58 protein-coding genes and 2 riboswitches (1 of these 60 only partly in view) are annotated in these 54,708 nt (G+C 68.3%); of the genes, 19 read left to right on the top strand and 39 right to left on the bottom strand.

Going from position 1 to position 54,708, the window contains the following annotated elements; genetic code table 11:
* Positions 1–225 precede the first annotated feature (225 nt).
* Positions 226–1,527 (top strand): Y-family DNA polymerase, encoded by a 1,302-nt coding sequence (locus FM111_RS10180; RefSeq protein WP_087140831.1) that lies wholly within the window; start codon positions 226–228, stop codon positions 1,525–1,527.
* On the opposite strand, the gene pncA is transcribed toward FM111_RS10180, so the two are convergent.
* Together pncA and FM111_RS10190 are read right to left on the bottom strand one after the other, a co-directional pair.
* On the bottom strand, positions 1,518–2,156 hold the full coding sequence (pncA, locus tag FM111_RS10185; protein WP_087140832.1) for a bifunctional nicotinamidase/pyrazinamidase: 639 nt from the start codon (positions 2,154–2,156) through the stop codon (positions 1,518–1,520). The two genes, FM111_RS10180 and pncA, sit on opposite strands and share 10 nt — an antisense overlap.
* A gap of 4 nt (positions 2,157–2,160) precedes the next feature.
* On the bottom strand, positions 2,161–3,129 hold the full coding sequence (locus FM111_RS10190; RefSeq protein WP_087140882.1) for a class 1 fructose-bisphosphatase: 969 nt from the start codon (positions 3,127–3,129) through the stop codon (positions 2,161–2,163).
* Positions 3,130–3,243: 114 nt separating this feature from the next.
* Positions 3,244–3,340: riboswitch (glycine riboswitch) on the top strand.
* Between the two features lie 164 nt (positions 3,341–3,504).
* Between FM111_RS10190 and gcvT the strand changes: the two genes are divergently transcribed.
* The 6 genes from gcvT (at position 3,505) to FM111_RS10220 (ending at position 9,300) form a co-directional block, all read left to right on the top strand.
* Positions 3,505–4,617 carry a glycine cleavage system aminomethyltransferase GcvT gene (gene gcvT, locus FM111_RS10195; RefSeq protein WP_087140833.1) on the top strand — a complete coding sequence of 371 codons (1,113 nt, stop codon included), beginning with the start codon at positions 3,505–3,507 and terminating at the stop codon, positions 4,615–4,617.
* An 88-nt stretch (positions 4,618–4,705) separates the two neighbouring features.
* The gene (gene gcvH, locus FM111_RS10200) at positions 4,706–5,071 is read left to right on the top strand and encodes a glycine cleavage system protein GcvH (RefSeq protein ID WP_087140883.1); all 366 of its coding nucleotides are present in this window, start codon (positions 4,706–4,708) and stop codon (positions 5,069–5,071) included.
* A gap of 121 nt (positions 5,072–5,192) precedes the next feature.
* Complete coding sequence (gene gcvPA, locus FM111_RS10205; RefSeq protein ID WP_087140834.1) at positions 5,193–6,539, top strand: aminomethyl-transferring glycine dehydrogenase subunit GcvPA; 1,347 nt, start codon at positions 5,193–5,195, stop codon at positions 6,537–6,539.
* Positions 6,540–6,554: 15 nt separating this feature from the next.
* Positions 6,555–8,132, top strand: a complete 1,578-nt coding sequence (gene gcvPB, locus FM111_RS10210; protein WP_179205077.1) for an aminomethyl-transferring glycine dehydrogenase subunit GcvPB — start codon at positions 6,555–6,557, stop codon at positions 8,130–8,132.
* Between the two features lie 174 nt (positions 8,133–8,306).
* Positions 8,307–8,711, top strand: coding sequence for a PGPGW domain-containing protein (locus FM111_RS10215; RefSeq protein WP_256968193.1), 405 nt, complete (start codon positions 8,307–8,309; stop codon positions 8,709–8,711).
* Between the two features lie 118 nt (positions 8,712–8,829).
* Positions 8,830–9,300 (top strand): DUF6789 family protein, encoded by a 471-nt coding sequence (locus FM111_RS10220; protein WP_087140836.1) that lies wholly within the window; start codon positions 8,830–8,832, stop codon positions 9,298–9,300.
* A 102-nt stretch (positions 9,301–9,402) separates the two neighbouring features.
* On the opposite strand, the gene FM111_RS10225 is transcribed toward FM111_RS10220, so the two are convergent.
* The 10 genes from FM111_RS10225 to FM111_RS10270 form a co-directional block, all read right to left on the bottom strand.
* Positions 9,403–9,918, bottom strand: coding sequence for a F0F1 ATP synthase subunit B (locus FM111_RS10225; protein ID WP_087140837.1), 516 nt, complete (start codon positions 9,916–9,918; stop codon positions 9,403–9,405).
* A 2-nt stretch (positions 9,919–9,920) separates the two neighbouring features.
* Positions 9,921–10,526, bottom strand: coding sequence for a F0F1 ATP synthase subunit B family protein (locus FM111_RS10230; protein ID WP_087140838.1), 606 nt, complete (start codon positions 10,524–10,526; stop codon positions 9,921–9,923).
* Between the two features lie 74 nt (positions 10,527–10,600).
* The gene (locus FM111_RS10235; RefSeq protein ID WP_087140839.1) at positions 10,601–10,825 is read right to left on the bottom strand and encodes a F0F1 ATP synthase subunit C; all 225 of its coding nucleotides are present in this window, start codon (positions 10,823–10,825) and stop codon (positions 10,601–10,603) included.
* A 58-nt stretch (positions 10,826–10,883) separates the two neighbouring features.
* Positions 10,884–11,669, bottom strand: a complete 786-nt coding sequence (locus tag FM111_RS10240; protein ID WP_087140840.1) for a F0F1 ATP synthase subunit A — start codon at positions 11,667–11,669, stop codon at positions 10,884–10,886.
* 14 nt (positions 11,670–11,683) lie between these two features.
* Complete coding sequence (locus tag FM111_RS10245) at positions 11,684–12,049, bottom strand: AtpZ/AtpI family protein (protein ID WP_087140841.1); 366 nt, start codon at positions 12,047–12,049, stop codon at positions 11,684–11,686.
* A gap of 154 nt (positions 12,050–12,203) precedes the next feature.
* On the bottom strand, positions 12,204–12,884 hold the full coding sequence (gene scpB, locus FM111_RS10250; RefSeq protein ID WP_087140842.1) for an SMC-Scp complex subunit ScpB: 681 nt from the start codon (positions 12,882–12,884) through the stop codon (positions 12,204–12,206).
* On the bottom strand, positions 12,881–13,705 hold the full coding sequence (locus tag FM111_RS10255) for a segregation and condensation protein A (protein WP_087140843.1): 825 nt from the start codon (positions 13,703–13,705) through the stop codon (positions 12,881–12,883). The genes scpB and FM111_RS10255 overlap by 4 nt, the downstream gene beginning before the upstream one ends.
* Before the next feature lie 17 nt (positions 13,706–13,722).
* Positions 13,723–14,787 carry a beta-N-acetylhexosaminidase gene (gene nagZ, locus FM111_RS10260; RefSeq protein WP_087140844.1) on the bottom strand — a complete coding sequence of 355 codons (1,065 nt, stop codon included), beginning with the start codon at positions 14,785–14,787 and terminating at the stop codon, positions 13,723–13,725.
* A 13-nt stretch (positions 14,788–14,800) separates the two neighbouring features.
* Positions 14,801–15,592, bottom strand: coding sequence for an SPOR domain-containing protein (locus tag FM111_RS10265; protein WP_087140845.1), 792 nt, complete (start codon positions 15,590–15,592; stop codon positions 14,801–14,803).
* Positions 15,593–15,678: 86 nt separating this feature from the next.
* Positions 15,679–16,893 (bottom strand): deoxyguanosinetriphosphate triphosphohydrolase, encoded by a 1,215-nt coding sequence (locus tag FM111_RS10270; protein WP_373407973.1) that lies wholly within the window; start codon positions 16,891–16,893, stop codon positions 15,679–15,681.
* An 81-nt stretch (positions 16,894–16,974) separates the two neighbouring features.
* Here FM111_RS10270 and FM111_RS10275 point away from each other — a divergent pair, with 81 nt between their 5' ends.
* From FM111_RS10275 to ypfJ, 3 genes are all read left to right on the top strand, one after another.
* Positions 16,975–17,322, top strand: a complete 348-nt coding sequence (locus FM111_RS10275; protein WP_179205078.1) for a HesB/IscA family protein — start codon at positions 16,975–16,977, stop codon at positions 17,320–17,322.
* A 52-nt stretch (positions 17,323–17,374) separates the two neighbouring features.
* On the top strand, positions 17,375–17,761 hold the full coding sequence (locus tag FM111_RS10280; RefSeq protein ID WP_256968196.1) for a hypothetical protein: 387 nt from the start codon (positions 17,375–17,377) through the stop codon (positions 17,759–17,761).
* A gap of 85 nt (positions 17,762–17,846) precedes the next feature.
* Complete coding sequence (gene ypfJ / locus FM111_RS10285; protein WP_087140849.1) at positions 17,847–18,698, top strand: KPN_02809 family neutral zinc metallopeptidase; 852 nt, start codon at positions 17,847–17,849, stop codon at positions 18,696–18,698.
* Positions 18,699–18,708: 10 nt separating this feature from the next.
* Here the strand turns inward: ypfJ and FM111_RS10290 are convergent, their stop codons facing one another.
* A complete protein-coding gene (locus FM111_RS10290; RefSeq protein WP_087140850.1) occupies positions 18,709–20,013 on the bottom strand; it encodes a DUF418 domain-containing protein in 1,305 nt (434 codons plus the stop codon).
* 65 nt (positions 20,014–20,078) lie between these two features.
* On the bottom strand, positions 20,079–21,023 hold the full coding sequence (locus FM111_RS10295; RefSeq protein WP_087140851.1) for an aspartyl protease family protein: 945 nt from the start codon (positions 21,021–21,023) through the stop codon (positions 20,079–20,081).
* A 178-nt stretch (positions 21,024–21,201) separates the two neighbouring features.
* Here FM111_RS10295 and thrC point away from each other — a divergent pair, with 178 nt between their 5' ends.
* The gene (gene thrC / locus FM111_RS10300; protein ID WP_087140852.1) at positions 21,202–22,590 is read left to right on the top strand and encodes a threonine synthase; all 1,389 of its coding nucleotides are present in this window, start codon (positions 21,202–21,204) and stop codon (positions 22,588–22,590) included.
* A 137-nt stretch (positions 22,591–22,727) separates the two neighbouring features.
* On the opposite strand, the gene FM111_RS10305 is transcribed toward thrC, so the two are convergent.
* The 3 genes from FM111_RS10305 to FM111_RS10315 all read right to left on the bottom strand — a co-directional run bounded on the left by FM111_RS10305 (position 22,728) and on the right by FM111_RS10315 (position 26,070).
* Positions 22,728–23,297, bottom strand: a complete 570-nt coding sequence (locus tag FM111_RS10305) for a hypothetical protein (RefSeq protein ID WP_143276092.1) — start codon at positions 23,295–23,297, stop codon at positions 22,728–22,730.
* A gap of 71 nt (positions 23,298–23,368) precedes the next feature.
* A complete protein-coding gene (locus FM111_RS10310) occupies positions 23,369–24,331 on the bottom strand; it encodes a homoserine kinase (protein WP_087140854.1) in 963 nt (320 codons plus the stop codon).
* A gap of 2 nt (positions 24,332–24,333) precedes the next feature.
* The gene (locus FM111_RS10315; protein WP_087140855.1) at positions 24,334–26,070 is read right to left on the bottom strand and encodes an amino acid kinase family protein; all 1,737 of its coding nucleotides are present in this window, start codon (positions 26,068–26,070) and stop codon (positions 24,334–24,336) included.
* Between the two features lie 452 nt (positions 26,071–26,522).
* Positions 26,523–26,646, top strand: a riboswitch (SAM riboswitch).
* 80 nt (positions 26,647–26,726) lie between these two features.
* On the opposite strand from FM111_RS10315, the gene metX reads away from it, so the two are divergent.
* Positions 26,727–27,794: a homoserine O-succinyltransferase MetX gene (gene metX / locus FM111_RS10320; protein WP_087140856.1), complete on the top strand. Its 1,068-nt coding sequence runs from the start codon at positions 26,727–26,729 to the stop codon at positions 27,792–27,794.
* Positions 27,791–28,969: a cystathionine gamma-synthase gene (metB, locus tag FM111_RS10325; protein WP_087140857.1), complete on the top strand. Its 1,179-nt coding sequence runs from the start codon at positions 27,791–27,793 to the stop codon at positions 28,967–28,969. The genes metX and metB overlap by 4 nt, the downstream gene beginning before the upstream one ends.
* 54 nt (positions 28,970–29,023) lie before the next feature.
* Here metB and FM111_RS10330 read toward each other — a convergent pair whose 3' ends face one another.
* The 5 genes from FM111_RS10330 to FM111_RS10350 form a co-directional block, all read right to left on the bottom strand.
* Positions 29,024–30,847 (bottom strand): methyl-accepting chemotaxis protein, encoded by a 1,824-nt coding sequence (locus tag FM111_RS10330; protein ID WP_087140858.1) that lies wholly within the window; start codon positions 30,845–30,847, stop codon positions 29,024–29,026.
* Between the two features lie 98 nt (positions 30,848–30,945).
* A complete protein-coding gene (locus FM111_RS10335) occupies positions 30,946–31,767 on the bottom strand; it encodes a sulfite exporter TauE/SafE family protein (protein WP_087140885.1) in 822 nt (273 codons plus the stop codon).
* A 66-nt stretch (positions 31,768–31,833) separates the two neighbouring features.
* Positions 31,834–32,844: a tRNA dihydrouridine(20/20a) synthase DusA gene (gene dusA / locus FM111_RS10340; RefSeq protein ID WP_087140859.1), complete on the bottom strand. Its 1,011-nt coding sequence runs from the start codon at positions 32,842–32,844 to the stop codon at positions 31,834–31,836.
* Between the two features lie 52 nt (positions 32,845–32,896).
* Positions 32,897–33,646: an SDR family NAD(P)-dependent oxidoreductase gene (locus FM111_RS10345; protein WP_087140860.1), complete on the bottom strand. Its 750-nt coding sequence runs from the start codon at positions 33,644–33,646 to the stop codon at positions 32,897–32,899.
* A gap of 39 nt (positions 33,647–33,685) precedes the next feature.
* Positions 33,686–34,444, bottom strand: a complete 759-nt coding sequence (locus tag FM111_RS10350) for a 3-oxoacyl-ACP reductase (protein WP_087140861.1) — start codon at positions 34,442–34,444, stop codon at positions 33,686–33,688.
* A gap of 119 nt (positions 34,445–34,563) precedes the next feature.
* Between FM111_RS10350 and FM111_RS10355 the strand changes: the two genes are divergently transcribed.
* The 3 genes from FM111_RS10355 to FM111_RS10365 are packed head-to-tail and all read left to right on the top strand — an operon-like array spanning position 34,564 to position 36,476.
* Entirely contained in the window at positions 34,564–34,851 is a 288-nt protein-coding gene (locus tag FM111_RS10355; protein ID WP_087140862.1) for a metalloregulator ArsR/SmtB family transcription factor, read from the top strand.
* A complete protein-coding gene (locus tag FM111_RS10360) occupies positions 34,848–35,525 on the top strand; it encodes an SdpI family protein (RefSeq protein ID WP_256968198.1) in 678 nt (225 codons plus the stop codon). The genes FM111_RS10355 and FM111_RS10360 overlap by 4 nt, the downstream gene beginning before the upstream one ends.
* A gap of 30 nt (positions 35,526–35,555) precedes the next feature.
* A complete protein-coding gene (locus tag FM111_RS10365) occupies positions 35,556–36,476 on the top strand; it encodes an alpha/beta hydrolase (RefSeq protein ID WP_087140863.1) in 921 nt (306 codons plus the stop codon).
* A 5-nt stretch (positions 36,477–36,481) separates the two neighbouring features.
* On the opposite strand, the gene FM111_RS10370 is transcribed toward FM111_RS10365, so the two are convergent.
* The 3 genes from FM111_RS10370 to FM111_RS10380 all read right to left on the bottom strand — a co-directional run bounded on the left by FM111_RS10370 (position 36,482) and on the right by FM111_RS10380 (position 39,575).
* On the bottom strand, positions 36,482–37,216 hold the full coding sequence (locus FM111_RS10370; RefSeq protein ID WP_087140864.1) for a prephenate dehydrogenase/arogenate dehydrogenase family protein: 735 nt from the start codon (positions 37,214–37,216) through the stop codon (positions 36,482–36,484).
* Entirely contained in the window at positions 37,213–38,550 is a 1,338-nt protein-coding gene (locus FM111_RS10375; RefSeq protein ID WP_087140887.1) for a dihydroorotase, read from the bottom strand. The genes FM111_RS10370 and FM111_RS10375 overlap by 4 nt, the downstream gene beginning before the upstream one ends.
* Positions 38,551–38,618: 68 nt before the next feature.
* Positions 38,619–39,575, bottom strand: coding sequence for a glycosyltransferase family 9 protein (locus tag FM111_RS10380; RefSeq protein ID WP_087140865.1), 957 nt, complete (start codon positions 39,573–39,575; stop codon positions 38,619–38,621).
* 250 nt (positions 39,576–39,825) lie between these two features.
* Between FM111_RS10380 and FM111_RS10385 the strand changes: the two genes are divergently transcribed.
* Positions 39,826–40,371, top strand: a complete 546-nt coding sequence (locus FM111_RS10385) for a hypothetical protein (RefSeq protein ID WP_087140866.1) — start codon at positions 39,826–39,828, stop codon at positions 40,369–40,371.
* On the opposite strand, the gene FM111_RS10390 is transcribed toward FM111_RS10385, so the two are convergent.
* From FM111_RS10390 to FM111_RS10400, 3 genes are read right to left on the bottom strand one after another with little or no spacing between them, the layout of a single operon-like run.
* On the bottom strand, positions 40,356–40,940 hold the full coding sequence (locus FM111_RS10390; protein WP_087140867.1) for a nucleotidyltransferase family protein: 585 nt from the start codon (positions 40,938–40,940) through the stop codon (positions 40,356–40,358). The genes FM111_RS10385 and FM111_RS10390 overlap by 16 nt on opposite strands.
* Positions 40,941–40,981: 41 nt before the next feature.
* Complete coding sequence (gene thiD, locus FM111_RS10395) at positions 40,982–41,827, bottom strand: bifunctional hydroxymethylpyrimidine kinase/phosphomethylpyrimidine kinase (RefSeq protein WP_087140868.1); 846 nt, start codon at positions 41,825–41,827, stop codon at positions 40,982–40,984.
* Positions 41,824–42,168: a DMT family transporter gene (locus FM111_RS10400; RefSeq protein WP_087140888.1), complete on the bottom strand. Its 345-nt coding sequence runs from the start codon at positions 42,166–42,168 to the stop codon at positions 41,824–41,826. Before FM111_RS10400 ends, thiD begins: the two co-directional genes overlap by 4 nt.
* A 269-nt stretch (positions 42,169–42,437) precedes the next feature.
* Here FM111_RS10400 and FM111_RS10405 point away from each other — a divergent pair, with 269 nt between their 5' ends.
* On the top strand, positions 42,438–42,905 hold the full coding sequence (locus tag FM111_RS10405) for an SRPBCC domain-containing protein (protein WP_087140869.1): 468 nt from the start codon (positions 42,438–42,440) through the stop codon (positions 42,903–42,905).
* A gap of 3 nt (positions 42,906–42,908) precedes the next feature.
* Here FM111_RS10405 and folP read toward each other — a convergent pair whose 3' ends face one another.
* On the bottom strand, positions 42,909–43,733 hold the full coding sequence (gene folP, locus FM111_RS10410) for a dihydropteroate synthase (protein WP_087140870.1): 825 nt from the start codon (positions 43,731–43,733) through the stop codon (positions 42,909–42,911).
* Between the two features lie 449 nt (positions 43,734–44,182).
* On the opposite strand from folP, the gene rnk reads away from it, so the two are divergent.
* On the top strand, positions 44,183–44,593 hold the full coding sequence (rnk, locus tag FM111_RS10415) for a nucleoside diphosphate kinase regulator (RefSeq protein WP_087140871.1): 411 nt from the start codon (positions 44,183–44,185) through the stop codon (positions 44,591–44,593).
* 76 nt (positions 44,594–44,669) lie between these two features.
* Here rnk and ftsH read toward each other — a convergent pair whose 3' ends face one another.
* From ftsH to ybgC, 10 genes are all read right to left on the bottom strand, one after another.
* Positions 44,670–46,622 (bottom strand): ATP-dependent zinc metalloprotease FtsH, encoded by a 1,953-nt coding sequence (gene ftsH, locus FM111_RS10420; protein WP_087140872.1) that lies wholly within the window; start codon positions 46,620–46,622, stop codon positions 44,670–44,672.
* Between the two features lie 42 nt (positions 46,623–46,664).
* Positions 46,665–47,957 carry a tRNA lysidine(34) synthetase TilS gene (tilS, locus tag FM111_RS10425; protein WP_087140873.1) on the bottom strand — a complete coding sequence of 431 codons (1,293 nt, stop codon included), beginning with the start codon at positions 47,955–47,957 and terminating at the stop codon, positions 46,665–46,667.
* Entirely contained in the window at positions 47,957–48,805 is an 849-nt protein-coding gene (locus FM111_RS10430; RefSeq protein WP_087140874.1) for a tol-pal system protein, read from the bottom strand. The genes tilS and FM111_RS10430 overlap by 1 nt, the downstream gene beginning before the upstream one ends.
* A gap of 43 nt (positions 48,806–48,848) precedes the next feature.
* On the bottom strand, positions 48,849–50,000 hold the full coding sequence (locus FM111_RS10435; protein WP_256968200.1) for a DUF3667 domain-containing protein: 1,152 nt from the start codon (positions 49,998–50,000) through the stop codon (positions 48,849–48,851).
* Between the two features lie 109 nt (positions 50,001–50,109).
* Positions 50,110–50,664, bottom strand: coding sequence for a peptidoglycan-associated lipoprotein Pal (gene pal / locus FM111_RS10440; RefSeq protein WP_087140875.1), 555 nt, complete (start codon positions 50,662–50,664; stop codon positions 50,110–50,112).
* 152 nt (positions 50,665–50,816) lie between these two features.
* Positions 50,817–52,199 carry a Tol-Pal system beta propeller repeat protein TolB gene (gene tolB, locus FM111_RS10445; protein WP_087140876.1) on the bottom strand — a complete coding sequence of 461 codons (1,383 nt, stop codon included), beginning with the start codon at positions 52,197–52,199 and terminating at the stop codon, positions 50,817–50,819.
* A gap of 118 nt (positions 52,200–52,317) precedes the next feature.
* Positions 52,318–53,181 carry a TonB C-terminal domain-containing protein gene (locus tag FM111_RS10450; RefSeq protein ID WP_087140877.1) on the bottom strand — a complete coding sequence of 288 codons (864 nt, stop codon included), beginning with the start codon at positions 53,179–53,181 and terminating at the stop codon, positions 52,318–52,320.
* A gap of 6 nt (positions 53,182–53,187) precedes the next feature.
* Positions 53,188–53,649, bottom strand: a complete 462-nt coding sequence (locus FM111_RS10455; RefSeq protein ID WP_087140878.1) for an ExbD/TolR family protein — start codon at positions 53,647–53,649, stop codon at positions 53,188–53,190.
* 3 nt (positions 53,650–53,652) lie between these two features.
* Complete coding sequence (tolQ, locus tag FM111_RS10460) at positions 53,653–54,411, bottom strand: protein TolQ (RefSeq protein ID WP_087140879.1); 759 nt, start codon at positions 54,409–54,411, stop codon at positions 53,653–53,655.
* A gap of 123 nt (positions 54,412–54,534) precedes the next feature.
* On the bottom strand, positions 54,535–54,708 hold the 3' end of the coding sequence (ybgC, locus tag FM111_RS10465) for a tol-pal system-associated acyl-CoA thioesterase (RefSeq protein ID WP_087140880.1). The gene runs 282 nt beyond the window's last position; only the last 174 of its 456 coding nucleotides appear in the window; the start codon falls outside the window, past its right edge; it ends in the stop codon at positions 54,535–54,537.

Consider the following 54,708-nt stretch of genomic DNA (forward strand, 5'->3'; position numbering starts at 1 on the left):
CTGAGGCGTCCCACTCCCCCGCGCCGTCATCCTCGGGCTTGACCCGAGGATCCAGCGTTCCGCCAGCACGCCCTGTCCATCAGGCCGCGGCCCTATAAGCATCCTACGTCCCCCAAAGGCCGCCCTGGATCCTCGGGTCAAGCCCGAGGATGACGGCATAGGGGAGAAGACCGATCACCCCACATCCGACTCCCCCGCCCTCAATGTTCCTGATATGTTCTATTCATGGAACACCCCGGCCGACAGCCCGATGAAGACCCCGCCGGCCTGCGCTGGCTGTTCGTCGACCTGAACGCCTTCTTCGCCAGCGTCGAGCAGCAGCGGAACCCCGACTGGCGCGGCAGGCCCGTCATCGTCCGCCCCGTCGAGAGCGAATACTCCGGCGCCATCGCCGCCAGCTATGAGAGCAAGGCCTTCGGCGTTCGCACCGGGATGCAGGTGGCCGAGGCGCGCCGCCTTTGCCCCGGCCTGATCGTCGCCGAGGCGCGGCCCGATCTCTATGTCCAGGTCCACAAGCAGATCATGGCCGAGATCGACCGACACGTGCCGGTGTGGAAGGTCGGCTCCATCGACGAATGCTCGTGCGAACTGATCGGGCCGGAGCGGCACGAGGCGAACGCCGTCGCCCTGGCCCGGCGCATTCAGGCGGGCATCCTGAAGAACGTCGGAGACTGCCTGCGGTCCTCGATCGGCCTGGCGCCCTCGCGGTTTCTGGCCAAGACTGCCTGCGGCATGAAGAAGCCCGCCGGGCTGACCATATTGCGCGCCCATGAGCTGCCCGGCGCCATCCTGCACCTGCCGCTGTCGCAGTATCCGGGCGTCGGCTCGCGGATGCGCGAGCGGCTGGCGGCGGCAGGCGTCACGGACACGGCGGGTCTGTGGAACATGACCGCCAAGGAGGCGCGCGCGGTCTGGAACAGCATCGAGGGCGAGCGCATCTGGCGCGGCCTGCACGGTCTCGACAGCGAGCCGACGCCGGAAAAGCCGCCCGCCTCCATCAGCCACAGCCATGTGCTGGCCCAGGCCATGCGCAACCCGGACAAGGCGCGTGCGGTGGCGCGACGGTTGATGGTCAAGTGCGGAGCGCGGCTGCGGCGGATGGGGCTGACGGGCGCAGGCATCAGCCTGCATCTCGACATGGGGCCAAAAGGGACCAAGCGCGGCTGGGACACGACGGGCCTGAACCGCGCCGTCGCCCCGACGCAGGACACCTTCGCCCTGCTGGCCGCATTGGACGACCTGTGGCGCCGGGTCGAGCCGGAACTGGAGGCCGGGCGGTTGAGCTATGTCGGCGTCGGCGTCCACGGCCTGAAGGCGCGCGACGCCTTTGAGGCCGACCTGTTCGACATCGGCCCGGATCAGGGCGGCGACGCGCCGTCCTTGCGCCTGTCGCAGGCGCTGGATGCGCTGAACAAACGCTATGGCAAGGACACGGTCAGCATCGGCCCCAAGGCGGGTCTGCCCGACTACATCGGCGCCAAGATCGCCTTCACCCGCATCCCCGACGAGGCGGACTTCTATGAGTGAGAGGTCAGGTCTTCAGCCGCGATCTCGGCGATCTTCAGCGCGCTGAAGCTGGCCTTGGCGGCGGCCGCCGTGTCCGGGGCGATGGCGCGGCAGGCGTCTTCGATGACCACGGCCTCAAAGCCCTCGCACACCGCGTCTTCGGCGGTGAAACGGACGCAGTAGTCATAGGCCAGACCGCACAGGAAGACGCGCTTCACGCCCAGATCGCGCAGCAGGCCCGCCAGCCCCGTCGCCGTCCTGTGGTCGTTCTCATAAAAGCCGGAGTAGCTATCGACCGCCGGATTATAGCCCTTGCGGACCACGGCCAGCGCCTTGGCTGCCGCAGGTGCCGCGTCGGGGTGGAAATCCGCCCCTGACGTCCCCTGCACGCAATGAACCGGCCACAGCATCTGGGGGCCGTAGGCGACCTCGATCTGCGTGAAGGGCGCCTTGCCCGCGTGGTTGGACGCGAAGCTGATCTGGTCCGGCGTGTGCCAGTCCTGGGTCGCGATGACGGTCGCGAACCGCTCGGCCAATCGGTTGATCAGGGGCATGATCGCCGCCCCGCCCTGAACCGCCAGGGCACCGCCCTCGCAGAAGTCGTTCTGGGCGTCGATGACTAAGAGCGCATCGGTGGCGGCGATCTGCATGGCGTCAGGCCGCCGCGATCTGATCGACTTCGTTGGCCGAACCGAGGACGACCGGCACCCGCTGGTGCAGTTCGGTCGGGGTCACGTCCATGATGGCCTGTTTGCCGTCGGTGGTGGACTTGCCGCCCGCCTGCTCGACCAGGAAGGACATGGGGTTGCCCTCATACATCAGGCGCAGCTTGCCCGGCTTGTTCGGCTCGCGCTTGTCCCACGGGTAGAGGAAGACGCCGCCGCGCATCAGGATGCGGTGCACGTCAGCCACCATGGCGGCGACCCAGCGCATGTTGAAATTCTTGCCACGTGGGCCGTCAACGCCCTTCAGGCAGCCGTCGACATAGCGCTGGACGCTCTCGGCCCAGTGGCGCTGGTTCGACATGTTGATGGCGAACTCTTTCGTATCGGCCGGGATGCGCACGTCCTCATGCGTCATCAGCCAGCGGCCGTCCGGCGCCAGGGTGAAGCCCGCCACGCCCTTGCCCGTCGTCAGCACCAGCATGGCCTGACCGGCATAGACGGCGTACAGCGCCGCGACCTGCTGACGGCCCGGTTGCAGGAAATCGGCCTCGGTCGGCTCGGCCGACGGCGCCTTCAGCACCGAGACGATGGTGCCGACCGGGGCGTTGATGTCGATGTTGGACGAGCCGTCCAGCGGGTCGAACAGCACCAGATATTCGCCCGCCGGGTTGGTCGCCGGCTGCACCGTGTCCATCTCTTCCGACGCCACGCCCGCCACGGCCGGATTGGCCAGCAACGCCTCGGTCAGGATGTCGTTGGCGATGACGTCGAGCTTCTTCTGCTCCTCGTCCTGCACATTGACGGCGCCCGATGCGCCCAGGGCGCCGACCAGGGCGCCGCCCGCCACCACCTGACGGATCTCGACGCAGGCGGCGGCCGCCGTCGTCAGCGTCTCGGTCAGCCCCTGCGGCAGATCGAGAGAGGCGAGGTGGGCGGCGAGATCGGTGCGGGCGGTCATGGCGTCCTTCAAATCCTGTGGGCGAAGCGCGGTTCCACCTCTCATGGCCGTTCAGATCGTCGGCGGCAAGTGCGGCGCCGCTTGACTTCGCGCCGGAGTCGGGGCCTTAGGTCGAACGCTCTCGCGGGAGAGATCGGGACCGTTCGCGGCGCCCGGAGCCGAAGGCGCAACCGCCCCGGAAACGCTCAGGCAAAAGGACCGCGAAAGCGCACGGACGCTGGAAAGTCGCCGAAGGATCGTCAAGAATCCGAGGGCGCGCCGACGGAGCAAGGCCGCCCCTTGGGAGGGAACGGTCGGAATCTCTCAGGCTTCAGGACAGCGGGGGCGCGACGACGGCGGAGCTATCGCCGCAACCCGCGACCCGGAGGCGACGCCATGAGCGATCAGGCCCTTAAGACTACCCCCCTCAACGCCGCGCACCGCGCGCTGGGCGCCCGCATGGTCGGCTTCGGCGGCTATGACATGCCGGTTCAATATGAAGGCGTGCTGGCCGAGCATCGCTGGACCCGCGAGCACGCCGGTCTGTTCGACGTCTCCCACATGGGTCAGGCGCGCATCACCGGCGCCGACGCCATCGCCCAGTTCGAGCGCTTCGTGCCCGGCGACTACGCCATCGTGAAGCCCGGCAAGCAGAAATACTCCCTGCTGCTGAACGGCCAGGGCGGGATCATGGACGACCTGATGGCGGGCAAGCCGTTCGAGGACGGCCTCTACGTCGTCGTCAACGCGGGCAACAAGGACGCCGACTTCGCCTTCCTGAACGCCAATCTGTCGGGCGACGCCAAGCTGGAGGTGCTGGACCGCGCCCTGCTGGCCATTCAGGGGCCGGAAGCCGCCGAAGTCATGGCCAAGCATGAACCGGCGCTGGGCGACCTGGGCTTCATGGACTGCCGCACCATCCGTCTATTCGACGAGGACTGCACCGTCTCGCGCTCGGGCTACACCGGCGAGGACGGCTATGAAATTTCGGTTCCGGCCGCCGCCGCAGAGCGCGTGTGGAACCTGCTGCTGACCGACGCCCGCGTAAAGCCGGTCGGCCTGGGCGCACGCGACTCCTTGCGCCTGGAGGCCGGCCTGCCGCTCCACGGCCACGACATTGACGCCGAGACCACTCCGGTCGAGGCCGCCCTGACGTTCGCCCTGTCCAAGTCGCGCAAGGAACGCGCCGACTTCGCCGGGGCCGACGTCATCCTGAAACAACTGGCCGAGAGCCCGGCTCGCGTCCGCGTCGGCCTGCACGTCAAGGAAGGCGCCCCGGCCCGCGAAGGCGCCGAGATCGCCGACGCCGACGGCGCCGTGATCGGCAAGATCACCTCGGGCGGCCCCTCGCCCACGCTGGGGCACAACATCGCCATGGGCTACGTCCCCCCGGCCTTCGCCGAACTGGGCACGGTCCTGAAGGTGCTGGTGCGCGGCCGTCCCGCCGCCGCCGAAGTCATCGCCACGCCTTTCGTGGCGACCCGCTACTATCGGAAGCCGAAGGCGTAACGCCTTCCCTTCGTCAGCCTCGGCCTTGCCGCCGAGGATCCAGCATTGAAACACGGCCTGGGCCACAGGCTTCATGAGGAAGACCAAGATGAAGTTCACCAAGGATCACGAGTGGGTTCGCCTGGACGGCGACGTCGCCACGGTCGGCATCTCCAAGCACGCCGCTGACGCCCTGGGCGACGTGGTGTTCGTCGAGACGCCGGAAGCCGGCAAGACCGTCTCGGTCGGCGACAGCTTCGCCGTCGTGGAATCGGTCAAGGCCGCCTCGGACGTCTACGCCCCGATCGCCGGCGAAGTGATCGAAGGCAACGAAGCCCTGGCCTCGGCGCCGGAAACCGTCAACGCCGATCCGGAAGGTGAAGGCTGGTTCGCCAAGATCAAGGTGTCCGACGCCTCGGTGCTGGACGGCCTGATGGACCAAGCCGCCTACGACGCCTACCTGACCACCCTCTAAGACCCGCCGTCGTCCCCGGACGGCGCGGCGCGCCGATCCGGGATCGCCGGATTCCCCGCCGCTTGAAGCGCTCCCGGAGCGTCGCCCCGCGCGACCTCCGGAATGCCGCCGAGGACCTGTTATGCGCTACCTCCCCCTGACGCCCGACGACCGTGAGGCCATGCTGGCCGCCATCGGCGCCAAATCCATCGACGACCTGTTCATCGACGTGCCGCAGGCCGCGCGCCGCGAAGGCTTCGTCGACCTGCCCCGCGTGGCGGGCGAACTGGAGGTCGAACGCGCCCTCTCGGCCATGGCGAGCAAGAACGCCACGGCGGGAACCGCGCCCTTCTTCTGCGGCGCCGGCGCCTATAAGCACCACATCCCGGCCACCGTGGACCATGTGATCCAACGGTCGGAGTTCCTGACCAGCTACACCCCCTATCAGCCGGAAATCGCCCAGGGCACGCTGCAGTACCTGTATGAGTTCCAGACCCAGGTCGCGAACCTGACCGGCATGGAAGTCGCCAACGCCTCGCTTTATGACGGCTCGACCGCCATGGCCGAGGGCGTGCTGATGGCCACCCGCGTGACCCGCCGCAACAAGGCCGTCATCTCGGGCGGCGTCCACCCCCACTACGTCAAGGCGACCGAGACCGTGGTCCACGCCGTCGGCGTCGAGACTGAAGCCCTGACCGCCGCCGTCGACGCTGAAGACGCCGTCATCGCCGCCATCGACAAGGACACGGCCTGCGTCGTCGTCCAGACCCCGAACGTTTTCGGCACCGCCACGGATGTCACCAAGATCGCCGAGGCCGCCCATGCTGCGGGCGCCCTGCTGATCGTCGTGGTGACGGAAGCCGTGTCGATGGGCCTGCTGAAGTCGCCCGGCGAAATGGGCGCCGACATCGTCGCGGCCGAGGGCCAGTCGATCGGCAACGCCCTGAACTTCGGCGGTCCCTACATCGGGCTGTTCGCCACCCGCGAGAAGCTGCTGCGCCAGACGCCCGGCCGCTACTGCGGTGAAACCGTCGACGCCGAGGGCAAGCGCGGCTTCGTCCTGACCCTGTCGACGCGCGAGCAGCACATCCGCCGCGACAAGGCGACCTCGAACATCTGCACCAACTCGGGCCTCTGCTGCCTGGCGTTCAGCATCCACATGAGCCTGCTGGGCGAGACGGGCCTGCGCCAGCTGGCCCTGCTGAACCACGAAAAAGCCGTCGCCACGCGCGACGCGCTCGCCGCCATTCCGGGCGTCGAAATCCTGACCCCGCGCTTCTTCAACGAGTTCGCGGTCAAGCTGCCGAAGAACGCCGCTGAAGTCGTTCAGACCATGGCCGACAACGGCATCCTGTGCGGCGTGCCCTACAGCCGCCTGGCCCCGGATGCGGCCCTCGACGACGTCCTGCTGGTCGCCGCCACCGAGACGACGCTGGACGCCGACATCAAGATCCTGGCGGGTGCGCTCGCCAAGGTTCTGGCCGCCTAAGGGGAGATTGGAACCATGAGCACGATGAACACTGTCGGCCGCCCGACCGCCCCGAACGCCGCCTCGGACGCGTCCTACAAGCCCGCGACCCTGACCGGCGGACGCGGCCTGCTGCAGGACGAGCCGCTGATCTTTGAAGGCGAAGGCTGGGGCAAGACCGGCGTCGACCTGCCGAAACCCGCCACGAACGGCTCGGATCTAGGCGATCTGGTCCGCAAGGATCCGATCGGCCTGCCCGGCCTGTCTGAGCCCGAGGCCATGCGCCACTATGTGCGCCTGAGCCAGAAGAACCACGCCATCGACCTGGCGCTCTATCCGCTGGGCTCGTGCACGATGAAGCACAACCCGCGCCTGAACGAGAAGATGGCGCGCCTGCCGGGCTTCTCCGACATTCACCCGCTGCAGCCGCAGTCGACGGTGCAGGGCGCGCTGGAGCTGATGGACCAGTTGGCCCACTGGCTGACGACGCTGACCGGGATGCCTGCGGTGGCCCTGTCGCCCAAGGCGGGCGCTCACGGCGAACTGTGCGGCCTAATGGCCATCCGCGCCGCCCACGAAGCCAAGGGCGAGCATGAACAGCGCCGCAAGGTGCTGGTCCCGACCTCGGCCCACGGCACCAACCCGGCCACCGCCGCCTTCGTCGGCTACTCCGTCGTCGAAGTCGCCCAGACCGACGACGGCCGCGTGGACGTGGCCGACCTGGCGTCGAAGCTCGGTCCCGACGTGGCGGCCATCATGGTCACCAACCCGAACACCTGCGGCCTGTTCGAGCGCGACATCCTGGAGATCAGCCGCCTGACGCACGAAGCGGGCGCCTACTTCTATTGCGACGGCGCCAACTTCAACGCCATCGTCGGCCGGGTGCGCCCGGGCGACCTGGGCGTCGACGCCATGCACATCAACCTGCACAAGACCTTCTCGACGCCGCACGGCGGCGGCGGTCCGGGCGCCGGTCCGGTCGTGCTGTCGGAGGCCCTCGCCCCGTTCGCCCCCGCTCCGTGGGTCGTGAACACTGGCGACGGCTACAAGCTGGTCGAGCGTGAGGAAGACGAGGCCGAGCAGGCCTTTGGCCGTCTGTGCGCCTTCCAGGGCCAGATGGGCATGTATGTGCGCGCCCTCAGCTACATGATGTCCCACGGCTCGGACGGCCTGCGTCAGGTGGCCGAGGACGCCGTGCTGAACGCCAACTACATCAAGGCCCGCCTGGAGGACCTGATGAGCCCGGCCTTCCCCGACGGCCCCTGCATGCACGAGGCCCTGTTCGACGACGAATGGCTGAAGGGCACGGACATCACCACGCTCGACTTCGCCAAGGCGATGATCGACGAGGGCTTCCACCCGATGACCATGTATTTCCCGCTGGTCGTCCACGGGGCCATGCTGATCGAGCCGACCGAAACGGAGTCCAAGGCCGAGCTGGATCGCTTCATCCACGCCATGCGCCTGCTGGCCGAGGCGGCGAAGGCCGGCGACGTCGACCGCTTCAAGGGCGCGCCCTTCCATGCGCCCCTTCGGCGCCTGGACGAGACCCGCGCCGCGCGCTCGCCGCGCCTGCGCTGGGCCGCGCCGGAAGGCTCCAACCGCGCCGGTTGATCCGGCTCAAACAAGCCTGAGCACAAGGAACGCCGTGTCTTTCGGGACACGGCGTTCTGCATTTCGGGGGCGACTTACGAAAGCGTCATGGCGACGCCGCCTTTCGGCCTTGTCTCGTGCGTTTACTGAATGTCGGCCCTCCCTGGCCGAACTCTTGTTCGAGACGCCGCCTTCGTGACCCTGGTCCTGCCCTCGCTGCGCCCGCCTCCGCCGCCCCGTCCGGGGCTGGCGCGGCGTCTGCGTCGCCTGGCGCTGATGGCGGTCGGTTTCCTAATCATCCTGCTGGGCGTGCTGATCGCCCCCCTGCCCGGCCCTGGCGGCGTGCCGGTCATCGCGTTGGGCCTCGTCATCGTCCTGCGCAACTCCTGGTGGGCCAAACGGCAGTTCATCCGCGCCCAGCGCGCCCGGCCGAAATGGGTCTATCCCTTCCGTCGCCTGATGCGGAAAAAGCCCGAGATCGCCCCCGTCTTCTGGCAGCAGACCCTGCGCGCAGAAAAAATGGTGCTGCGCCGTCGTCGCCGCCCCCTGGCGCGTTTCCGTCGTCGCCTGCGTCGGGCCTGGCGCGCCTTCCGGCGATAAAGGCCAAGCTAAGGCAAACACAGGAATGTGAACGACGTTCATGCCGCTTCCGTCCGGAACGGCGTATGCTCTCCCTTGCGTAGTCTCGAAGTTGATAGCGTTGGGAGGCGCTGTTCACATGATGTCACGCGTAAAAAAGGGAATCATCGCCGGCTTCGTCGCTACCGTCGCGGTTTCCGTGCTTGAGCTCGCCAATCTGTTTCTCAACCACATGTTCGATCCCTTTCCGGGGATCGTCGCCCAGATGTTCGGCATGCCGGGCAATATGGCGGCTGGATGGGCGCTTCACCTGATCATGGGCACCTTTGTCCTCGGGTCGCTCTTCGGCGTCGTCTATCCTCGACTGCCGACCGCCACGCCGATCACCAAGGGCATCGTCTTCGCCGTCGGCGCGTGGGTGGCGATGATGCTGTTCCTCACCATGGTGGGCGACTACCGGACCTTCACCGGCTCGTCGGGTTTCGGCACCATCGGCTGGCTGCTGGCCCTTCACATGGTCTTCGGCGCCGTCCTGGGCAATGTCTATTATCGCCTGGTCGAGCGTGAGAAGCGCGGCGCAGCCCCGATCGGAGCCGCCCCCGCTCACTGACCGTCCTCCATCCCGACAACTGGATCTCGGACAAGCAAAAAGGCCCCGCCGTCGCCGGCGGGGCCTGATGTTTTTCGGGGCTGGCGTCGAACGCGAAAGCGATCAGTTCAGCTTGCCGCCGATCTGGGCGATGGCCTGATCGATCAGCGCGTCCGTCTTGGCGCCGGCGATGCGGGCGGCCAGGATCTGGTGCGCGGCCTTGGCGGCCAGATCGGCGGCCGCAGCCTTGACCTCTTGCGTGGCCTCGGCCTCAGCCTGGGCGATGCGGCGCTCGGCCAGGGCCTGACGGCGGGCGGTCGATTCCTCGATGCGCGCCTTGGCGTCGGCTTCCAGACGCTTGGCGTCGGCTTCGGCCGTGGCCAGCAGGTCCGCGGCCTGAGCTTCCGCCTCGGCCTTCTCCTGACGGATCTGGGCCAGCATGGCTTCGGCTTCGGCGCGCAGGCGGGCGGCCTCGTCCAGTTCGGATTGGATTTTGGCGGCCTTGCCGTCCAGGGCGCCCGCGACCATACGCGGAACCTTGGCCAGGACCAGGATGCCGAAGAAGATCAGCAGGCCGACGCCGACCCAGAGTTCAGCGTTGGACAGGTCGTAGAAACTACCGTGCAGGAAGGCGGGCATGGTCAGGCGGCTCCCTTGACGGCGGCGGCGGCTTCATCGGCGCTGGGGGCCTGGCCCGTCAGACGCTCGACGATAGCGCGGGTGGTGTCGGCGGCGATGGCGCCGGCGTGGGCCAGCGCAGCGTCGCGGGTGGCGGCGATGCCGGCTTCGGCCGTGGCGATGCGGGCGGCGACGGCGGCTTCGTCCTCGGCCTGACGGGCCTGGATTTCAGCCGTGACGCGGGCCTTGGCGGCGATCGAAGCGGCGCGGGCGTCGGCGCGGGCCTTCTGGACCTCGGCGCGGGCGGCGTCGGCCTGGGCGGCGGCTTCGGTCTGAACCGAGCGCGCCGTGGCGACGGCCGTGGAAATGGTGTCTGCCCGCTCGTCGATCACGCGGCGCAGACGCGGCGCGAAGACCTTGGCGATGAGCAGGTACAGGATGACGAACAGGATCAGCAGGTAAACAACCTGCCCGGCCCAGTGCTGGAACTCGAACTGCGGCAGCCCGCCGGCATCATGCTCGGCGGCGGCGGCAGCCGCATTGGCGGGCACGTGCCCGGTTTCGGCCGCGTATTCAACGGCCTGTTCCACCGGCAAGACCGGCGGCGGAGCTGAGGGAGTGGCTGCCATGATGATCCGTCGTGAAAGCAAATGCGGCGGCGCAGCCGCTGATGGGCGCGCCGCCGCAGATCAGGGGTTCGGTATTAGCCGAGCCAGATCAGGATGCCGAGCACGAAGGCCAGGATGCCCAGGGCTTCGGCGAGGGCGGCGCCCACGAACAGGTTGCCGACCTGCGAGGCCGCAGCGGCCGGGTTGCGCAGGGCGCCGGCCAGGAATTGGCCGAAGATGTTGCCGACGGCCAGGGCCGAACCGACCATGCCGATGGTGGCGATACCAGCGCCGATGAACTTGGCGGCTTCAGCGTCCATGATGATTTCCTAGTTTCTTGGAGCGTTGGAGGGTGGGGTTACTTACTGGTCCGCAGCCTTAGTGGCCATGGCCCAGGTTGACCACATCATTGAGGTAGATGCAGGTCAGAACGGCGAAGACGAACGCCTGGAGGAAGGCCACCAGGAACTCGAAAGCGGTCAGGGCGATCACCATGCCCAGCGACAGGGCGGCGACCGGGAGAGCGAACAGGCCCACGCCGCCGCCGACGGCCAGGGCGCCCAGGGACACCACGAAGCCGGCGAAGATCTTCAGCGCCAGGTGGCCGCCCAGCAGGTTGCCGAACAGACGCAGGGCCAGGGTGAAGGGGCGCAGCAGGAAGGAGAAGAACTCGATCAGGCCGACGACCGGGCGCAGCACCAGCGGCGCGCTGGTCGGCCAGAACAGGCCGAAGAAGCCCAGACCGTTCTTGGCGACGCCGACGCCGACCACGACCAGGAAGGTCAGCACGCCCAGGGTGGCCGTGACGGCCAGTTGCGAGGTGGCGGTGAAGGTCAGGAACATGCCCAGCAGGTTCATCATCAGGATGAACATGAACAGGGTGAAGACGAAGGGGAAATACTTGCGCGACTCATGGCCGATCGTGGACGCGGCCAGATTATCGATCATGCCGAACAGGGTCTCGCCCGCCGCCTGCAGCCGACCCGGCACCACCTTGGCGCCCGAGGTGGCCACGGTCAGGAACAGCACGGCCATGCCGAAGGCGATGGTCATCGCCAGGTGCGAATTGGTGAAGGCCAGGCTGACCTCGCCGACCAACGGAAGCGTGACGCTGCCGAAATCCGCCAGAGGCGTAACCTGAAACTGGTGAATCGGATCGGCCACGGGCCTCTCGCTCCTTAGTCTTCTTTTTCGCCGGCCTCGACGTAGGGAACGGCTTCACCCGTAACTCCTGCCGCCTTGGCCTGCGCCATCAGCCGGTTGGCTGTGCGACGCGCCATGTAGATCGCCAGTGCGAAGCCCAGAAGGACCCCGACCAGAAGGCCCCAGGGCGAGGTTCCAAAGAACCGGTCCACCCCGAACCCGATAGCCAAACCAACGAAAACACCGCCGAGAAGCTCGGCGATGATCTTATAGGCCTGGCCCGTGACCGCGTGTGCGGCGAACTCGGCCGATTGCCCGGCCTGGGCCTTCGCCTCCAATGCGGATGCGCTTTCGTGGAGGCGTTTGATCGCCTCTTCGCGCGATTCCTTCGTCGGGGACATGGGCCTGTTCGCTCAGCGTCCGGCGCAGGGCCGAAACGGGTCTGAATTTCGGCGCGGAACCTATAGGCGAGACGGCCTCAGGTCAAGGCGGTGCGCCCTGGACTTAAGTCCATGACTTTCCGACATTTCTTGGGGGCGCGACGTTCCGTCCCCGCTAAGGTTGCGACTCTTCGTCCTCGCTGACGAAATCCTGGGCGAATTCCGGCGCGCCGTCGTCCAGCCCGGTCAGCAGATCCTCGCCCTCGTCCTCCCCCGCGCGCGAAGGGTCCGGCACCTCGAAACCGACCGGCATGGACAGGTCCAGCAGGCCCGCCGCCTTCATCTCCTGCACGCCCGGCAGATCATAGAGGCTGGCCAGGCTGAAATGCTCCAGAAAGCGGTCCGTCGTGGCGTAGGTCACGGGCCGCCCCGGCGTGCGACGCCGTCCGCGCAGGCGCACGAAGTCCATCTCCAGCAACAGGTCCAGCGTCCCCTTGGACAGGGAGACGCCGCGCACGCTCTCGACTTCGGCGCGGGTGCAGGGCTGGTGATAGGCGATGATGGCCAGGGTCTCGAGCGCGGCCTTGGACAGGCGGCGCGGCTCCTCGCGCTCTTCGGTCATCAGGAAGCCAAGGTCCGGCGCCGTGCGGAAGCGCCAGCGCTCGGCCACGCAGTCCAGCTCGACCCCGCGGCCCTGATAGCGCTCCTGAAGCGCGGTCAGCGCCCCGCCGACGTCGGCGCCCTGCGGCAGGCGGAGCGCGATCTCGGCCAGCGACAACGGCGCGGCGGCCGCGAACAGCAGAGCCTCGACCCGGCGTTCGATCTCGAGATGGTCGGGGGAGAAGTCGAGGGTCACGGCGTCAGCTCCAGCGGCTGGCCCAGCCCTCTGCGCTTCAGCCACACCGCGTCGAATGGCCGCTCCTGACGGATGTCCATACCGCCCTCCTTCACCAGTTCGAGACTGGCCGACAGGGTGGAGGCCGTATAGCTGGCCTGACTGGGGCCTTCCTGCCCGTCAGGCTTCTGGGGCGCGACGCGCTCCAGCGGCGTCCATTCGGCCAGGCGCGGCATGATCTCGCGCAGCCAGTCGCGCGCGGCTTCCAGTTGGAAGGCCTCGACCCGCTGGCCGGGCGCGTATTTACGGCGCTCCTCGCGACGACGCTGGGCGACATAGGCGCTCATCAGCTCATAGAGGCTGGCGTCCACCCGGTCCGACGGGATGATGACCGTCGCCTGCGGGTCGCCGCGCGTGAAGACGTCGCGCTTCAACTGCGGGCGGCTGGTGATGGCCTCCACCGCCGTGCGCATGGCCTCCAGCTTTTGCAGGCGGAAGGCCAGGGCGGCGGCGATCTCTTCGGCCGGAGGCTCCTCCGGCTTGTCCTTCTCGTTGCGCGGGATCAGCAGGCGCGACTTCAGATAGGCCAGCCACGACGCCATCACGAGATAGTCGGCGGCCAGGGCGAAATTCCGCCGCCGCGCCTCATGCACAAAGGCCAGATACTGTTCGGCCAGACGGGTGATGGACAGCTTCAGCAGGTCCACCTTCTGCGTCCGCGCCAGGGCCAGAAGGACATGCAGAGGCCCTTCATACCCCTCCAGATCGACGACGAAGGCCTCCTGCGCCTCGACCTGTTCGACGGCGGTGAAGTCGAGATTCGGCTGGAAGGCCTCGCTCATGCGCCCTCCCCGGCCATCTAGGCCATTACCTCTTCGGCTGGCGCCTCGCCGACGTCCGGCCCTTTGGCGGCGTCGAAGCGGCCGTTCAGCGCCGCTTCCAGCCGGGCGCGACCCTCGGCGACGTCCAGCGGCTCCGGCGTGCGGACGATGCGGTTCAGCGCAGCCTCGGCGCGGCGCTTGGCCTCGCCTTTCAGCTTCTTCGTTCCCTCGGCGACGGCCGCCATCTCCTTCAGGTCGCCGTTGCAGTGGAGCACCACGTCGCAGCCCGCCTTCAGCGACTGTTCCGCCCGCTCGGTCAGCGTCCCCGACAGGGCCTGCATCGACAGGTCGTCCGACAGGATCAGGCCGGAGAAGCCCAGCCGCTCACGCATCAGGCGGATCGCCTTCTTCGACGTGGTGGCCGGGCGTTTGGCGTCGACGGCGGTGAAGACCACGTGCGCCGTCATCGCCATCGGCATGTCCGACAGGGCCTTGAACGGAGCGAAGTCCCAGGCGTCCAGTTCCTCGATCGCCGTCTCGACCACCGGCAGATCGTGGTGGCTGTCCGAAAAAGCGCGGCCGTGGCCGGGGATGTGCTTGATGATCGGCAGGACGCCGCCCGCCAGCAAGCCCTCGGCGGCGGCCCGGCCCAGTTGGGTCACGGTCGCGGGATCCTGCGCATAGGCGCGGTCGCCGATGATGTCGTGGGCGCCCGGCACCGGCACGTCCAACACCGGGACGCAATCGACGGTGATGCCCAGTTCGCGCAGGTCATGGGCGATCAGCCGCGCGCCCAGACGCACCAGTTCGCGCGCCGTCGCCGGGTCGTTCGTCGCCTTCAGATAGGCCGCGCCGGGCGGATATTTCGGCCAGTGCGGCGGGCCGAGGCGCTGCACCCGGCCGCCTTCCTGATCGATCAGGACCGGCGCGTCGTCGCGCCCCACGCTGTCGCGCAGTTCGGACACCAGCGCCTTGACCTGCTCGGGGCTGTCCACATTGCGGCGGAACAGGATGAAGCCCCAGGGCTTGGCCTCGGCGTAGAAGGCGCGCTCCTCCGCCGTCAGCCTGTGGCCGGAACAGCCGTAGATGGCGGCGGAGGTCATGCTGGCGCGATCCTTAGCGGACGATGCAGTCGCGGCCCGCGGCCTTCAGCGCATTGCAGAAGGCGACGGCGCGATCACGGCTCATGCCGGTGAAGGTGGTGCGGTAGACGGTCGAACCGTTGGCGGCGGTGACTTCCTGCACGCGCTTCTCGGCGCCCGAAGCATACTGGCCGAAGCGGGCGGCGACGGCGGCGTATTCGCGGTCGGCGATGGCGGTCGAGGAGAAGGCGCCGATCTGCACGCCGGACGATCCGCCCGTCGCGGCCGGAGCCGGAGCAGGCGTCGGGGCCTTCGTCGCCGGAGCGGGCGCGGCGGGAGCAGGCGCGGCTGGAGCCTTGGTCGCCGGCGCTGGCGCGGCAGGCGGCAGGGTCGAGGATTCAACCGGCGCGGCCGGGGTCGTCGGCGCGGGGCGCGGCAGCACCGCTTCCGGGCCGGGGGTGAAGGTCGGCGCGGCGTCGGTCGGCGCGCCGCCATCGCGATAGACGCGGATGTCGGCTTCCGGATCGACCGGTTGGGCGTCCAGCGGGGCCTCGACCTTCATGCTCTCGACCGGCGTGCCGACGGCGGGCGGCGCATCCGTCGAGGAGCGCACGCCCGAGCGATAGAAGACCACCACCGCCACGATCAACAGCAACAGCACGATAGCGCTGATGATCAGGGTGATCGGCGGCGACTTGGCGGCCGGCGCCCGGCGCGGGTCATAGCCGCCGCGCGTGAAGGGCAGGTCGTCGTCGGTCGGCGGGGTATAGGCGCCCCGGTCGCGGCCGGCGTTGGAGTTGCCTCGGTGATCGTCGTCGTAGGACATGGGTCGCGCCTTGATGGTCGTGGGACACGCGCGCGAATCGGCGCGCGTCGGCGCTCAGTCTAACGCGCCGTGAAGCCCTTCTCGAATCACAGATCGAGGGCGAGGTCGAGGCTGAACAGCTTGCGATGCACCTCGATAGCGTAACGATCTGTCATACCGGCGATGTAGTCGCACACCGCCCGCGCCCGCGCGTCCCGGTCATCGGTCAGGGCCGAGGCCTGCCATTCGGGCGGCATCACCTCCGGCTCGGCCATGAACAGCTGGAACAACTGGGCCAACACGCGGCGCGCCTGACTGCGGGTGCGGTTGACGCGGTAATGGCGATACATCCGCTCGAACAGGAAGCGGCGCAGCACAGCCAGTTCCGCCATCATGCCGGATGAGAACTGCACCAAAGTCTCGGGCGCGTTGCGGACGTCCTCGACCGTCTCGATCCCGTGTCGGGCCAGACGTGCTTCCGTCTCGGCCAGCACGTCGTCGACCATGACGCCGATCATGCGGCGCACGGCCTCCAGTCGCAGCATCCGCTCGTCGATCTTGGGCCAGTCGGCGCGCGCGCTGGCGATGCAGCGCCCGATCAGCGGCACATCGGCCAGATCGGACAGGCTGAACAGCCCCGCCTGCACCCCGTCGTCCACGTCGTGGTTGTTATAGGCGATGTCGTCGGCGATGGCCGCGCATTGGGCCTCCAGCGAGGCGAAGGTGCCCAGACGTAAATCCCAGTCGGCCGCCCCGCCCGGCGCATAGGCGGCGACAGCCTTCCACGCCGGGTCCGCCAGCTGATGCGCCACCGGACCGTTGTGCTTGACCACGCCCTCGACCGTCTCCCAGCTCAGGTTCAGGCCAGGGAAGCCGGGATAGCGGGTCTCCAGCTCGGTGACGACGCGGAAGCTCTGGACGTTGTGGTCGAAGCCGCCGAAGGCCTTCATCTGTTCGTGCAGTTCGTCCTCGCCCGCGTGGCTGAACGGCGGGTGGCCCAGATCGTGGGCCAGGGCCACCGTCTCGGCCAGATCATCATCGAGGCGCAGGGCGTGGGCCAGCGACCGGGCGATCTGCGCCACCTCAAGGCTGTGCGTCAGCCGGGTGCGATAGTGGTCGCCCTCATGCGCCACGAAAACCTGCGTCTTCTCCTTCAGGCGGCGAAAGGCGGTGGCGTGGATGATGCGGTCGCGGTCGCGGGCGAAGGCGGTGCGGGTGCGGCTGGCGGGCTCGAAAACATGGCGGCCGCGGCTGGCGGCGGGGTTTTCGGCGTAGGGGGCGCGGGGCAAGCTCAAGACGGCAGCACTTCGTGATGGCGACAGGCCTTTGCGAACACCTGTCGGCCCCTCATATAGAGGGCTGTGAGCACCGTCCAATCCACAGAATCAGCCCGCGACCTGTCGCTGTCGGTCGCAACCCGGTCGCCCGAGGGCATCACCCTGGCCGAAAGCGGCGCGCGTCGTCTGGCCAGGCTGGGCGAGGCCGAAGGTAAGCCGGTGCTGCTGCGCGTCGCCGTCGACGGCGGCGGCTGCTCGGGCTTCCAGTATCGCTTCGAGCTGGTCGACGCCCCCGAACCCGACGATCTGGTGGTGCGCCGCGACGGTCAGGCCGTAGTGATCGACCCGGTCTCCATCCCCTTCCTGAAGGATTCCGAGATCGCCTTCGTCGACGAACTGGCGGGCGCCCAGTTCGTGATTCGCAACCCCAACGCCTCTTCCAGCTGCGGCTGCGGCGTCAGCTTCGCGATCTGAACCGCGAACGGCCTCGCTTGGCGGCGAGGCGTAACACCCCATCTGTATAGGCATGACGCGCCTGTTCGCACTGACCCTGTTGTTCTACGCCGCGCCCTTGACGGCGAACGCCCAAACTTGGCCCGGCTGGCCCGGCCCTCCCCCGGCGGGTTACGATCCCCACATCGCCCGCGCCGAGCAGCACGCCCAGGCCATGGAGCGTCTGCGCCTTCAAGCCGACCAGCGTGAAGCCGAGGCCGCCCGCATGAGGCTTCAGACCAGCCAGACATTGCAGCAGCTTGAAGCCGCGCGGTCGCCGCTCCCGGCAACGCTGCCTGCGACGGCCTATGCGCCGCGCCCGACAGCTCTGCCCACGCCAGCGCCCCTGACACCGCCGCTCGATCAGACCGCGCCCGGCGTGACGGAGATCGACGCCTGGCTGAGCCGTCCGCCGCACTGAACCACAGCGTTACATTTGCATCTCTTCACCTGCCCCTGCGTTTCAGCCTAGCTTCGGAACAGACGACGAAAGCGGAGAGCAACAGATGCGTTGGCAGGGCGGACGACGCGGCGGCGGGATTGAAGACCGACGCGGCATGGGCGGCGGCGCGGTCGCAGGCGGCGGCATCGGCGTGCTGGTGCTGGCGGCTATCGGCTATTTCGTCTTTGGCATCGACCCGAACACCACCCAGCAGTTGGCCAGCCAGTTCGGCGGCGCCGGTCAGGCCGAACAGCAGGGCCAGATGGGCTCGCCGGGCGATCAGGACGGCCAGTTCGTCGAGGTCATCGGCTCCAACATCAACGACGTGTGGAAGACCAAGCTGCGCGGCTACACGCCGCCGACCACCGTGCTTTACACGCAAGGCACCCAGACGGGCTGCGGCTATGGCCAGGCGGCGATGGGTCCCTTCTATTGCCCGGCCGATCAGAAGGTCTATCTGGACCTCAGCTTCTGGCGCGAGATGGAAAGCAAGCTGGGCGCGTCCGGCGCCGACTTCGCCAAGGCCTATGTCATCGCCCATGAGTTCGGCCACCACGTCCAGACCCTGACCGGCGCCAGCCAGCAGGTGCAGCGCGCCCAGCAATCGGCGCGGTCACAGGCCGAGGGCAACAAGTATTCGGTCGCGCTGGAGCTTCAGGCCGACTGCTACGCCGGGGTCTGGGCCAGCAACGCCGCCGCCGTGTCGAACGGCCAGGTGGCGCTGGAGCCGGGCGATCTGGAGGAAGGCATGAAGACGGCCCAGGCCATCGGCGACGACGCCCTGCAACGTCGCGGCGGCGGCCGCGTCTCGCCGGAAAGCTTCACCCACGGCTCGTCAGCCCAGCGGGTCGAGTGGCTGCAGCGCGGTTATCAGACCGGCGATCCCGCCGCCTGCGACACCTTCGCCCAGCTCTAGACCTGATGGATCAGGCGGCCTTCGTGCGCTTCAGGGGCGAAGGCCGTCCATAGGCGAACCAGCGCAACGCCCACTCCAGCGGACCCATGTTGAACCGCCCCAGCCACAGGGCGCTGAAGACCATCTGGAACACCCAGATTCCCGCCGCCACGCCCCACAGGCCCCACCAGTCCAGCTTGCCCCACAGGTTGAGACCGTAGAACAGCAAGCTCGCGATCGCCGACTGGGCCAGATAGTTGGTCAAGGCCATCCGCCCCAGATTTCTCAAGGCCCGGCCCACGAAGCCGAGCGCCTTCAGCTTCCACAGCGACAGCAACAGGCCGACATGCCCCAGGGTCATGGCGCAGCGGCCCAACTCATAACTGGTCTGCGCCGTCCAGGATTCGATCGAGAACTGGCTGGACCACAGCATCATGGCCTGGGCGCCGTTGACCGCCAGACCCAGGGCGTACCCGACCCCCGCCAGTGTCAGATAGAAGCCGAGTGATCGCGCCCCGCCCAACACGCCCAGCTTGAACAGCGCCATGCCCAGCAGCATGAAGGCGACCGATTCAATGACCAGGGTGATGGTGTAGCTGGACGCCGCATAGTCCAGCCAGGTCCGCACGCTCCATTTCAACAGGCCGACGACGCCGCCCGTGCGCGCGGCCGTTTCCTCGGCGATGGTCTCGGGCGTCAGGGTCTGCGCCTCCTGCGCGCGGACATGGACCTTCATCGCCTCGGCGTCCTCGGCCGAGAGGATGGCGCCCGCCTCGACCTGGGTCGCCAGTTCGGCGCCGCGACGCGCCTCCATGGCCTGATAGGCTCCGACCGCGGCCGACTCGACGGTCAGCAGCAGAAGCAGGGCGGCCGACAGGGCGATCAGCGTACGCGGCCGGGCCGCGCGGAAGACGAACAGCAGAAATCCCGACAGACCGTAGACATAAAGGATGTCCCCCGGAAACAGCAGGGCGGTGGCGTTGAACACCCCCAGGGCCAGCAGGGCCATGCAGCGGCGGAAGTAGACGTCGGCCGCCTGGATCGTCCCGCGGCCGTCTTCGCCACGCAGGGTGATCAGCAGCATCCCCGCCCCAAACAGCAGGGTGAACAGACCTCGCATCGACCCCTGCACGAACAGGTGCTGGATGATCCATGCGGACCAGTCGGGATTGGCCAAAGTCGGCGGCAACTCCGGATGATACTGCCCCCAGAAGCCGCCCATCATCATGATGTTCACCAGCAGGATGCCGCACAGGGCGAACCCGCGCAGAAGATCCAGGCTCTCCAGCCGCTGATGGGGCGACACCGATGTGATGCTGGACGGCAGGGCGGTCATACAGGCCGCTTATCCCCGTTCAGGCTGCGGATAAAATGGATTTTTCAGATGAAAACCTAACAAGACTAAACAATGGTCACATCCATCAACGGCGCGAGGTGCAGTCGTCCGTCGCCCAAATTCAAAATAACATCGCGCTGGGCGAAAGCCTCCATGCCCAGCAGGGCCTCGGGATAGTTCGGCAACGCCCGGCCAGCGTAGACGGCGGTCGCCACATTACGCCACGCCTCGCCGCCCAGCGCCACGCTTTGGGCCCGGATCATCCGCGTCCTGGCCACCCCGCCCAGAACGATGCTGGATCCCGCTTGCTCGGGCCGTCCGTCCAGCAGACCGGCTGTCCGCGCCGCCTCATCGCTGAGCGCCAGGAGCGAGGACGAACCGGTGTCCACCACCGCCTTGACCGGCGCGCCCTCGACCACGACCTCGGCGATCAAGGCCGTGCCCGAACGTCGAACGGGCAAAGGCCGATAGGCGGGCGTCAGCACCGCCTGGGCCTCGCCGAGCAGGCGCAACCGCCGTTGACGCAAGTCCATCTCCAGCGCCGCTTCCATCAACAGATCCTGGCCCAGGATCAGCGGCGCGCCCAGCCCCTCCTCGCCCCCCAACGGCCCCAGGTCCAGAATGCCGGCACGCAGGCGCCCCACGCGCGCCTCCCCTACGGCCAGATCCAGCGTCACGCCCCGCCCCATCTGGGCGCGACCGTCCACGCCATAGGCGATCAGCGGCATATCGAAGAGATCGTCCAGGCCCAGTTCCGCCACCAGTCGCCGATCGATCACCGAATACTGCGCCCCGCTGTCGATCAGGGCGGTCAACTCCCGCCCCGCCAGTCGCACGCGCACCGTCGGCAAAAGGGTCCGAGGCGCGACGAAACGCAGCCAGCCGCTGCTTCCATCCGCGCCGAACGTCACGCTGGGTCGCCGCCACAGCACATGATCCTTCAGCCACAAACCTCCGCCGACGGCGGCGGCGATGGCTCCGGCACGGATGAGAAGGGAACGGCGGTTCATTCGCCTGACATGAACCGGCCGGCGGCGCGGCGCCAGCCCCCTTTCCCATCCTCGCGCGCCGGCGACGCCGCCTTTGCGCCGGTTGAGCCAGGTTGTTGCGCCGCCTCGCGACAATTCCGTTCGCACGCGCAAAATATTCATGACGAAGTCGCAGATCACAGCTAGAAACGACCCCGATATGACGACCTCCCCTGATCGCTACATCTCGACGCGCGGCGACGCCGCTCCGACCCGCTTCAGCGACGCCCTGCTGCGCGGCATCGCGCCCGACGGCGGCCTCTACATGCCGCAGGCCTGGCCCGCCATGCCCGCCGATGCGACACGCCCCGGCCGCGGTTACGCCGAGATCGCCAAGACGGCGATGGCGCCCTTCATCGGCGACTCTTTGCCCCCCGGTGCGCTGGACCGCGCGCTGGACCGCCTGACCAAGGGCTTCGACCATCCGCTGGTGACGCCCCTGATCGAGCTGGAGCCAGGCCTGTTCGTGCTCGAACTGTTCCACGGTCCGACGGCGGCGTTCAAGGATCTGGCCATGCAGTTGGTGGCCGCCCTGTCGGACGAGGCCCTGGCCGCGACGGGCGAGACCCTGACCCTGCTGACCGCCACCAGCGGCGACACCGGCGCCGCCGCCGTACGCGCCTTTGCTGGGGCCAAGCGCATCAAGCTGATCGTGCTGCACCCGCTGGACCGCGTCTCGGCGGTGCAGCGCAAGCAGATGACGACGGTCCAGGCGGACAACGTCCTGAACCTGGCCGTGCGCGGCGATTTCGACGACTGCCAGCGTCTGGTGAAGGGGCTGCTGGCCGAAGAATCCCTGCGTGAACAGGGCCGCCTGTCCTCGGTCAACTCGATCAACTGGGGCCGTCTGGCGGGCCAGATTCCCTATTACGTTTCGGCCACGGCCCAGTTGGGCCAGGCGGCGACCTTCGTGGTGCCGACCGGCAATTTCGGCGACGCCTTCGCCGGCATCGCCGCCCGCAAGATGGGCCTGCCCGCCGCCGGTTTCGTCGCCGCTGTCAATCAGAACGACGCCCTGGCCCGCGCCATCAACGACGGCGTCTACGCCCGCCGCCCGGCGGTCGAGAGCGGCAGCGTCTCGATGGACGTGCAGGCTCCGTCGAACTTTGAACGTCTGGTCTATGAAGTCTCCGGCCGCGACGCCGAGGCGACCCGCGCCGTGTTCGAGACCTTCGCGCGAGAAGGGTCCGTCACCCTGCCCGCCGACCTGCTGGACGCCCTGCGCGCCGAGGTGTCCGCTGTCTCGGTCGACGAGGCGACGACCAGGGCCGAGATCGCCCACGCCCACGCCGCCTGGGGCCGCATCGTCTGCCCGCACACGGCGGTCGCCCTGGCCGCCGCGCGCCGTCTGGACCGCAACGGCGCGCCGATCGTCGCCCTGTCCACCGCCCATCCGTCCAAGTTCGGCGCCTTCGTCTCGGATGTCATTGGCGTCGAGCCGGAACCGGCCCCCGTCATCCGCGCCCTGGGCGACCGCCCCGAGCGCCTGACGGTGATCGAGAACACGCCCGAAGCGGCGCTGGCGGCGGTGAAGGGGTTTGCTGTCTAGGAAAGCCAGCCGGCGCGACCATCAACCGGCCCACCTTGACGTGCGACCGACGCCTCGAGTCCTGACGTCAGAGCCTATCGCTGAATTGTCCGACACAGCCGCCGGAAACTTTGTTGGAACAAAGGTCAGCCAAGCGCCTAATAGTAATAATCGTACGTCCACCCCGTCAGGCCAAGCAGTTTCAGCGCGTAGGCACGGACCGGCCCCTCCTCGGGGCTCCAGAGGTCAATAAAAACGTGTTTTCCCGACTCCGAGGCCTCCAGCATCCACTGCGACCCATCGAGGCCGCCCCAGCAAGTCAGGCTGAATTGTCGAAAGGGCTTCAGGGTCCGCTTCGCCCTATCCAGATCAACCCTTTCCTCGCGCGACAACAGGCGCTCAACCCTGCGGGCGACAACGCCGGGATCATAGCCGCCAGCCCCCGTCAGCTCCGTAGCCGTCATTCTCACCTGACCATCCGCAAGCCAGTCCAGGCGCACGAAGACCGGCGCATGGAAGGTCCGCAACCAGGTGAAGCGTTCGGAACGCAGCGACTTGGGGTCTTGTGACTGCAGGAGCAACGATGGCTCTTCGGCCGCTCGCCACTGACGAACGTACCATGGGTTGCTTGGGTTATGGCTACGGCAACCCCGCAACTCATCTGCGTGGATCACCGCCATATAGCCGAGCCACAGGGTCGGAACGGCTGCAAGCAGACCCAGGATCAAGCCAACCCGTCTGTTCATGACGCAGCCCTCCGCCAATGAAGCTTGGTCGTCGTGGCGTCGAAGAACAAGCCTTAAGCCGGTTCCGCCGCCTTCCAGTAGTCCAGCCGCCGGAAGAAGGGCGTCGGATCCTTGGGCGTGACCAGATTGGCCGGGTCGTGGAACAGCCGGTCATGCAGGCGCGTCAGGGTGAAGCGCACCGCCGCCGCCGCGCCCAGTTCCGGCAGGGCCTGACGCTCGGCGTCCGACAGGGGCCGCACCGACTCATAGCCCTTCTGGAAGGCGCGCAGGGCCGACGGCAGAGGCCGCCCCTCGGCGTCGAACCCCCAGGCGCTGAGCGCGATGGCCAGGTCATAGGCCAGCACATCGACGCAGGCGAAGTAGAAGTCGATCACCCCGCCCACGTCCGTCGCCCCATGCTCGTTCACGGCGAACAGGACGTTGTCGGGGAAGTAGTCGGCGTGGATCGGGCCTCGCGGCAGCGACGGATCGCTCCACGGCCGGGCCAGATCGGGCAGCAGGCGCTGCATCTGCTCCAGCATCCGGCGGTCTTCGCCCGTGGCGACCGTATCGCAACGCGCGGCCAGATCGGCCCAGGCGCGCGGCCCGACCGGGTTCTCACGCACCCCGTCATAGTCGGCCGCGTCCAGATGCAGCAGGGCCAGCACCTGACCGGCGCGATACTGGTCCTTGTCGGTCGGCTGGCGCTTCCAGGCGCCGGGCGTCCATTCGACGATGGCGGCCGCGCGGTCGTTCAGGCGGCCGATCACCTGGCCGTGCAGATCTGCGACGGGCGCGGGCGTCGGAAATCCCTGCGCCGCCAGCCGTCCCGTCAGGCCGAGACAGAACGGCAGGGCCGAGGCCTCGGTCCGCCCCTCGAACAGGGTCAGGACATAGGCGCCCTGATCCGTCACCAGGCGGTAGTTGGTGTTCTCGACCCCCTCGGCGATCGGGGTCAGTTCGACCAAGCCGCCGAGAGGGTAGCGCATGAGATAGTCGTCGGCCTGTTGCGGCGTGACGGGCGTGAAGACGGCCATGACTAGACAAGCTCCGCAGCGGCGCGCCGGGCACGCATGACGTCGGCGACATCGGCCAGCACGCTCTCGGTCGTGGCCCAGCGCCCGGCGCCGCGCCCCTTGCACGTCCACACCCGGCCGTCCTGACCATAGACCTTCAAGGCGTTGCGCTCTCCGTTCAGCGACAGGAAGAGCGCGTCTTCCAGTTCGCCGTCAAGACGGACATAGGGGTCCAGTTCGCCGTCGCGTTCGAAACAGGCGCCGATCTGGCGCACCGGCCTGTCGCCCAGCGGCGTCTCGGCCGCCAGGACGTCGCGCGGCAGGTCGTCAGGCGAGCGGCCGAAGGCCTCAAAGGACAGCAACTTGACCTTGGCGGCGGCGTCGAAGCCTTCCAGGTCGGACGAGGGATCTTCCTCGGCGAAACCGGCGGCGCGGGCGTCGGCCAGGGCGTCGGAGAAGGTCGCCCCCTCGCCCAAACGCTGCAGCATGAAGTTGACCGTGCCGTTCAGCACCGCCTCGAAACCGGCCACCGGCCCGGCGGCGCGGGCGGCGCGCAGCGTCTCGATCATCGGCGAGCCGCCGCCGACCGAGGCCGACCAGGCGACGCGACAGCCGTTGGCGTCGGCCAGGGCCTGAAGCCCCTTGGGATCACGGGCCACGGCCTGTTTGTTGGCGCTGACCACGTCACAGCCCGCCTCCAGCGCGCGGCGGATCAGGGCATGGCCCGCCTCCCCCTCGGACAGGGCCTCCAGCACCAGGTCCGGCTTCTTCGCCAGCAGGGCCTCGACGTCGTTGGTGAACAGTTCGGCGGGCGCCGATACGTCGCGCTTTTTCAAGGGGTTGCGCACCAGCACACCGACCACTTCAAAACGGTCGTCCGGCAGCAGACGGCTGAGCAGACCGCCGCCGACGACGCCGCAACCGGCCACCGCGACCTTCAGCGGCTCCGCCGCCTGCACCGGGCCGGGAGGGGCGCCGCGCTCGCCGACGATGGTGCCTTCGGCGCGGCCGAGTGCAGCGACTTCGATGTCGACGCCGCGCGCCTCAGCCAGATCGATGGCGTCGTGTTGGACCAGGGCGCCGCCGACCTGACGCGCCGTGTCCCAGCTGGCGCGGCGATAGCGCAGCGGCGTACCCGTCTCGCAGGCAGGATCGCGGTCGTAGAGGCCGTCGACGTCCTTCACCAGCCGCACCCGCTTCAGGCCCAGTTCGGCCGCCAGAACCACCGCCGTCAGGTCGGACCCGCCCCGACCCAGCAGGGCCACCCGGCCGTTCGAGCGCACCGCGCCGAAGCCTGGAACCACGACGACCTCATGCTCGGCCAGGGCCTGATGCAGACGCTCGCCCTTCAGCGATACGGGACGGGCGTGCTGGGCCGGCCCCTCCGCGACGATGCCCAGTTCGCGCACCGACAGGCCGACAGCATCCAGCCCGACCCGGTCGCAGGCGACGGCGACCAGAGCCGCGGCCTTTTCCTCACCCAGCACGACATAGGCGGGCAGCAGTTCGTTCTCGTGATCCAGACCCAGGCTGCGGGCGTCGGCCAGCAGCTGATCCGTCTGGCCGGCCAGAGCCGAAACCACCGCCACCACCTTACGGCCGGCGCGGACGTGGCCGTAGATTTCGCTGGCGACGGCAGGCGCCTGGGCGGCGTCGCGCAGGACCGAGGAGCCGAACTTCAGCACCACCACATCGGCGGCGGGAACGAAGGCTTCGACCGGTTTCGACTGATCGGCGACGAGGGCGAGAGAGGCGGACATGGCGGTTTCCTGAAGGCTGATCTGGGAGAATTTTGAGAGAAGTCGGCGGTGATCGGGGGTGGGTTCGGGCCAATAAAAAACCCGCCCGGGGGTCCGGGCGGGTGATCGGTTTTCTGCGTGTCTCGCCTAGACGGCGCGCATCATCCGGTCCCCGCCCGCGAGGGCATGGTGGTGGTACCGGTGGTGGTAATCATGGACGCGAAGAGGCCCGTCGCCGAGGCGGCGATCGCGGTCGTCTTCATGCTGGCGAGGCGGTAAGGCACAGGCGGCGTCCGGTTGAAAATCGTGCCTTAGGGTGAGCCAGGGCGCCGCGCCGCGTCAACCCCGCCTCGAAAGAATTTTTCACGACACCGCCCAGATGGGCCGTTTTCGCCACCTATATGAGCAACTGGCGACGAAATGGGGTGAAATTTTTCGCTTGACCGGCGCTCTTCGCAACCGCACCGTAAGCTCACTCATCAAGACCGGCTGAGGGATTAGGCCCTTTGACGCCGGGGCAACCATCGGGTTCCGCCCGAAACGGTGCCAACTCCTGCGGGGTTTTCAGGGCGACCTGAAAACCGCGAGAGATGGGTGGAGCATCGACGAGGCGACGCTCCACGGTCTGTCACTGCATGGGTTCCTTGGCGAGCCGTTTTGCTGAGTGACCGAGACCCATGACCCTGGCCCTGATCGACCCCATCGCCGCCGCCGAAGAGCCCGCCTGTCGGTCCGGTTCCGCACGCCGTCCGTCCAAGCTGTTGTCGCGCGACGGGGCTCATGACGTGGTCGTCTCCATCCCGGACGGCTTCGCACTCGATTTCGGCGGAACCCTGATCCAGAAGCAGATCATCGGCCGCCTGCACGGCAAGGCCAACGCCCCCCTGATCGTGGTGGCGGGCGGCATTTCCGCCGACCGCTACGTCCATCGCACCGAGACCAAGGGGCTGGGGTGGTGGTCCGGCGCCGTGGGCGTGCGCGCCCCGATCGACCTGACCCGCTTCCGCGTTCTGGCTTTTGATTTCGCGCCGGAATTCGGCGAAGGCGTCAAGGAGCCGAAGGCTCCCCTGACCATCACCACCCAGGATCAGGCCCGGCTTCTGGCCCTGCTGCTGGACCATCTGGGCGTCGAGAAGGTCGCCGCCTTCATCGGCTGTTCCTACGGCGGCATGATCGCCCTGGCCTTCGGCGAGCTGTTCCCCGACTGGGCCGAGCAGCTGGTGGTGGTGTCCGCCGCCCACCGCCCGCACCCGCTAGCCACCGCCTGGCGCGGCATCCAGCGCCGCATCCTGCAACTGGGCCTGGAGACCGGCCGTATCGATCAGGCCGTCGGCCTGGCGCGCGAGCTGGCCATGACCACCTATCGCACCCAGGAAGAGTTCGGCGACCGCTTCGATTCCGAAGCCCCCAGCCATGCGGGTCAGGCCTATCCGGTGTGCGACTACCTGACGGCGCGCGGCCGGGCCTATCGCGACCGCACCACCCCCGCGCGCTGGCTGACCCTGTCGGACTCCATCGACCGCCACCGCGTCGAGCCCGAGGCCATCAGCGCCCCCGTCACCCTGATCGGCTTCACCACCGACCGCCTGTGCCCGATCGAGGACATACAGGAGTTGGCCGACCGCCTGCCCAACCTCTGGCGCTTTGAACAGCACGCTTCCGTCTACGGCCACGACGCCTTCCTGAAGGAAGACGCCCTGGTCGGCGACATCCTGACCTCCGTACTGAAGGACATCGACCAATGAGCCGCGCCCGTCCCGCCGATCCCCGCACCATCGCCGCCCGCTCGGGCGTCGATACGGACACGGCCCACGGCGCGGTCATGCCGGCGCTGTATCTGTCGTCCAACTATTCCTTCGCCGCCTTCGGCCAGCCCCGCAAATACGACTATTCGCGCTCGGGCAATCCGACCCGCGACGTCCTGGCCGAGACCCTGGCCGAGCTGGAGGGCGGCGCCGGCGCCGTCATCACCGCCACCGGCATGGCGGCGGTCGATCTGCCGCTCAGCCTGCTGGAGCCGGGCGACCTGCTGATCGCGCCGCACGACTGCTACGGCGGCACCCACCGCCTGCTGTGCGCCCGCGCCAAGAAGGGCCACTTCCGCGTCGTCTTCGTCGATCAGAACGACGGCGCGGCGCTGGACGCCGCCCTGGCCGACGGCTGCAAGCTGGTGCTGGTCGAGACGCCGTCCAACCCCCTGTTGCGCGTCACCGACATCGCCGATGTCTGTCGCCGCGCCCACGCCGTGGGGGCCAAGGTCGTGTGCGACAACACCTTCCTGTCGCCGGCCCTGCAACGGCCGTTGGAGCTGGGCGCCGACATCGTGGTCCACTCGACCACCAAATACATCAACGGCCATTCCGACGTGGTCGGCGGCGCCGTGGTCGCGGCCGATCCGGCCGATCATGAACAGCTGGCCTGGTGGGCCAACTGCCTGGGCGTCACCGGCTCGCCGTTCGACGCCTATCAGACGCTGCGCGGACTGCGCACCCTGTTCACCCGCATCGAGCGTCAGCAGACCACGGCCAGCCTAGTCGCGGCTGTTCTGGAGCTGCACCCGGCGGTCAAGGCCGTCCATTATCCGGGACTGACCAGCCACCCCGGCCACGATCTGGCGGCGCGCCAACAGTCTGGTCCGGGCGCCATGCTCAGCTTCGAACTGGTCGGCGGGACCGAGGCGGTGCGTCAGGTGATCGAGCGGCTGGAGGTCTTCACCCTGGCCGAATCCCTGGGCGGGGTCGAAAGCCTGGTCGCCCACCCGGCCACCATGACCCACGCCGCCATGACGCCCGAGGCGCGCGTGACGGCCGGCATCACCGACGGCCTGCTGCGCCTGTCGGTCGGGCTTGAGCATCAGGACGACATTCTGGCCGACCTGACCCAGGCGCTGAACGCAGTGGCGCTGAAAGCGGCGGCGTAAGCACGAAAGCGCGCGTCTCTCCCTCCCCATGAAGGGGAGGGAGAATTTGGCGCCTTAGGCCACGGCTCGCGCCAGGGCGTCCATCCGACCGCGCGCATCCAGGTCGCGCGCGTCGTCCAGAGCGAACTGCCCCATCATGCGATCCAGCTCGACCGCGTCGGAGGCCAGGGCGTGGCTGGCGGCGGTCGATTCCTCGACCATCGCAGCATTCTGTTGAGTGACCTGATCCATCTGGTTCACAGCGATATTGACCTGCTGCAAACCGCTGGACTGTTCGTGCGAGGAAGCCGCGATCTCTTCGGCGATGACGGTCAGGCGCTGGATCTGACCGGCGATGCGTTCCAGCGCATGGCCGGTGTCGCCGACCAGGGCCACCCCCGCGCCGACCTGACGGCCCGACTCGGTGATCAGGGTCTTGATCTCCTTGGCCGCCGAGGCCGAGCGCTGCGCCAGGGCGCGTACTTCCGAAGCCACCACGGCGAAGCCGCGTCCGGCGTCGCCCGCGCGCGCCGCCTCGACGCCCGCGTTCAGCGCCAGCAGGTTGGTCTGGAAGGCGATCTCGTCGATCACGCCGATGATGGCGCCGATCTCGGACGAGGAGCGTTCGATCTCGCCCATGGCGGCGATGGCGCGGCCGACCACGGCCTGACCGTCCACCGCCTCGGACTGGGCGCCGCGCACCACGCCGCCCGCCTCCGTCGCGCCCTCGGCCGAACGAGCCACGGTGGCGGTGATCTGCTCCAGGGCGGCGGCGGTTTCTTCCAGGCTGGCGGCCTGCTGTTCGGTGCGGCGCGACAGATCGTCGGACGCCTGTGAAATCTCGCGGGCGCTGGCGCCGATGGCGGCGGCGCGCTCGACGATGATCCGCATCACGCCCTGCAGCTTGTCCATCGCCGCGTTGAAGTCGGTGCGCAGCCCCTCATACTCAGGCGCGAACGGGTCGTTGAGGCGGAAGGCCAGTTGGCCGTGCGACAGCCGATCCAGCCCCTTGGCCACGCCCTCGACCACGCGGGCCTGCTGGCGGGCTGCCTCGGCGTCGCGCTCGGCCTGGGCCTGGCGTTCGGCTTCGGCGGCGACGCGCGCGGCCTCGGCCTCGGCTTCCAGACGCACCTTCTCCTCCGCGTTCTGCTTGAAAGTCAGGACGGCGTCGGCCATGCGGCCGATCTCGTCGCGACGACCGACCGCCGGAATGGCGACGTTCAGATCCCCGCCGGCCAGACGTCCCATCGCACGGGTCATGGCCTCGACCGGACGGCTCAGGGCGCCGATCAACCACAGGGCCGCGCCCACGGCGATGCCCAGGGCCAACAACCCGCCCACGACGAAGGCGATATAGGCTTCAGTGAAGGCGAGGGCCTTGGCCTCGGCGCGGGCCTGGGCCTGAACGGCTTCCTTCTCGCGGATAGAACCGACCGCCTGGCGAATGTCCGACAGGCGCGCAGCCGAGGCCAATTGGGTCAGGGCGGCTTCATGCGTCGCCGGGTCGCGCGCCAGGGCGATGACATCCGAGGCGCTCTTCTCAAAGGCGGCCGTGGCGGCGATCAGCGCCGTCTGCTCGGCGGCATAGGCGCCTTCGACGTCCGAGGCGGCCAGATCCGCCATCCGCGATTTCACGTCCCCGCCGCCCTGATTGAAGGCTTCGATGAAGCCGGGGTCGCGGCTGGCGACATAGCCGCGCATGGCGTTCTGCTGCTCGACGGCCGCGGCCATCAGACGATCCGACGCCTTCATCACCTCACGCGAGGCCGTGTCCGCCGCATCGGCCCTCTGCAAGGAAGCGACGCACCACAGGACGATCAGGGTCGCCGCCCCGCACGCCGCGATCACCGCCATGAAGGACAGGATCAGCTTCTTGGGGACCGACAGGTTCTGCAACATGACTTTAAGGCTCGGGGAGAGAGGTTCAGCCTCGCTCCTAGCCCGCGCTTGTTCGACAAAGTGTTAGCGGCCGCCTGCGGGCATCTACTTAATCGCGCTCACAGCGCCTTCAGCACCACCGACAGAGCCGTCAGCAGCAGATAGACCGCAAAGGCGCGGCGCAGCATCTTGCGATCCAGCCGATGCGCCAGCCGCGCGCCGTAGGGCGCCGTCAGCGCCGTCAACAGCCCCATGATCACCGCCGCCGGCACATTGACATAGCCCAGCGACAGCGGCGGCCGCCCCGGCGCGTCCCAGCCGAACACGGCGAATCCCAGCGCCGCCGCCGACCCGATGGCCAGGCCGAAGCCCGAGGCCGTCGCCACCGCCTGATGGATCGGCCGCCCGCACAGGGTCATGGTCATGCCCCCGAAGCTGCCGCCGCCGACGCCCATCATGGCCGACAACAGGCCGATGCCCGTGCCCACGCCGCGCCGCCCCCAGCCCGTCGGCAAGTCCTTTCGCAGGGTGAACCGCTCGGGCAGCAGCCCCATCTGCGCCGAGATCAGCAGCAGGCAGACGCCATAGACGATGGCCAGCCCCTCCATGGAGGTAAAGCCCGCCACCGCAGCCCCGATCAGGCCGCCGAACGCCACCCACGGCGTCCAGGTCTTCAGCACTTGTTCGTCCACCGCCCCATGCGCCCGGTGCGTCGCCAGCGATCGCAACGAAGTGGCGACGATGGTCAGCAGGGACGTGCCGATGGCGACATGCAGATTACTCTCGCCTCCCACGCCCAGCACCGAGAAGGCGTAGAACAGCGCCGGCACCAGCACCGTCCCGCCGCCGACGCCGAACAGGCCGCCGATCACGCCTGCGACCGCCCCCGCCCCGACCAGGGCGGCGAGCATAAGGGCGAGTTCGGACAGGGGGAGAGTCATGACCAATGGCTTAGCCGCCCGCCGCCGCGCCGTCAGCCCCTTCGCCGGGATGAGGAAAGTGAGCGGTCAGGCCGCCTTGCGGGCCTCGGCCTCGCGCACGGCTTCGACCGCGCGATCGACGACCTCCAGCCCCGCGCCGGGCTTCACGCCCTCGACGGTCAGGATGCGGCGGAAGGCGCGCGCGCCCGCCCGGCCGTGCATCAGGCCCAGCATGTGCCGGGTCATGCCGGCCAGGTTCGCGCCTTCGTCCAGCCGCGCGGCCATATAGGGGCGATAGCGCTGCAGCGCCTCGAACACATCGACGTCTTCGACAGCCTCGCCGAAGATGCGGCGATCCACCTGCCCCATCAGGGCCGGCTCGTGATAGGCGGCCCGGCCCAGCATCACGCCGTCCAACTGCACGCCGTCATCGGCCTTCAGATGCGCCTCGGCCTGATCCAGATCGCCGATGCCGCCGTTGATGCAGATGGTCAGATGCGGCCGCTCGCGCTTCAGACGCCGCACCAGCGCATAGTCCAGCGGCGGCACGTCCCGGTTCTCCTTGGGCGACAGGCCTTTCAGCCACGCCTTGCGCGCATGGACGACGAAGCTGGTGATCCCCACCGCCGCCGAGGCGTCGACCGTGGCGAACAGGCTGATCTCAGGGTCTTGATCGTCGACGCCGATGCGGCATTTGACGGTGGCGGGGACGCCGACCGCCTCCTTGATCGCCGCCATGCAGTCGGCCACCAGTTCCGGCTCGCGCATCAAGCAGGCGCCGAACCGGCCCGACTGCACTCGATCCGAAGGGCAGCCGACGTTCAGATTGATCTCGTCATAGCCATAGGCCTCGCCGATCTTCGCCGCCTCGGCCAGCTGCGCCGGGTCCGACCCGCCCAGTTGCAGCGCCACCGGATGCTCGACCGCATCAAAGCCCAGCAGGCGGTCGCGATCGCCGTGGATCACCGCCGGGGCCGTCACCATCTCCGTATAGAGCAGGGCGCGCGTGCTCAGCGCTCGATGAAACGCCCGACAATTGCGGTCGGTCCAGTCCATCATGGGGGCGACGGAAAACCGGTGCGGCGGATGCTGGCTCATGGCCCGCCCCTATAGAGAAAAGGGGGCGGATTGGCGACCGGCCCCGTCGGGGTCAGTCCCGCGCCACCTGAAAACCCGCGAAGGACTGGCTGACCGGCATCAGCTCCAGCGCGTTGATGTTCAGGTGCGCCGGCAAGGTCGCGACCCAGAACAGGGTCTCGGCGATGTCCTCGCCCGTCATCGGCGCCGCCCCGCCATAGAGGGCGTCAGACGCACCCTGGTCGCCGCCGGTGCGGACCAGGGTGAACTCCGTCTCCGCCATGCCCGGCTCGATAGAGGTGACACGCACCCCCGTCCCGTGCAGGTCCGAGCGCAGCCCCAGCGAGAACTGGCGCACAAAGGCCTTCGTCCCGCCATAGGCGTTGCCGCCCTTGTAGGGATAGGTCGCGGCCACCGAACTGATGTTCAGAATCACCCCCTTGCGCGCGATCAGGCGCGGCAGCAGGCGGTGCGTCAGCGTCACCAGGCCGGTGATGTTGGTGTCGATCATCTGGCGCCACTGGGCCAGATCGGCCTCCTGCGCCGTCGCCGTGCCCAGCGCCAGCCCGGCGTTGTTGATCAGCACGTCAATGTCGCGGAAACCTTCGGGCAGGGCGTCCAGCGCCGCGTCGATGGCGGCCTCGTCCCTCATGTCGAAGGGGGCGGCGTGAACCCGATCCGCGCCCAGCTCAGCGACCAGTTCATCCAGACGTTCCTGACGGCGGCCGGTGGCGATCACCTTCCAGCCCGCGCCCGCGAAACGGCGCGCCGCCGCTCGGCCGATGCCCGAGGTGGCTCCGGTGATCAGAATGACGCCGCTCATGATGTCCGTCCTGGCTGAGGCTTTGACTGTCCGGCCGACTTAATCCCGCACCAGCCCGCCGTCGACCACCAGATTCTGCCCCGTCACCGCCCGGCTCCATGGCGAGGCGAAGAACAGGGCCGCATCGGCGAACTCTTCCGGCGTGGTCACCGAGCGCAATGGCGTCATGCTCGCGATCAGGTCGAACACCGCCTCGGGCGTCGCTGCGCTGGCGTCAGTCGTGCGCAGCAGGCCGCCCGAGATCATGTTGACGGTGATCCCCGACGGTCCCAGATCGCCCGCCGCCGTCCGCGTCAGGCTGAGCAAGGCGGCCTTGGCGGCGGTGTAGTCGTGATAGGGCACGACCGGATTCTGGAACAGGTTGGTGCCGATGTTGATGACCCGGCCGAAGCCTTGCGCGCCCATGCCCGGCGCCGTGGCCTGAATGACGTTCAGGGCGCCGCGGATCACCGTCGCGAACTGACGCTCCATGTCTTCCCACGGAATGTCGGCCATCTGGGCGCGGGCGTCGCCGTTGAAGCTGTAGTCCAGCGCATTGTTGACCACAGTGCTGATCGGCCCGCCGAAATGCGCCTGAACCTTCGCCACCATGGCGTCGACGCCTGCGCGGTCGGTCACGTCCGCCTGAACGGCCAGGGCGCGCTCGCCCAGTTCCGCCGCCAGCGCCTCGGCCCGCTCGCCGCTGCTGCGCCAGTTGATCGCCACCCGCGCGCCCTGCCCCGCAAAAGCCCGCGCCGCCGCCGCACCCACGCCGCGCGCGCCGCCGGTGATGAGAACGATCTGATCGCGGATTTCCATGAGAACGACTCGCAGCAGGTAAAACAACCTCAGCCATAGGCCGGGCGACCGCCGAAGGCCAGTCGCGCCTGGGCGAACGCGGATTGAATTTAGGGAAAACCCTAATTAGGTTCTTTCCTATGAACAGCCTGTTCAAAGCCCTGTCGCATCCGGTGCGGCGACGCATCATCGCCATGCTGCGCTCCGGCCCCCTGTCCTCGGGCGAGATCGCTGCGGCCTTCGACATGAGCTGGCCGACGGTCACCGGGCATCTGAATGCGCTCAAGGAGGCCGAACTAGTCAGCACCGAACGCGACGGCCAGTCGATCCGCTACCGGCTGGAGATCTCGGCCGTCGAAGAGGCTCTGGCCTTCCTGATGGACCTGAGCGGAACAGGCAAAACCGACGAGGAGGAGAAAGAGCCATGATGAAGAACCCCACGCTGGCCGACACGGCCGCCGCCATCGTCTCGCTCCTGATCCTGACGGGGGCGGCCTGGATCGCGATCTATGGCCCCGAGACGCCGATCCCAGTGCATTTCGACGCAACCGGGCAGGCCGATCGTTACGGCAGCCGCTATGAGCTCGCGGCTGTTCTGGCAGGACTGGCGCTGCTCAATCTGCTGGTCGGCTGGATGACCGGACGTCAGGCCGATTCTGTCGCGGACCCGGTCCGCCGCAAGGGCCTGCGGGGCGGGCAATGGATGTCGAGCATCATTCTGGGCGCGGTTTGCGCCTTCATCGCCTGGGCCAGCCTCGGCCCGGCTGCCACGTCAGGCGTGAGCCCTCCGGGCATCGCCATGGCCTTCCTGGGCTTCATCTTCCTGATCGCGGGCGCGGTTCTGGGCCGCGTCAGCCCCAACCCCTTCATCGGCGTGAAGACCCCTTGGGCCTATAAGTCGCGGCTGGCCTGGGACCGCTCCAATCGGCTGGCCGGCCGGTTGGTGTTCTGGCTGGGAGCGCTCGGTCTGATCGCCAGCCCCTTCATCGCCCAGCCCGCAGGGATGATCGCCCTGATCGTCGGCGTCCTGATCGCCGCCCTCTGGTCCGGGTTCGAGAGCTGGCGCGTCTGGCGCACCGATCCCGACCGCCAGCCCTTCTGATCACTTAACAACCTCACGACGGAGACGACCATGCTGACCCTCGCCGCCGCCCTGTTGCTTTCGCCGGTTTCGACGCCCGTCGAACTGGCCTCGACGCCCGCCGCCCTTCAGGGAACCCTGCTGATGCCCGAAGGCCAGATGCGGGCCGCCGCCGTCATCATCGCCGGATCGGGCCCGACCGACCGCGACGGGAATAGCCCCGTCGGGGTAACCGGCGGCGTCTATCACCAACTGGCCGAGGGCTTGGCCGAACGCGGGATCGCCACCGTCCGCTTCGACAAGCGCGGCATCGCCGCCAGCGCCCCCGCGGCGACCGGTGAGGCAAACCTCACCTTCGACACCTTCATCGACGACGCCAAAGCCTGGGCCCGACAGACGGCCCAGAAGACCGGCGCGCCCTGCGTCTGGCTGATCGGCCATTCGGAAGGCGCCCTGATCGCCCAGGCGGCAGCGGCCGACAATCCGGGCGTCTGCGGTCTGGTCCTGCTGTCGCCGGTCGGCGTGCGCGCCAATATCGAACTCCGTCGCCAGCTCGAGCCCAAGCTGCCGCCCACCGTCAAACCCGAAGTCGATCATATCCTGAGCGAACTGGAGGCCGGACGCACCGTCATGGAGACCCCGCCCTATCTGGCCGCGCTGTTCCGTCCCTCGATCCAGCCCTATCTGATCTCCTATTTCGTCGTGGACCCCCAGGCCCTGATCGCCGCCTATGATCGTCCGGTTCTGCTGGGCCACGGCTCGACCGACATCCAGGTGGTTCCAGCAAACAGCGAGACGCTTCTGGCAGCCCAACCCAAGGCCGAACGGATTGTCTTCGAGGGCTTGAACCACATCCTACGTCAGGCTCCTGCGGACCCGGCTGGCAACGCCGCCACCTATGGCGACGCCTCGATCCCGCTGGGCGCCGAGGTCGTTCCCGCCGTGGCCGACTTCATCCTGAAGGCGCGCTGAGACGGTTACCCGTCCAGCTCCGCCCGCGCCTGTTCGGCCAAATCAAAGAAGCGGCGGCGGACCTCGGCGGCGAAGGGGTTGTCGTGTTCGATGGCGCGGAACACCGCAGCGCTGTCGTGACGGACCATGTCGACGCCCTGCATGACGCGCTCGAAGCTGGTCGTGGTCATGCGCGTCGGCAGCGGCTCCATCGCCAGCAGGACCTTGGCGATCAGATGGGTCAGCCCCTGCACCGTCGCCGCTTCGCGGTCGTGATCCTCGGGCGTGACGACGAAGACCTTGAGCCCCAACGCCTTGCGGCAGAAGGCGGCCGTACGCCACGCCGCCTTGTCGCCGCGCACCGGGCAGACGGCGATTCTCAACCCCGCAATGCCGTCCTTGCCGCTCTGGGGGCCAAACAATGGGTGAGTGCCGACGATCTGAATACCCTGCGGCAGGCCATCCAGCATGACCTTGGCCGGCTTCACCTTCACCGAACCCACGTCGAGGATCAGGGCGTCCTGCGCCACGTGTGGCGCGATCGCCGCAACCGTTTCCGCCAGCACGCCGACCGGAACGGCCAGCACCACCGCCGGACAGGTGGCCGCCTCTTCCAGCGTGGTCAGCCGCGCCAGCCCCTCGCCGTCGCTGACCGCCGGATCATGCGCGAGGATGTCGAACCACGGCGACAGATGCTTCGCCGTCAGCCGCCCGAAGGCGCCGAAACCGATCAGGCCAAGCTTTGGCTTGAGGGCGCTCACCCCGCCAGCGTCTCCTGGAAGCGCACCGGCTGACCGTGGGCCTGACCGATCAGTTCGCCGTCCTTCATCACCACGCGGCCGCGCACGATGGTGGCCACCGGCCAACCCGTCGTCTCGAAGCCATCGAAGGGGGTCCAGCCGCAGCGCGTCGCCTGCTGGTCGTGCGTGATGGTCTTCTTCGCCTTCAGATCGACGATGGTCAGGTCGGCGTCATAGCTGACGGCCATCCGCCCCTTGTTGGCCGTGCCGAACACCCGCTGCGCCCCGCCAGACGTCAGGTCGATGAAGCGTTCCAGCGACAGACGGCCGTTCGCCACATGCGTCAACATCAGCGGCACCAAGGTCTGCACGCCCGGCATCCCCGAGGGCGAGGCCGGATAGGGCTTGGACTTTTCTTCCTTGGTGTGCGGCGCGTGGTCCGAGCCGAGCACATCGGCCACCCCCTGCTGCATCCCCCACAGCCACAGGGCGTCGACGTGCTCCTGCGAGCGGATCGGCGGGTTCATCTGGGCGTAGGCGCCGAGGCGCTGATAGGCTTCCGGCGCGACCAGCGTCAGGTGCTGGGGCGTGATCTCGACCGTAGCGACGTCCTTGTGGAAGCGCAGGAACTCCATCTCGTCGCGCGTCGTGACGTGCAGGACGTGGATGCGGGCGCCGGTCTCTTTCGCCAGCCCGACCAGACGGCGGGTGGACATGATGGCGCTTTCGGCGTCGCGGACTTCCGGGTGACTGGTCCAGTCGCCGGTGCGGGCCAGGTTGCGGCGCTCGACCAGGCGGTATTCGTCTTCCGAGTGGAAGGTGGCGCGGCGGCGCACGTTGGACAGGACCTTGCGCACGCCCTCGTCGTCGGCGACCAGCAGGTCGCCGGTCGAGGCGCCCATGAAGACCTTGACCCCGCAGCAGCCCGGCAGACGCTCCAGATCGGCCAGATGCTCAACGTTCTCATGCGTGCCGCCGACGTAGAAGGCGTGGTCCGTCCACATACGGTTGTTTGCCCGCGCCAGCTTGTCGGCCATGGTGTCGGGATCGGTCGTATTGGGGTTGGTGTTTGGCATCTCGAACACGGCGACGACGCCGCCCAGAGCCGCCGCGCGGCTGCCGGTCTCGAGGTCTTCCTTCCATTCCAGCCCCGGCTCGCGGAAGTGGACCTGGGTGTCGATGACGCCGGGCAGGACCGTCAGGCCGGTGGCGTCGAACACCTCGCCCGCCGAAGCCTGGGACAGGTCGCCGATGAAGGCGATGCGGCCATCGATGACGCCGACGTCGGCCTTGCCCCGCCCGGCGTGGTTGGCCACCTCGCCGCCCCGAACGATCAGGTCATAGGTCTGGGTCATCGCGCGCATCTCCTGAAGTTCCGGCGCTTATGCGCGCCGAAGGCTTGGAGACGCAAGCCGAGGGGCGATCAGGCCGCCCGCTCAGCCAGCAACTTTTTCGCCGCCTTCAGCACCCGCTCATAGGGCAGGTCCATCATGTGCTGGATGTGCTGGTTCAGGCGCGGGTCCAGTTCGCGGAACTCGTCCAGGGTGCGCGGACCGCGTACGGCGACGCCGGTCCACGGGCGTTTCAGCGTCTCGTCCGAGGGGCCGAAGACCGCCACCGTCGGAACACCCGCCGCCACGGCCAGTTGGGTCCACAGGGAATCGCCGCCCAGATAGAGGTCTGCGTGCGACAGGGCCGCCGCCGTGTGCAGCCGCGTCAGCCGCCCCTGCAGTTCGATCACCCGGTCGCGCTTGACCGCCGAACGAACGGTCTGGGCCGCGTCGCGGTCGGCCTCCTCGCCCACGATCATCAGTCGCCCGCCCGCCAGCGGTCCGCCCTCGCCCAGCAGGGAGATGGCGATCTTGGCGTAGCGGTCGGCGGGCCAGCGCTTGCCGATCCAGTCGGCGCCCGGCCCGATGGCCAGGATCGGGCCCGAACCCGGCGGGATCAGGACGTCGGCGGCCTCCTGCGTATCGCGGCTGATGAACAGCTTCGGCGCCGGAATTTCATCCAGCTGCAAGGTCCGCGCCGCCTGTTCAACCAGATGCACGCCCGGAAGCGCCTTTTCCTTCACCGCTCGGCGCTGACGCCGCAGCTTGCCCGACAGGGTCGAGCCGCGCATGTCGACCACCAGCCCCCAGTTGGTCTCGCGCACCTGGTTCCACAGGGCGATCCAATCCCAGCGTCCGTCACGGTCCAGGGTGATCAGTCGTTGAAGACGCGGCAGGTCGGCGAACAGAGGCGCGCTGGCCGGCGAGCCCACGACGGTGAAGGTCGCCTGCGGGATGGCCTCGACAAGCTGGGCCAGCGCCCCCGACGACAGGACCGCCTCCTCGGCGTCCGCCTCGGCGATGTAGAGGATCGGAAAACGACCATGCATAAAGCGACTCTAGCCGGATTCTCTTCGGAATTCAGCGGAGATGCGGCGAGAGCCTCTCACCCTTTCGCCATCACCGGCCAAAGGCGCCAAGGACTTCGTGTTCCAGACCGATCCGTCGCCTTGCTGTTGATCCATCCGGGCCACGACATTCGTCTCTGGTTCGGGGGACCGGGTTGAACCGAGACGGACCGCTTGACCGGCTCCGGATCGCCCACGCGCATTCTGCGCCGCCTTGCGCTAAACCCCGCCCATGTCCCTGCCTCTTCTTCCCGATCGGACCTGCGGCGGCTGCGTCGAATGCTGCCGCGTGATTCCGCTGAACCTGCCTGAACTGGCCAAGCCGACAGGCGAGTTGTGCGCCTATTGCGTCGATGGCGCGGGATGCTCGGTGCATGAGATCCGGCCGCAGACCTGTCGTGTCTGGTTCTGCCTGTGGCGGGCGGTGGAGCTGTCGGACGACTGGCGGCCGGATCGCAGCGGCGTCATCGTGCGTCCCGATGGAGTCGAGGACGGGATCATCACCCTCTATGTCCTGCGCCGCACGGACTTTCTGGTGGGGATGGAGGTCTTCATCACCGTGGCGGGCTGGATCGCCGAGGGCATTGAGGTGGCGCTCAGCGTGCCCGGCCCGGTCGGAACCTATCCGGCGCGCGCCGTCGTCACCGACTGGCTGCGGCCCGCCATCGAGGACGGCGATCCCGAAGCCTTCGCCGCGCGCGTCCTCGCCTCGCTGGATCGGCTGACGGCCCACGACTTCCAGCCGGACGGGATCACGGCGCGCTACGCCGTCGCCTGAGCGCCGTCGATGACCGTGATCTCGGGCCAGCGGCCGCGGGCGTTGGCGACTGCCCGATCCCAGCCCTTGGCCAGGCCGCGTGTCGGATTGGGGCGGATCGTCATGGCGAATACGTCTTCCAGCCCGAAGGGCGCGATGACGCTGAGGCGGTCGTCCGCCTCCAGCCGCACGCCGACGGCGAAGGCCGGGGCGACGAAACGGGCCGGGGCGTCGTCGGTGCAGGTCAGGGGGTCATAAGGCTCGCCGAACTTGCCCTCGAACCACAGATGGACCCGCGCCTGGTTCCGCACCTCGACCTGATCGCGCAGGGGCGGTTCAAAGGCGGCGGCGACGCGCTTGATGACGGCGTCCTCGGTGTCCCAGGACGTGTCGGCGTCGAAATAGCCGATGTCGTAGTCCTTGATCCCATAGCCGACCGGGCGGCCCGTCTGGACGTTCCACACCGCCTGATAAACGGCCCCGGAGAACAGCCGCCAGTCGGGCAGATCCAGGCCCCGCATCACGGTCAACACATGCATCAGGCCCGCATCAGCGCGGACGATCTCGATCAGGCGGGCTTCCAGGGTCATGCTGTCCAGTGAGGGCGATTCCGACGCCGCGCCAAGCGGCCTCAGTTCCGCACCGGCCAGGCGTGATCCAACGGGCCGTGGCCCTGGCCCAGACCGGGCGCGCGACGGATGGCCTCGGCCACATAAGCCCAGGCTTCAGCGACGGCGACCGGCAAAGGCAGGCTCTTGGCGATCCCCGCCGCGCAGGCGCTGGCCAGGGTGCAGCCGGTGCCGTGGGTGTGACGCGTCTCGACCCGTTCGCTCTCCAGCACCGTCTCGCCGTCGGCGGTCAGAAGCAGATCGACCACCGTCTCGCCCGGCACATGGCCGCCCTTCATCAGGACCGCGCGCGCGCCCATGTTCAACAGCGCCTCGCCCGCCCGGCGCTGGCCGTCCAGATCGGCGACCGTCAGCCCGGTCAGGGCCTCGGCCTCCGGCGCATTGGGCGTCAGCAACGCCGCGCGCGGCACCATCAGGCGGCGCACGGCCTCGACGGCGCGGTCCTCCAGCAGGGGCGAACCGCCCTTGGCGATCATCACAGGGTCGACCACGGCCGGGACGCCCATCGCATAGTCGATCAGGCCGGCGACCCTCTCCACCACCTCGACCGAGCCCAGCATGCCGGTTTTCAAGGCATCCGCGCCGATATCGTCCAGCACCACCTTGGCCTGAGCCTCAATGACGTCCAGCGGCACGGGGTGCACGCCGTGAACGCCCAAGGTGTTCTGTATGGTGATGGCGGTGATCGCGGTGGCGGCGAACCCGCCCAGCATGGTCACGGCCTTGATGTCGGCCTGAATGCCCGCCCCGCCGCCGGAGTCGGAGCCGGCCAGGATGAGCACTCGGCCTCTTTTCAGCGCCCTATCGTCTCCGGCGCGGTCGGAAGCGGCTTGAGGAATTTCGCTCATGCCGTCACGCCCGAGAACAGTTTCAGCCCGACGATGCCCGCGACGATCAGCAGGATGCAGACAGCTCGCACCGCCGTCGCCGGCTCGCCATAGACGGCCACGCCGACCACCGCCGCGCCTACGGCGCCGATGCCCGTCCAGACAGCGTAGGCCGTGCCGACCGGCAGGCGTTGCGTCGCCGCCCACAGCCCGACCATGCTGGCGGCCAAGGCGACAGCCACGCCCAGCGAAATCAGCGGCCGCTGCACGCCGACGTATTTGACGCCGGACGCCCAGCCCACTTCGAACAGGCCCGCCACGACGAGAACCAGCCAGGGATTAAGAGACAGAAGCCAAGACATGACGGCTGAATGGCGGATGGCGCACATTCAGACAAGGGCCTGCCCCTCCTACAGCGAGAGCTGTCAGCCCTGATCAGCATTCCGATCTATGCGCGACAGCACACCAGCGTCGAAATTCTTGCGAACACCGATCGGCAACACGCTTAGGACATGTCAGGGTTCAATGATCTTGAGTTACCATTCAGGTTGCATTCTTTTATTCGCAACACAGAAACAATTCTTCCATCACAAGCGTTGCCGCCTCGATTCCCCGAAAAGAGTGGGTCTGAATGTCGACGCCCGTGGTTCATACCGGAATACTGATCCGACGCCCCGTAGACGAGGTTTATCAAGCCTTTACAGAACCAGGGGTGACGTCGTGGTTCTGGTTCACCCATGGCGATCGCCGCCTGTCGCCGGGGGCGACTGTGACATGGACCTGGGGGATGTACGGCGTTTCAACCCGCGTCCTGGTCAAGGACGTTCAGGTCAATCAGCGCATCCTCATCGACTGGAATCTTGATGATCAGCCGACCGAGGTCGAGTGGCGCTTCGAAGCACGCGACAAGACGACCTGGGTCGAGATCTTCAATCGCGGCTTCCCCGCCACGGACGAGGGGGTGAAGGCCGCGCTGGACGCCATGGACGGCTTCACCCTGGTCCTGGCCGGCGCCAAGCTGTGGCTGGAGCGAGCGATCGAGCCGACCTTCATCGTCGATCGCTTCCCCGACCAGGTTCTGCCCGACTGGAAGGGCTGAGGCTCAGCCAGCCGCCGTCACCGCCGCCTGAAGCTTCAGCGCCTGGACAGTCTCGCGCACATCGTGGACCCGCACCATGCGGGCGCCGCGTCGCGCGCCCTCCAGCGCCAGGGCCACAGAGCCGCCCAGGCGGTCTTCCGCCTGAAGCGCCGTCTCATCCACGCCCTGGATGAGACGCTTGCGGCTGGCGGCGTAGAGCACGGGGAAGCCCAGGTCGACCAAAACGCCCAGCCAGGCCGTCAGCATCAGATTATGCGCCGTCGTCTTGGCGAAGCCGATGCCGGGGTCCAGCCAGATGCGTTCGCGCGCCACGCCCGCCGCCATGGCCGCCTCGGCCCGCGTCGCCAGATAGGCCGCGACCTCGGCCACGACGTCGTCATAGCGCGGATCGTCCTGCATGGTCTTGGGCGCGCCCTTCATATGCATCAGCACCACCTCGCAACCCAGTTCAGCGGCGGTCGCCAGACTGTTAGGCGCATGGCTCAGGGCTGTGACGTCGTTCCACATCGTCGCCCCGGCGGCGGCGGCGGCGCGGGCGACGCCGGGCTTCATGGTGTCGATGCTGATCCGGCCGTCCCAACGCGTGCGGATCGCAGCGATCAGGGGCGCGACGCGGGCGATCTCTTCGGCTTCATCGACCGGGTCCGAGCCGGGCCGCGTGCTTTCGCCCCCGATGTCCAGCACATCGACGCCCTGGTCGATCAGCTTCAGCGCGTGAGCCAGAGCCGCCTCGGTCGTGGCGTGCCGCCCGCCGTCGGAAAAGCTGTCCGGCGTGACGTTGACGATGCCCATGACGAGCGGCGGCTTCACAACGGATTGATCAGTCATGCGACATCGACTCCAGAGAGCGCGGTTTGACTTTCACCGCGCCTGGGTCCAGCCTCTAAAGGCAATGGAACGCTTCGTCAGCCAGGCTCGACGCCTCACCCACGCGGGACGCCGCGTCGAAGGCCTCTAACCCGTAGCGGTCCGCCGTGCGCCCTGCGCCGGGCGCCCGCTACGGGACCCAGTTGCTTTAAGTCTTCTGTTTCACCCATTCATTTGCAGGACCGCGCCGGCCTGGGGCCGCTCGCGTAGATTTGCGCATGACACGCCGCCCAGACACCACGGACGACAGCCGTTCCGGCGAACCGCCGCGCGGCGCCGATATCCTTCCCTTTCGGAGACCGACCGCGCCCGAGGCGCCGTCTGACCCCGAACACGCCGACCCAGAACACCCCGATGATGACGGCCCTTCGGCCGCCTGACATCGCCCGACCTTTCAGAGAGTTTCCCTCATGACCACCCCCCGCAAGGGCGCCCTGCCCGCCATCACGCTTCGCAGCGACGACTTCGACGTCCTGGACCGCCTGGTCGGCGACCTGCCCGGCTCGGGCCCGGCTGGCCTGCTGCAACAGGAACTGGACCGCGCCAAGGTGTGCGAGCCCAAGGCCATGCCCAAGAACGTCGTCACCCTGAACCGCTGGCTTCAATACTCGGACGATCACAGCCCCGACGTACGCCGCGTTCAGCTGGTCCTGCCCAAAGAAGCCGACATCGACGCAGGCCGCGTCTCCATCCTGTCCTACGTCGGCGCGGGTCTGATCGGCCTGAAGGAAGGCCAGTCGATCACCTGGCCGGACCCGTCCGGCGCCGTGCGCAAGCTGACCCTGGTCAAGGTCGAGGGCGAAGCCGCCTCCGCCGCCTGACCCTCTGCGTCGCAGGACAAGAAAAAGGGGCGCGTCCGTCGGACGCGCCCCTCTTCATTTCCGCTTTTTTGTCGCCTCAGACCGTCGACGCCGGCTGAGGTTCGGTTGACGCAACAGGCGCCGTCTCGTCTTCCGGCGTGGCCGGGACCGACAGCGACGGGCCGACGACGGTGTCGTTCTCGTCGTCGCGCTTGGGCGGCTGATCGTTCTCCAACAGGTCCCGGATTTCATCGCCCGACAGGGTTTCATATTCCAGCAGGGCCTGGGACAGCTTCTCGTGGTCGCCCGCCTTGTCGGTCAGGATGCGACGCGCCTCTTCCCAGCCCTCGGTGACGATGCGGCGGACTTCCTCGTCGATGATGCGGGCGGTCTCTTCCGAGACGTTTTGGCTGCGCGACACCGAGTGGCCCAGGAAGACCTCCTCCTGGTTCTCGCCATAGGCCACCGTGCCCAGTCGCTCCGAGAAGCCCCAGCGCGTGACCATGGCCCGCGCCAGCTTGGTCGCCTGCTCGATGTCCGAGCTGGCGCCCGAGGTGATGCTCTCCGGCCCGAAGATCAGCTCCTCGGCGACCCGGCCGCCCGCCATGATGGCGATGCGGTCGATCATCTGCTGGAACTTCATGGAATAGCGGTCGCCTTCCGGCAACTGCATCACCATGCCCAGAGCGCGGCCGCGCGGGACGATGGTCGCCTTGTGCACCGGGTCGGCCATCTTGACGTTGATGGCGACGATGGCGTGACCGGCCTCGTGATAAGCGGTCAGGCGGCGCTCTTCCTCGTTCATGGCCATGGACTTCCGTTCGGAGCCCATCATGACCTTGTCCTTGGCGTCCTCGAAGTCGCGGTGCGTGACCATGCGACGGTCCTTGCGGGCCGCCATCAAGGCCGCTTCGTTGACCAGGTTGGCCAGGTCCGCGCCCGAGAAGCCCGGCGTGCCGCGCGCCAGCGTCTTGACGTTGACGTCGGCGGCCAGCGGCACGTCCTTCATGTGGACGCGCAGGATACGCTCGCGGCCCGAAACGTCGGGGTTGGGCACCACGACCTGACGGTCGAAGCGGCCCGGACGCAGCAGGGCCGGGTCCAGCACGTCGGGACGGTTGGTCGCGGCGATCAGGATGATGTTCTCGGACGCCTCGAAACCGTCCATCTCGACCAGCAATTGGTTCAGCGTCTGCTCGCGCTCGTCGTTGCCGCCGCCCAGGCCGGCGCCGCGATGACGACCGACCGCGTCGATCTCATCGATGAAGATGATGCAGGGGGCGTTCTTCTTGGCCTGCTCGAACATGTCGCGCACGCGGCTGGCGCCGACGCCGACGAACATCTCGACAAAGTCCGAACCCGAGATCGAGAAGAAGGGCACGCCCGCCTCGCCCGCCACCGCGCGCGCCAGCAGGGTCTTGCCGGTGCCCGGAGGGCCGACCAGCAGGGCGCCCTTGGGGATCTTGCCGCCCAGACGCTGGAACTTGGCAGGATCCTTCAGGAAGTCGACGACCTCCTGCAGCTCGTCCTTGGCCTCGTCCACGCCGGCGACGTCGTCGAAGGTCTTGCGGCCCTTGTGCTCGGTCAGCAGCTTGGCCTTGGACTTGCCAAAGCCCATAGCGCCCTTCGCCCCGCCCTGCATGCGGTTCATGATGAACAGCCAGAAGCCGATGATCAGCGCCACCGGCAGCAGCAGGCCCAGAAGGCCCGACCACCACGGCTGGCGCGTGCTCTTGGTCTCGACCTCGACGCCGGTCTTGCGGATCTGCTCGACCAGCTCGGCGTTCGGCACCGGCGTCACGGCGGTGAATTTGCTGTCGTTCTTGAAGACGCCGGTGATCGTCTCGCCGCGCGCGACGATCGACTTGATCTCCTGACGCTCAACGGCGGTCATCAGTTGGGAATAGGTGATGGGGTCGGGGCGGCCGGCGGCCGCCGCGCCCTTGGCGCCCGGCATGGCGGGGGCGCCGCCGTTCTGGCTGATCGCGGCGTAGACCGTCACCAGTCCCAGAAGGATCACGCCCCAGATGGCGAAATTGCGCAGGTTCATTCGGTCCTCGGTTCCTCGACGGAGCCGCGCTCGGCCCGTCGATCAGCAGTCTTCGTCTGAAAATAGGTCAGACGGCGGCGTTTCGCCATGAAGGGTTTGAAAGAGTCGGTCTTCCTGCGTCGTTTCGCCCCCGAAAACCGCCAAAGCGAGCGCCAGACGGCGCAGGCCCAGCGCCCGGACATCGGCTGCGCGCCAGGCCAGAACCGGCCGCTCCTCGCGGTCGATCAGCACCGGCGCTGCGGCCCGCGCGGCGGGCGGAAGCGGCGCCAAAGCCGTGCGATCCTGATCCGACAACTGCGCCAGCCGTCCGGCCGCCGTCTCGACGCGCAGGCCAGGCCGATCGGTGGTGATCTCGAAGCGCCCGTCCCAGACGGCGGACCGGCCCGGCGTCAAAAGCAGCGCGGCGGACGGACGGCGCTTCCGCTCCCCCGGCTCGCGCATCGCCTGAACACAGCCGCCGGACGCTTCGACGCGGGCGCCGGACAGGACGGCGGTGAAGTCTTCGCCCCGCGCCAGCCGCGCCTGAAGCGCCATCAGCCGGTCCCCGCGCGGCGGCGTCGCGCCTCCGCCCGCGCACAGCAGGACGGCGGCCAGCGTCGCAGCAGGCAGGTCGCGCCACAGAGGCAGAACCCCGGCCCAGGCCTGATCGCCCGGCTCATGGGCCGCGCTCGCATGAACAACAGTCGCCGATAACTCAGCAGGGCCTTCTTCCTGCGCCAGAGCCGCCCGCGCCCTGCCCCGCCCGTAACGCAAATCGGCGTTGGCCGGGTCTTCCAGCCATGACAATCCGCGCCCGCGCAGATGATCCCGCAATGCCTCGCGCCGTTCCTCCAGCACCGGGCGCAACAGCAGCAGCCCGCGCCCTTCCGGCCAGACAGGCGACGGCGACGCCTCGCGCAGGCGGCCCAACGTGGCGCCGTCCGCCCGCATCCACTCGCCCTCGGCGACGTCATCGGCGGTGTGGCCGGTCAGGATGACGCGCGTCCCGCCCTCGCGCGCCGCCTCGGCCAGCAGGGCGTGGCGCGCCGCTCGCGCCCGCGCCGGAGCGCCGGGGCCGCCGCGTGCGCCCTGCCACATCAGGCCGCGCCAGTCGGCGCCCGCCGCGCGTGCGGCCTCGGCGGCGAAGCGGGTCCAGTCCGCGCTGTCAGGGTTGAGATTGTGATCGACCGTCAGGGCCAGCAATCGCCGTCCCCGCGCCCGCGCCCAGGCGGCAGCGAGATCCAGCAGGGCCAGGGAGTCGCCCCCGCCCGACAGAGCCAAGGCGACCGGCTCGGGTCCGGCATGATTCAGGCGCGCGTCCAGCCGCGCGAAGACCCGGCTGGTCAGGTCGCCCATCAGCTGCAGCTGGCGCGCGTCCGCAGCTGGGTCGCGCGGGTCTTCTGCGCCGCTGTGGCCGCCTCGGCGTAGCGGCGGCCGAACTCGGTCAGGGCGCCGCAGGCCTGGGTCGCGCGATCGGTGGCGCGCAGGGCTTCGGCCAGCTTCAGCGTCGTTTCGGGCGCCCAGGGCGTGCGCGGCCAGCCGTTTAGGGCGGCGGCGTAGGCCTGAACCGCCGAGGCGTTGTCGCGCGCGGCGACGTGCAGGTCGCCCAGGCGGCTGTTGGCCTCGCGCGCCTGGGGCGTGTTCGGCCAGGTGACGATGACGGTCTCCAAAGCGCGACCGCCGCGCGCGGCGTCCTCGCCCGCCAAACGCATGGCGGCTTGAAGATCCTGAGCCGCATCGCCCGTGGGCGAGTGGGCGACGATCGGGCCGTTCAGTTCAGCGGCTTCCTCGGCGGCCTTCTCGGCGCGTTCGACACGGCCTTCCAGGTCGCGCAGGCGGCGGCTCATTTGCGTGTTTTCGCGCGTGACCTCGTCCAGTTGGAAGGTCAGCCGTTCGCTGTCGGCGTTCATGCGCTGGAAGGTCTGCTCCACGTCGCTCAGGCGGCGCTCCATGATCGAGACCTGGCCCTGCAGAGCCACGACCTCAGGGTCCGTCTCGACCAGCACCGGCTCGCCCGCCGCGTTGCGCTGGGTCAAGGCGCGCTCCAGACGGCGAACGTTGCGGTCCAGCTGGTCCAGGCGGCGCTTGTCCCACTGGATCGGCTCCATCGGCTGCACCTGAGCGACGACGGCGCCCCCGATGAGGGTCAGGCCGATCGCCGTCAGGACGGCGGGTTTCGTAAGGCGGAATGGCGTCTTCAGCATGGTCCTGTCGTCCCATCGATTTGCGGCGACGGCAAGGCCCCGATCAATGTCCGAGACCCAGATAGATGATGGAGACGATGAACAGCGTCGCCGCAATCTCGCAGAAGATCAGCAGGGCGATCGTCCGCCACAGGGTCGAGAAGATCTTCAGGCTGTAGGCGCCCTTCAGCTGGGCGAACATATGCACGGGCGCGATCAGGGCCGCGATGGTCCCGGCGACCGCCCCCGCCCCCTTCAGCGTCGTCGCGATCAGCACCACCGCCATCAGCAGCAGGGACATGAAGGTCAGGGAATAGAGAACGAAGACCCCGTGGTCGTACAGGGTGAAGCCCCGTTTCCACAGGAACATCAGGGCCACGAAGGGGATCGACAACGGCACCAGCAGGAAGGCGAATTTGTAGATGGTCTGCTGCAACTTGTAGAGCGCCAGGTCCGGGTTCTTCAGCTTCTTGGCGACGGTCTTGGTCAGGCCGTTGCTCTGACCGTCCGTGCCGACGCTGGAAGCGATATCGGCGACCTGCGCCTGCCAACTGCCCGAGGCCAGGCCGTCCTTGCGCCCCTCGACCGCATCCTTCTGCAGGCGCTCCAGCTTGGCCTTTTCAGCGATGACGCCTGCCTCGGCCCCGGCCAGGGCGCCCGCCGCCACGCCCGCGCGAGCGCCGCTGTTCACCGGAGGCGGCGACCCGTCGGCTGGCTCCATCGCCGTCACGGCCGCATCGACTTCCCTCTGCGCGGCTTCGACGACCCGTTCAGCCTCGGCGACGGCTTTTTTCTGGGCCTCGATCTGCTCTGGCAAGGACGGCAGCGTCACCGCCTGGTGCGGCATGAAACTGAGGGCGAAGAACATGACGAACAGGGTGAACAGGAACATCGCCAGCGGCGAAACGTAACGCGTCCGCTTGCCCTGCACCCACTCGCGCGTCAGCCGTCCGGGATTGAGGATCAGCAGCGGCAGGGTGCGCCACAGACGGCCGTCGAAATGCATGACCCCGTGCAGCAGCTCCTCGCCCAGATGCAGCAGGGTGCGGTGGACATGGGCCGCCTGGCCGCAGTTGGAGCAGAAATTGCCCGTGACCTCGGCCCCGCAGTCAGCGCAGGCGCCATGAGGCTCGCCCGCATGTCCGGTCGGCTTTTCGATTGATCCGGCGATGACGCCGCCCGTCACCGCTCCACCCGCTGCTTCCAGATCAATCACGCAAACTCCCCCCGGATTCGGCGCGAACTTTGATCTTCCCCGCCCTCAAAGAAAAGAGGCGCCGACCGCAAAGTCGACGCCTCCATTCATTCAGTTGCTGACGCGCAGCTTAGCGCGGCGCGCCCGACACGATGGCGGTGCGGGCGTTGCGGTTCTGGGCCCAGGCCGACTCGTTCGAGCCTTCCGCGATCGGACGCTCCTTGCCGAAGCTGATGGTGTCGATGCGGGCGGCCGGAACGCCGCGGCCGATCAGGTAGGAGCGCACGGCCTCGGCGCGGCGGGCGCCCAGGGCCAGGTTATATTCGCGCGTGCCGCGTTCGTCGGCGTTGCCTTCGATGCGGATCGTGACCTGCGGATAGCGGGCCAGCCAGGCGGCCTGGGCGTCCAGACGCGGCTGGGCCTCAGCGCGCACCGAATAGGAGTCCAGGTCGAAGTAGACGCGATCGCCGACGTTGACGACGAAGTCCTGTTCCGAGCCGGGCGCCGGGGCGCCGACGTTGCCGCCGCTGACAGGGCCGGTCGGGGCGGTCGGATACTGCGGGCCGACGGCCGGCGGCGGCGTTTCGACCGGGACGGCCGGCTCGACCTTGGGCTTGGTGCAGGCGGCCAGCGAGGCCATGGCGACGCCGACAGCGGCGAGCCGGATCAGGGTGGAGGGGTTCATGGATCGTCTCCTTCTCATTCGGTTCGAGGCCGACGCCTCTAGCTTGACTGTATGCGAGCGCTGCTAACGCGCGGCGCAGCACCGCGCCAGCCGCGATAACGCACAGTTTATGGGAATGGCTCCGCTCGTGATCTCACGAAGCCGTAACCCCGTTAGGCCGGACAGGAATCCGCGCCCTGACCGATGCCCAGATTGACCGGCGGCGCATCCAGCAGACCCGACCAGGCCGGGTCTGAACCGCGTCCGTCATAGCCCGCCTGAGACACCACCCGACCCGACAGATCGACTGTCCAAAGACGGGTGTCGCCGCCGGGGCTCTGGCGCGCGAAGGCGATGTAGCGGCCGTTCGGCGCCCACGACGGCCCTTCCTCGAAATAGGAGGACGACAGGATGCGCTCGCCCGTGCCGTCGGACTTCATGACGCCGATGTGGAAGCGGCCGCCCTGCTGCTTGGTGAAGGCCACCAGGTCGCCGCGCGGGCTCCAGGCCGGAGCGGTGTAGCTGCCGCCGCCGCGGCTGATCGGGCGCTGGCCCGAGCCGTCGGCCCGCATGGTGTAGAGGCGCGCCGAACCCGAACGGTCCGAGGTGAAGACGATCTGGTTGCCGTCCGGGCTGAACGACGGCGAGGTGTCGATGCCCGGATCGGTCGTCAGGCGCGACAATTGGCGGCTGCGCAGGTTCATCACATAGACGTCGGTGTTGCCGCCCCGGATGATCGAGAAGGCCATCTTAGACCCGTCGTTCGAGAAGCGCGGCGCCAGCACCTGACCGTCGAACTCGCCCAGGCTTTCGCGGCGGCCCGTCGACAGATTGTAGAGGTAGATGCGGCTGTAGTCCTTGCCCAGCGCCACATAGGTCACTTCGTCGGGGTTCGAGGCCGAGAAGCGCGGCGACATGATCACCTCGTCGCCCTGGGTCAGGAAGACGGGGTTGTAGCCGTCCTGGTCGACGATGGTCAGGCGCGACAGCTTGTTCAACTGGGTGCCGCTTTCCGACACGAACAGGACGCGCGAATCGAAGAAGCCCGCCTCGCCGGTCAGGCGCTGATAGACCACGTCCGAAATCTTGTGCGCGATGCGGCGCCATTGCTCCGAGGTGGCGGTGAACTGGTAGGAGACCAGCTGGCACTGACGATAGGGGTCGTACAGGCGGAAGCCCACGTCGATCCGCCCGTCCGCGCGCGGCGTCACCCCGCCGTACAGCACCGCCTGGGCGCCGATGGAGGTCCACTGCGGGAAGTTCGGCGCATTGGCCAGGGTCAGGCCCGTCTCGACGAAGCTGGCCGGGTTCAGCGGATCGAAGAAGCCGGATCGCTTGAGATTGCCGCTGATGACGCCCGAGATCTGCGAGCCGTTCTGGCCGCTGAAAGGCACGACGGCGATCTGAAGCGGGCGCAGGACGCCCTCGTCCACCACCACATCCTGCATCGGCGCCCCGACGGCCGGGGTGGATTGCGCCTGGACAGACCCGCCCAAGGCCAGGGGCGCGGTCATCGCAAGCACGGCGGCCGAGGCGAGGAAGCGGTTCAGGCTCATGGATCGATCCTTCGGGTCGTTACGGTCAGGCAGGCCGCCCCTCTTAACATCAGCGCGGCGGATGATCGCCAGCTTCACGGGGATTTGGGCGACTTTGGGGTGATAGGCGATTTACGTCCTAACGGTTCCCGCATTGACGCTTGGTTTCAAAACGGAACGGCACTTCCTGCGCCTGAAAACCATCGGGCACGGTGAAGGGCGAGGTCGCCCGCAGCGCCCGCTGCATGGCCTCGGACGCCGCCCTCCAGGTCGGGTCGTTCTGGGTGTCCTGAAGGCGCGGGGTGCCGATAATCTGGCCGTCAGCGCTCAACCGCACCGTCACGCGGATCACCAGGTCGTCCATGCCCGGCATGTCGCAGTTCAGATTCCAGTTCGGCGTCACCTGGGCGCCCAGGGCGGCCAGTTGCGGGCCGGTGGCGCGCGGAGCAGAGCCCGCGCCCTGCTGGCCCGGCGCCGGGCGGCCGCGGTTCTGCGTCGGGCGCGGCGGGCCGGCCAGGGCGTCGAGGTCCAGTCCCGGCGTCGGGCGCGTGGAACGCGGCGGCGTCGTCGGGGCCTTCTTTTCGGGCGGAGTCGGCGTGGGCCGAGGCGGCGGCGTCGGGGCCTTTTTCTCGGGCGGCGTCGGGGTCGGACGCGGCGTGGGCGTGGACCGCGGCGTCGGGGCCTTCTTCTCGGGCGGAGCGGGGGTCGGACGCGGCGTCGGACGCGGTTGAGGCTGGGGCGCGGGCGGCGTGGGGTCCGGCTCAGGCGGAGTCGGCTCGGGCGGCGTCTCGACCGGCGCGGTCTCGCCGTCCTCCAGCGAAGGCTCTTCCTGCGGATTGTCGGCCGGGGCGGCGGCGATCTCGATGTCCGAGACGATCGACACCGGCACCGAGTTCACCAGCGGTTTCGGCTCGTCCTTCGACGACCAAGACACGAAGGCGAGCGCCACCACACCCGCGTGCAGGGCGATGGATCCGAGAATGGCGGGGCTGGGGCGGCGCAAGGTCCGTCAGCCCTCCGTCGGCTCGTCGGCGGCGGTGTCGGTGATCAGGTTCAGCTTGGTGAAGCCCGAGGCGGACAGGCGCGCCATCACGCGCGCCACGGCCTGATAGGGGGCGCGGCCGTCGGCGCGGATAAAGATAGCCTTCTCGCGCGCCTTCTCGCCGCCCTCTTCGGCCACGCGCAGGGCCAGCTGTTCCCAGCGGACCTCGCCCTCGCCGATGAAGATGGCGCCGTTCTGGTCGATCGAGACCGTAACCGGCTTGTCGGTCGTCTCGACCGCGCTGGCCTCGGTCTTGGGCAGCTCGACCGGCACCCCGACCGTCAACAGCGGCGCCGAGATCATGAAGATGATCAGCAGCACCAGCATGACGTCCACCAGAGGCGTGACGTTGATCTCGCTCAGCGGCCGCTTGCGCGCGCGGCGACGGCCGCGTCCTCCGCTGGAGCCTCCTGCACCACCCATGGCCATGGATCAGACGCTCCGGCGCAGGTTCAGGTCGGACGGCGGCGGTGGCGGAGGCGGAGGCGGCGGGGTCGCGGGCGCGCCCAGACGCCGGGCGATGGCCGACTGCAGGTCATCGGCGAAGGCTTCCAGACGGCCCGTGAACTTACCCGCCGACACCGAGAAGGCGTTGAAGGCGATATAGGCCGGGATGGCCGCCGCCAGACCGATGGCAGTAGCGAACAGGGCCTCGGCGATGGCCGGGGCCACGGTCGTCAGATTGGTGTTGCCCGCCGCCGCGATGCTGTCGAAGGCGTTCATGATGCCCCACACCGTGCCGAATAGGCCGATGAAGGGCGAGGCCGTGGCGACCACTGACAGCACGCCCAGGCCGTTCTCGATCTTCTGGCTCTCGCGGGCGATGACCGAATCCAGGGCGCGGTCGATGCGGGCGATCAGCATGGAGCCCTGCGTGTCCGTCATGGCGCCGCGCGTGCGCGCCTCGCGCCAGTCCTGCAGCGTCAGCACCAGCATGCGCGGCAGGGGATCGACGGGCTGCGCCCCTGCCTGGGCGGCGACCTCCTCCAGCGAGCGGCCGCTCTCCACCTGTTTTTCGAACTCGGTCGCGCGGGCGTTCATGCGCGAGAAACGCACCGCCTTGTCGATGATGATGGTCCAGGACCAGACCGAGGCCGCGGCCAGGCCGATCATCACCGTCTTGACCACCCAGTCGGCGGTCATGAACAGCTCGATGGGATTCAGCAGGGAGGCGTCGGCGGGCGGAGTCATGCTTGGTCCTTGGCGGAAAGTCCGTTCATCCGCCTTTTGCACCGGGCGGACGTGGCGGTTTCATGGCGGCGGGTCTAACGGGCGTCGCGCCCGGCGTCACGGGGGCGTCGGCTGACAACCTCGTTATTGCGAGGCTTCACCGGAGAGCCAGGGCGTCACCAGCTCGACCAGCCGCTTCGTCGGACGGCGCGGACGCCCGTCCAGATGGATGCAGACGGCCGTCACATCGGCCCGGCACAATACGTCGCCGTCGCGCTCGACCGTCTGGCGGATGATCAGGCGCGGCCCCTTGATCGC

The sequence above is a fragment of the Brevundimonas diminuta 3F5N genome (assembly GCF_900163625.1).
GTDB classification, from domain to species: Bacteria; Pseudomonadota; Alphaproteobacteria; order Caulobacterales; family Caulobacteraceae; genus Brevundimonas; species Brevundimonas diminuta_A.

Excerpts from the sequence above, each read along its gene's own strand:
- FM111_RS10180 (WP_087140831.1), top strand. The coding sequence starts at position 226 with ATGGAACACCCCGGCCGACAGCCCGATGAAGACCCCGCCGGCCTGCGC.
- pncA (WP_087140832.1), bottom strand. The coding sequence starts at position 2,156 with ATGCAGATCGCCGCCACCGATGCGCTCTTAGTCATCGACGCCCAGAAC.
- FM111_RS10190 (WP_087140882.1), bottom strand. The coding sequence starts at position 3,129 with ATGACCGCCCGCACCGATCTCGCCGCCCACCTCGCCTCTCTCGATCTG.
- gcvT (WP_087140833.1), top strand. The coding sequence starts at position 3,505 with ATGAGCGATCAGGCCCTTAAGACTACCCCCCTCAACGCCGCGCACCGC.
- gcvH (WP_087140883.1), top strand. The coding sequence starts at position 4,706 with ATGAAGTTCACCAAGGATCACGAGTGGGTTCGCCTGGACGGCGACGTC.
- gcvPA (WP_087140834.1), top strand. The coding sequence starts at position 5,193 with ATGCGCTACCTCCCCCTGACGCCCGACGACCGTGAGGCCATGCTGGCC.
- gcvPB (WP_179205077.1), top strand. The coding sequence starts at position 6,555 with ATGAGCACGATGAACACTGTCGGCCGCCCGACCGCCCCGAACGCCGCC.
- FM111_RS10220 (WP_087140836.1), top strand. The coding sequence starts at position 8,830 with ATGATGTCACGCGTAAAAAAGGGAATCATCGCCGGCTTCGTCGCTACC.
- FM111_RS10225 (WP_087140837.1), bottom strand. The coding sequence starts at position 9,918 with ATGCCCGCCTTCCTGCACGGTAGTTTCTACGACCTGTCCAACGCTGAA.
- FM111_RS10230 (WP_087140838.1), bottom strand. The coding sequence starts at position 10,526 with ATGGCAGCCACTCCCTCAGCTCCGCCGCCGGTCTTGCCGGTGGAACAG.
- FM111_RS10235 (WP_087140839.1), bottom strand. The coding sequence starts at position 10,825 with ATGGACGCTGAAGCCGCCAAGTTCATCGGCGCTGGTATCGCCACCATC.
- FM111_RS10245 (WP_087140841.1), bottom strand. The coding sequence starts at position 12,049 with ATGTCCCCGACGAAGGAATCGCGCGAAGAGGCGATCAAACGCCTCCAC.
- FM111_RS10255 (WP_087140843.1), bottom strand. The coding sequence starts at position 13,705 with ATGAGCGAGGCCTTCCAGCCGAATCTCGACTTCACCGCCGTCGAACAG.
- nagZ (WP_087140844.1), bottom strand. The coding sequence starts at position 14,787 with ATGACCTCCGCCGCCATCTACGGCTGTTCCGGCCACAGGCTGACGGCG.
- FM111_RS10265 (WP_087140845.1), bottom strand. The coding sequence starts at position 15,592 with ATGTCCTACGACGACGATCACCGAGGCAACTCCAACGCCGGCCGCGAC.
- FM111_RS10280 (WP_256968196.1), top strand. The coding sequence starts at position 17,375 with ATGACGCGCCTGTTCGCACTGACCCTGTTGTTCTACGCCGCGCCCTTG.
- ypfJ (WP_087140849.1), top strand. The coding sequence starts at position 17,847 with ATGCGTTGGCAGGGCGGACGACGCGGCGGCGGGATTGAAGACCGACGC.
- FM111_RS10290 (WP_087140850.1), bottom strand. The coding sequence starts at position 20,013 with ATGACCGCCCTGCCGTCCAGCATCACATCGGTGTCGCCCCATCAGCGG.
- FM111_RS10295 (WP_087140851.1), bottom strand. The coding sequence starts at position 21,023 with ATGAACCGCCGTTCCCTTCTCATCCGTGCCGGAGCCATCGCCGCCGCC.
- thrC (WP_087140852.1), top strand. The coding sequence starts at position 21,202 with ATGACGACCTCCCCTGATCGCTACATCTCGACGCGCGGCGACGCCGCT.
- FM111_RS10310 (WP_087140854.1), bottom strand. The coding sequence starts at position 24,331 with ATGGCCGTCTTCACGCCCGTCACGCCGCAACAGGCCGACGACTATCTC.
- FM111_RS10315 (WP_087140855.1), bottom strand. The coding sequence starts at position 26,070 with ATGTCCGCCTCTCTCGCCCTCGTCGCCGATCAGTCGAAACCGGTCGAA.
- metX (WP_087140856.1), top strand. The coding sequence starts at position 26,727 with ATGACCCTGGCCCTGATCGACCCCATCGCCGCCGCCGAAGAGCCCGCC.
- metB (WP_087140857.1), top strand. The coding sequence starts at position 27,791 with ATGAGCCGCGCCCGTCCCGCCGATCCCCGCACCATCGCCGCCCGCTCG.
- FM111_RS10330 (WP_087140858.1), bottom strand. The coding sequence starts at position 30,847 with ATGTTGCAGAACCTGTCGGTCCCCAAGAAGCTGATCCTGTCCTTCATG.
- FM111_RS10335 (WP_087140885.1), bottom strand. The coding sequence starts at position 31,767 with ATGACTCTCCCCCTGTCCGAACTCGCCCTTATGCTCGCCGCCCTGGTC.
- dusA (WP_087140859.1), bottom strand. The coding sequence starts at position 32,844 with ATGAGCCAGCATCCGCCGCACCGGTTTTCCGTCGCCCCCATGATGGAC.
- FM111_RS10345 (WP_087140860.1), bottom strand. The coding sequence starts at position 33,646 with ATGAGCGGCGTCATTCTGATCACCGGAGCCACCTCGGGCATCGGCCGA.
- FM111_RS10350 (WP_087140861.1), bottom strand. The coding sequence starts at position 34,444 with ATGGAAATCCGCGATCAGATCGTTCTCATCACCGGCGGCGCGCGCGGC.
- FM111_RS10355 (WP_087140862.1), top strand. The coding sequence starts at position 34,564 with ATGAACAGCCTGTTCAAAGCCCTGTCGCATCCGGTGCGGCGACGCATC.
- FM111_RS10360 (WP_256968198.1), top strand. The coding sequence starts at position 34,848 with ATGATGAAGAACCCCACGCTGGCCGACACGGCCGCCGCCATCGTCTCG.
- FM111_RS10365 (WP_087140863.1), top strand. The coding sequence starts at position 35,556 with ATGCTGACCCTCGCCGCCGCCCTGTTGCTTTCGCCGGTTTCGACGCCC.
- FM111_RS10375 (WP_087140887.1), bottom strand. The coding sequence starts at position 38,550 with ATGACCCAGACCTATGACCTGATCGTTCGGGGCGGCGAGGTGGCCAAC.
- FM111_RS10380 (WP_087140865.1), bottom strand. The coding sequence starts at position 39,575 with ATGCATGGTCGTTTTCCGATCCTCTACATCGCCGAGGCGGACGCCGAG.
- FM111_RS10385 (WP_087140866.1), top strand. The coding sequence starts at position 39,826 with ATGTCCCTGCCTCTTCTTCCCGATCGGACCTGCGGCGGCTGCGTCGAA.
- FM111_RS10390 (WP_087140867.1), bottom strand. The coding sequence starts at position 40,940 with ATGACCCTGGAAGCCCGCCTGATCGAGATCGTCCGCGCTGATGCGGGC.
- thiD (WP_087140868.1), bottom strand. The coding sequence starts at position 41,827 with ATGAGCGAAATTCCTCAAGCCGCTTCCGACCGCGCCGGAGACGATAGG.
- FM111_RS10400 (WP_087140888.1), bottom strand. The coding sequence starts at position 42,168 with ATGTCTTGGCTTCTGTCTCTTAATCCCTGGCTGGTTCTCGTCGTGGCG.
- FM111_RS10405 (WP_087140869.1), top strand. The coding sequence starts at position 42,438 with ATGTCGACGCCCGTGGTTCATACCGGAATACTGATCCGACGCCCCGTA.
- folP (WP_087140870.1), bottom strand. The coding sequence starts at position 43,733 with ATGACTGATCAATCCGTTGTGAAGCCGCCGCTCGTCATGGGCATCGTC.
- rnk (WP_087140871.1), top strand. The coding sequence starts at position 44,183 with ATGACCACCCCCCGCAAGGGCGCCCTGCCCGCCATCACGCTTCGCAGC.
- ftsH (WP_087140872.1), bottom strand. The coding sequence starts at position 46,622 with ATGAACCTGCGCAATTTCGCCATCTGGGGCGTGATCCTTCTGGGACTG.
- tilS (WP_087140873.1), bottom strand. The coding sequence starts at position 47,957 with ATGGGCGACCTGACCAGCCGGGTCTTCGCGCGGCTGGACGCGCGCCTG.
- FM111_RS10430 (WP_087140874.1), bottom strand. The coding sequence starts at position 48,805 with ATGCTGAAGACGCCATTCCGCCTTACGAAACCCGCCGTCCTGACGGCG.
- pal (WP_087140875.1), bottom strand. The coding sequence starts at position 50,664 with ATGAACCCCTCCACCCTGATCCGGCTCGCCGCTGTCGGCGTCGCCATG.
- tolB (WP_087140876.1), bottom strand. The coding sequence starts at position 52,199 with ATGAGCCTGAACCGCTTCCTCGCCTCGGCCGCCGTGCTTGCGATGACC.
- FM111_RS10455 (WP_087140878.1), bottom strand. The coding sequence starts at position 53,649 with ATGGCCATGGGTGGTGCAGGAGGCTCCAGCGGAGGACGCGGCCGTCGC.
- tolQ (WP_087140879.1), bottom strand. The coding sequence starts at position 54,411 with ATGACTCCGCCCGCCGACGCCTCCCTGCTGAATCCCATCGAGCTGTTC.